Below are 57,671 nucleotides of genomic sequence, written 5' to 3'. Positions count from 1 at the left end.
CCATGAAGCCGAACTGAAAGAAAACCGACAGCGAAATGCCCAGCAAGGACATTGCGACATGTCCCGCATAACCAAGTGCAAGCTCGGAGCATGTAATCGGCTTATCGAACATCCCGAAGATGACAGGATAAAGGACAGCGAATGCACTGAATAGGATGGACAGAAGACTTACCGTGATATATTGGGCGGCATAAAACCGTAGGGCCTTGCCGCTATGAACAATCAGGAGCATCGTTTGACGCCCTTGATCGTGATTGTGGAAATTCAACCCCAGCCAAGCTGAGCCGACAAACAGAAAGGCTGCCGTCACGGCATAACTGTCCATGATCGGGTTAGGCCGGTAGGAGTAGAGGAACACCACCGAGATCAGCATGAATGCGATCGGAGCAAAGTATCGATAAGATCTTGTGTAACTGGCAAGCAAGTAACGAATCAGGGATCCCATCATGCTCCCTCCCCCTCCATAGCCGCGCGCTCGGGCTCTTTCATCTCCCCGTGCCAAGGCTCAAGCCGTATCAGCGAACCGCCAGACTGCAAAATATCCAGCAGCATGTCGTCCGTTGCCTGCCGCGTAACCATCATCGATGCCGGGTTGCCTCTGGATATCCAATAGAGAAACCCGGGGCGGCGTTCAAGCTCCAGCATGTTGTCTGGCGAAACGTGCGTGAATTCCAGCTTCATCCGCTCTAAATGCGGACTCCTTTCAAGCAATCCGTCCCGCTCGATCCGCCCCTGCCGCAGCCGCGTCTCCCGGTCAGCCAGCGATGCAATAAGCAGCGGCTCGTGAACGGACATCACGATAGCCGTTCCTTGTCTTTTGATCTCGGTCAGAATGCCGATCATCTCCATCTGGGAGGACTCGTCCAATCCCGAAAGCGGCTCATCCAGAAGCAGCAGATCGGGCTGGCTAAGCAAGGCCTGCATGATATTGACCTTTTGCAGCATCCCCTTGGAGCATAGCGTCATCTTCATGTCCTGCAATTGAAACACATTCAGCATGGCATCGATCCGCTTCGCGGCTTCTTGTTTGTCCATGCCCTGAATGCCGGCCATATGGCGCAAATATTCGGAAGGGCGAAACCGCAGCGCAGGAAAACGTTCCGGTACATAGCCGACGCGCAGCGATGTCCCATATTCGATCCTGGACCCTTCAGACGGGTTAGCAAGCCCCGCTATCACATGCAGCATGGTGCTCTTGCCTGCGCCATTGCTTCCCGTTATCGCAACGCACTCAGCGCGGGAGATGCTCCAGGTGATGTTATGCAGGACGGCATACTTGCCGAAACGCTTATGTACTCCGTTCAATTCCAGCAGCTCCTGCAAACACTTCAACTCCTGTTCACGTATTCTGGTGTTTGTATTTCGTTCAGGTATTTTTCGAACACGATCGTGCCGGCGCCTATGACGCCCGCATACTCTCCCAACTCGGATGGCTGAAGCACGATTTTATCGTGAAAGCTGGACAAGCTTCTGTTATATGATGTTTCTCTTACATATGTGAAGTAATCCGGGTACCGGTTCGCAAGGACTCCACCGATGATCATCGTTTCCGGGGTTAGCAGGTTAATGACATTAGCCAGGGATATACCGACATAACGAGCCGATTCGTTCAGCATATTGGCAGCCAATGGATCTCCGTCCAGACCGGCCGTGATCACATCGGTGATGTCCAATCCGTGATCATTGCCATCAAACGAGGATTGAAGAGAACTGGCAGCTCCGCGCCGCAGCTCTTCTCCGACCCTGCGGACGATGGCCATACCGGATGCGATCGCTTCCAGGCAGCCGGTATTGCCGCAATTGCAGCGCGGACCGTCAATATCGATCGTGCAGTGCCCGATCTCACCGGCTCCATAAGGGTAACCCTGATATATTTTCTGGTTGAAGATCAATCCGCTTCCGATCCCGATATCCGCATCCACGTATACCAAATGGTTGAAATGCCTGCCGTTTCCATACCATAACTCACCGAGTGCCATCACGTTAGCGTCCTTCTCGATTTGCGTCGGAAGCTCCGTATTCTCCTCGATCAGTCCCTTTAATCGTACCTGATGCAGTCCGGGAAGGTTCGGCGGAGACAGAATCTTGCCTTGGACCGGATCAAGCGGTCCCGGTGCTCCCACCCCTATACCGATGATTTGGGACTTCAGGCCCGACTCGTCCAATACGTCTTGGATCGTGGAGATTATGACATTCACCACGCTGCCGCGATTGGCGTTATTTTCAAAGGAGGAACGTTTCTCCATCATCGCTTTCCCCTGCAAATTAATGACTGCCGCTCTTACGGAGGAGGCGCTGATATGAACGCCAACCGTATAAATATCACCGGGATTCAAGGAGATGAGTTTGGGCTTCCTGCCCCGGCTGGACTCGTCGTAAAACCCGGCTTCAGCAATCAATCGATCCTTCATCAGCTCATCCACCAAATTGTTCACGGCGGTAAACGTCAAATTCATCTTGGCCGCGATTTCCGCTTTCGTTAAACTGCCGTAGTCGCGGAGCAGCGCGATAATGCCGATACGATTCAGGTTTTTGACATGCCGATTGTTCTTGCCAACGGAACTGTTCATCTTACAACCTCATTCTTTTTACCCATAATTGTTCTTGCCCTCTCACACATCTATCATAGGGGAAAATTCGGAGTTAGTAAAATCCATTACTCGAACCGCAAATGAAAAGCCTGACCTCCTAATCGGAAATCAGGCCTAGTTATATCACGCATTAGAAACTTGTTAGATTAAACGTGGCTCAGCATTTCGCGGCATGCTTCGGCACATTTCCGGCATGCTTCCGCACATTGTTTGCAATGCTCATGATCATGCTTCTCGCACTCTTCCGCGCAAGCCAGGCATGCCTTGATGCACAGCTCGCAAATCTCCTTAACGTAAGGGCTTTTGCGGGACATGGCTTGAGCCGCAAAAGCGCAAATATCCGCACACTCTCTATCGAGTGTAATACAATCGCGAAGCATGGCCAGCTCGTATTCTTTCAGGCAGGATACATAGCATACATTGCAAGCGTTCATACATTGGAGACATGCTTCGATGCATTCTTTATATTTGAGTTCATTTAACATTGGATAGATCCTCCTTGTAGTTATTACGCTATGCCTTTGTATTAAACGTTCGACTGCCCTCTGAATCAAACCCGGCCAGAAAGTCCCAAGGTACAATTGCCCAGAATGGTCAGGCAAAAAATGGCTGTCTTATGCCCGGCTTGTCTTCCCCTCCAGCTGTTCAAGCTGCTCCCTTAGCAGCGATTTCTGAAAATGCTCCCCGATAAACACCACCACATCCGGCAATTGGCCTTGGGGCGTTATTTTCATGAAATCGGATTCGCGAAACGCGTACTGGAACAAAAAACGGCTGTTCGTATCGCTGAAAGTGAGAATGCCCTTCGCCCGGTATACATCCCTTGGCAGCCCGGCTATCAATCGTTCGAACTCCACGCTGTTTACCGGATGGCTGAAGTAGTATGTGTACGACATGACATGATCATGGGAGCCATGTTCATGTGTATGGTCGTGGTTGTGGTCATGCTTATGGCTGTTGGCTTGCTTGTGCATGTCTGTGTGCTCAAGGGTATTCCCGGCCTCGCGATGATGTACAATCGAATGCTCATTCCGATCCACGGGATCACTCTGCAGCAAATCTTCAACATTCAAGTCGCAGCGCACCGAAGGAACAATCGGGGCATGCGGATTCCACCGCTTCACCAGCTCTCGAATCGTCTCTCTGTCCCGTTCTTCGACCAGGTCCATTTTATTAAGGACGAGCGCGGAGGCTGCACGAATCTGCTCCTGCATCAATCGGTAGGTCTTTCCCTTCTGCTCTATGTTCAAATGCAGCAGATGCGCGGCATCCACGACGGTGATCAGTTTTTTCACGTCAATTCTCATATATAACGAAGCTTCCGCGGTCGCGTCCAGAATTTCCATCGGATTGGCGATCCCCGTCGCTTCGATAACGATGACATCCGGCCGCTCCCGCTGGATCAGCATCGCGATTTCGGATGATAAATCGGAACGAATGGTGCAACAGATGCAGCCGCTCAGCATCTCTGCCGTCGGCACCGCTTCATCGGCTGCCAGCCCTTCAATGTTAACCTCGCCGATCTCGTTCATGACAATGGCCGGCCGCAATCCCTGCTGCTTGAAGGAGGCAATGAGGCGGCTAAGCAATGTCGTTTTTCCACTGCCGAGAAAACCTGATAAAATATAAATGGGTGTTACGTGCTCCACGTTCCATACTCCTTTGCGCACATTGTTTATTATGCTAGCGAGTGTACTACATTTCATCCGTCTACCGCAAGCGTCCCGCCATTAACTGAACAGGAGTTGTCATAACGCATGAATTCGACGCAAGAACATAAACAGCAATCCCCCGCTTCCGTGAACTGTATGGTGATTACGGTTTCGGACACGCGGACGAAGGACACGGACAAGAGCGGCAAACTGATGATCGGCTTGCTTGAAGAAGCCGGACATGCCGTCGTGGCATACAGCATTGTTCCAGACGACTACGAAACGATCCGTGAAACGATTTATTCCGCGGTCAGCGCTCCGGAGATCGATATCGTGTTATTAACCGGCGGAACAGGCATCTCGAGCCGGGATACCACCTATGAAGCGGTCTCTTCGCTGCTGGATAAAGAACTCCCGGGATTCGGAGAGATCTTCCGCTTCCTTAGCTTCACCGAAGATATCGGGTCTGCGGCTATATTAAGCCGCGCGATCGGCGGCACGATAAGCCACACGGCCGTCTTCTCGATGCCGGGTTCCAGCGGTGCCGTAAAACTTGCGATGAACCGTATCCTCCTGCCTGAGCTGCGGCACGTCAAATATGAGCTGGATAAACACCGATCATAACCAACTCACGCCTGGCACCAAGCAAAAGGCCGGATGCATATGGGCATCCGGCCTTAGCTGTATCCTAACTGCTGGCGCGTCGTTGATGTTTGGCGAGCAGGGAGGGCGCTATTTTTTTGACCTGATCATAATAGTTATCCGTTTTGTCGCCCGTCGACGTATATACGATGGACGTTTCCTTGTCACTTATGATCAGATTATGCCCGCCGGCCGCATTGGCATCCCCTTCCGTTACGCCATAGATTTCCTTGAGCCCTTTTTCCCTGGCCGCTTGATCCTGATAGACATACACGGTAATAAACTGGCTTGCATCATAATTGATCCGGTATTGATACGTGATATTGCCGACGTTGTCCTCTACATAGGTTTCGTTGGTCAACGGCATATTGGCCTGGTTGAACGAGGCTTGGAGATCCTCAAGGAATTTTCCGTTCATGCCCCGGCCTGATATCCGGGCCTCTCTGGAGCCTTCCTCGTAAGCCCTCATGTTATATAGGCGCATCTCGTCCTTGGCCACCTGCTTGGAACAACCGACCGATATGGCAAGAATGGAACAAAGCAATAAAGCGGTGACGATTCTGCGATAATTCATGTTCACTCACCCTTCCTTAGGTGTCAGAGGTTGCCTTCCCTTAGATTGCCTGAGGATGAGGAACATTATGCGTATGCGAAATCAGGGTAATATTACAAAGCGATGACGCTTCTTCCAACCGCCCCGCCTTTAAGAATGGTGTTCAGCACTACAGGCAGATCGGTTAGTCCGTATTCGGTAATTCCTTCTTGAAGCACGGATGCCGGCTTCCATTCATCGGCCAGCTTCGACCATACTGATCGGCGGTAGGCCATTGGGCAGTACACCGAGTCGATGCCCAGGAGATTGATTCCCCTCAGTATGAACGGAAACACCGTCGTTTCAAACGCACCGCCGCCCGTCATGCCGGAAACGGCGACGCTTCCGCCGTATTGCACGCTTTTCAGGATGGCGCCCAAGTGATTACCACCGACGGGATCTACCACGGCTGCCCATCGCTCGGCAGAGATGGCCCCCTTGGAGGCTGCCGCAGCTTCTTCCCTGGAGATCACTTCATGGGCTCCCAGCTGTAAAAGCCAGTTCCTCTGACTGGATTTTCCTGTGGATGCCGTCACGTGATAGCCTAACTGGCTTAGGATGGACACTGCGAAGCTGCCTACTCCCCCCGTTGCTCCCGTAACTAGGACGGAACCCTGTTCCTGCCGCAGTCCATTCCGTATCAAGGCTTCTATCGATAATGCAGCCGTAAAACCTGCGGTACCGATGGCCATCGCATCACGCGGTGACAAGCCCTGCGGCAGCGGGACAAGCCATTCTCCCTTAACCCTCGCATATTGGCTGAACCCGCCTTCATGAGATACCCCTAATTCATAACCGGTACAAAGAACGGCATCGCCCTCCTTGTAATCCGCATGAGCGGAATGCACGACCGTCCCTGCCAGGTCAATGCCCGGAATGAACGGATACCGGCGGACAATTTTCCCTTCCGGTATGCTGGCCAGCCCGTCTTTATAGTTAACCCCGCTGTATAACACCCGCACGATAACGTCGCCTTCGGGCAGCCGATCCAAACTCATGTTCTCCACGCTGCCGCGAACCCCTTGCTCATCTCGACGAAGCACATAGGCTTGAAATTCGGTTTCGTTGTCCACACATATCACTCCTTGGGTTAGTTTAGGTGCTGTAAAGCAATCTGGATTGGCACCATGTGTCGAAGCTTTATACATGCTCTCGGAATATGGCGACTTATGCGCTTTCCCGAGAAATGATCCAGTATCGTCTTTTATAATCAGAATTGTGTTATTATGGAAAAAAGAATACTTTTATAAAAAAATTATCAGCTGGAGTTGAAATCCACGTTATGACTCATTTTGATTATGGATCTAGACGTAGATCCTTCCGCTTCTCATTCTGGCTCACTCTGGTGACACTATTTCTGTTACCGGTCGTCCATAAACCGATCAACCAGATTTTTGGATTCCTTGGTATACATACACAATCAGGGGGCATTGCCGGCTCGTTTCTCGTTTTCTTTCTAAGCTTGGGTCTCGCTCTAACGCTGTTTAGACTCGTCTTCTGGGTTTTCCCTTTAATTACCTGGCCTGGTCTCAAAGTGTACGCACTAATCGGCCTCCTCTTCATATTAATGACAGGGATCTACGAATACACAAGCACACACCGCTCGATCGAAGCGGCGGTATTCGAGGAGAAACATGCTTTTTTTGAAGCACCTTACAGCATTAATCATGCTGAAATCATACAATCCGAATTAACCTCTGAGAAGGCTTATTCTTTCGTGGTGACATCTAGAGCGGGACTACAATTATCCGTCTATACCAAAGGATGGTTCGGATGGAAGATGTCCGCCGTATCTATATTATACCCTTCTCCCAAGAATCCCTCTTCTCCGTCCGTATTCTCGGAGACAAGCATGGATTCATCACTCGTCTTTGGCCTGTATAGAAGCACAGAGCCCATTCGGATACATGTAAATGGTCAGCCGGCACATACCATACCCTACCAACAACTGAGGCCGGATGTCAGTGAAGATTTGTACATATGGTATTACGAACGCCAGCCCGACATGCTAGAGAACAAGGACAAGGTTCATCTCACCGCGCGTGACGTCAACGGAAGCATAGTGGATCGACTTGACCTATAGGCCAAGTACCAAAAGACGCTCCCTTCTCCTGCCAAGCGGCAAGATTGGGGAAGCGTCTTTTTCATTGGTGTATTTTATATTCTAATCTTCATGCTGTTCCATGAACTCGGCCATCATCCGCTGTTTCACTTCCCAGACCTCTTCGCTCAGGTTCACGCGGTATATCTCCGGATTCAGCTTACGCAAATACTCGGGCCAGAACTGTCCCAGCTGTGCGTCATGATAGCTGCGGATTTCCTCCAGCTCCGGCAGTACATACACCAATTCGCCATTCTGGAATATCGGTTCCAGCATGGACACCGCTTCAAAGTTCTTCACGTTTTTGCGCATGTAAGGATGCAGCGGATTAAATAGCTTCAGCTTGCCGCTTTCTGGCGGCATTTCCTCTTCCGGGAAGCAGATGTAATCGGCGATCGCTTTGCCGCTGCCCTTGGATATGATGCGGTACACGTCCTTTTTGCCGGGGGTGGACACTTTTTCAGGGTTGCCCGAGATTTTGATGGTCGGTACCATTTTCCCGTCAACCTCCCGCTCCACCAGCTTATAAACGCCTCCGAGCGCAGGCTGGTCGGCCGCCGTGATCAGCTGGGTACCGACGCCCCAAGTATCCACTTTAGCCCCCTGTGCCTTGAGATCCAGAATCGTTCCTTCATCCAGATCGTTGGAAGCCACGATGCCGACGTAATGAAGACCGGCCTCATCCAGCATCTTCCTTGCCTGAATCGACAGGTAAGCCAAATCCCCGCTGTCCAGACGAATGGCATTCATCCGCTTTCCTTGGGCCTCCAGCTTCTTCGCTGTCGCGATGGCATGGGGAATCCCGCTCTTTAACGTATCGAAGGTATCCACCAGCAGCGTCACTTGATCCGGCATGACCTCGGCAAAAATATCAAATGCCTCCTGCTCGCTCCGGAAGGTCTGCACCCAGGAATGCGCATGCGTGCCTTTGGTCGGAATGCCGAATTTCTCGCCGGCCAGCATATTCGAGGTAGCATGGAAGCCGGCCAGATACGCTGCACGGGCTCCCCACACGGCCGCATCCGCTTCCTGCGCGCGTCTTGTGCCAAACTCCAGCAAGGTATCGCCGCCGGCCACCTGACGGATGCGGGAGGCCTTGGTCGCGATCAAGGTCTGAAAATTCATGAAGTTCAGGAGCGCGGTTTCGACCAGCTGCGTCTCGAAAATGGTGCCTTCCACCCGAATGAGCGGTTCGTTCGGGAATACCAGCGCCCCCTCCTTCATGGAATGAATATTCCCTTGAAACCGGAAGCGGCGAAGCTCCTCCAGAAATTCAGGCTTATACTTCTCTTCCTGTTTGGCCAGATACGCGATATCCTCATCCGAGAAACGCAAGGACTCGATATAATGCACGATCCTTTCCAGTCCGGCAAAAACGGCGTACCCGTTACCGAACGGCAGCTTGCGGAAATATCCCTCAAACACCGCACGCGTACGATGAGAGCCGTTAATCCAATGCGCATACATCATGTTGATCTGGTATTTGTCCGTATGTAGTGCTAATCCTGCTGTCAGCATCACGATCATCCTCCAGTATGACCCGGTTCATCCATGCTTCCGGGTAGTTCGAGCTGTCTATCGATTAAGAAATTCTTCGCTTCGCACAACGGCTGCCCCGAGACTGCCCTGAAAGTGGCTTAACGCCCACTTATGCCCCTCCGGATTGAAGCTGGCAACGCCATCTTCATACACCGTTATTGTGTACCCGTAATTATACGCATCCACGGCTGTATGCAGCACGCAGATGTCGGTGCATACCCCGACAAGATCGACTTCGGTAATCCCGCGTTCCCGCAGCTTCTGGTTCAGATCCGTACCGCAGAATGCGCTGTATCTTGTTTTATCCATCCAATAGATCGTATCCTTGCGATCCTCATAGACCTGTTGTAACTCGCCGTATAATTCCCGCCCCCGGGTTCCCCGGATGTTATGCGGAGGAAACAGCTTGGTTTCGGGGTGAAAAGCGTCGTCCTGCTCATGCAGGTCCACGGCCATGACGACAAAATCTCGGCGATCGCTGTATAATCGGGTCAACTCTGCAATGGTCTTCTGAATGTCGATGGCGGGTTTCCCTACCGGCAGGTTACCATCCACGAAATCATTCGTGAAATCTATCACGATTAAGGCTTTCATCTGACACACTCCTCTACGATATGATTAATGTGATCGATAAAATAACAGCGGTTGAATCATCGACCTGCTACGTATAAATCGATAGCAGCGGCGCATGATCCGTAAATCGGTACAATTGGGCCGGACGTTGGGAATATTGGTTGGAGCTTAGCGGCTTGCCGTTCTCATCCCGCGCTTCTTCCAGTATCCCCTGTCTGCTGCGGGTCGATGTGATTTTACGGATAAAGTTGGGTTCGTTGAACTCGGGCACAACCGTCTGGATAACCTGGTATAACTCGCTCAGCGTAAAATGCTCCGGCAAAAACTGCCTGGCAATCGTCGTTTGCAGCATTTGCAGCTGAATCTTGCGGTAAGCATCCATAATAATATCCCTGTGGTCAAAAGCAAGCTCCAGCTCCTCCAAAGCTTCCGCGACCGTAAACAGGCCAACCTCTTCCGCGTCATCGGCAGCCTGGCGGTGCTCCAGCATCCACTCCTCTACGAGCGCATAGAAGGCATGGCTGATAATCCAGCCTCTTGGATCACGTCCCGGCGCGCTATACACGCCCAAGTACTCCAAGTGTCCGCCGTCCACCCCGGTCTCTTCCTTCAGCTCCCGTTTGGCGGCATCGTAAATCGACTCGCTTTCACGGCAAAAACCGCCGGGAAGCGCCCACATGCCGGCACAAGGCCATGACCTGCGCCGGATCAGCATCACCTTAAGCTCCCGAATGGGCAGTGTCTTGGTAAAGGTCTTCCGTTCCCGCTTCGTCAGGGTAAACATCACGATATCGGCGGGCACACCGTCCGGTGTTCTGTATTTCTTGGCACTGCTCTTTGGCGCCTGTTCGCGATCCGTCATTTCCATCACCATAACTATTAATTTGATAATTTCATTATGACATATTTAAAAATGATGTCAAGGATTTCCTAGCCCAATCTCTATATAAGTTTACTATGCCCTATACATCCTCATTCTGTGCATGCCTTAACAAGAACAGAAAAGGTGCGGAACCATTCCGCACCTCGTTTCCTCTATCCGCAGCTGCTTGGCGGCGTATCTTTGCCTGTTTCCACGTTCACTTTTTCCGAAACGGTATCGTGAATCACGGACACGACCAGCTGAAGGAGATAATTAATGTCGCTCTGACTTTGCTGGAACTCCATCACGAGCGGAATGCTGTCAATCTCCTCCTGCAGCTCTTCGATCTCGCGTTCGATTTTTGCTACCATGTCCTTGTTCTGGAACGTTTCAAAAGCTACGATTTCTTTCTGCTTTTTCTTAATGGTTTTGATCAGGTTTTGGACCCGTTCGTGATTCTGGATCTTCTCTTCCGCTTGCTTAAACATCTGAACTTCTTCGCTTGTGGATATTAAATTCGCCAGCTCGCCGGCTTTCGCCAGAATATCGTCGCGTATAATCAATTCACGCGTATTGTAAGTGGACATACCGTAGGTGTTGGTACGAACATGATCATGTGCCAAGGTTCATCGCTCCAATTCTTCATCATCTATATGGGTATATGCAGGCATGGATCCATTGCGGTAACGGTCTATGCTGCATTGGCATGCTTCTTGCCCCTTCATTATACCGCATCTGAGGCAGGAATCGCGTCCGGGATCATATCCCCTTTGATATACCAGGTCTTCGTATCCGTGATCCGTACATTCACGAAGCTGCCTACGAGTTCCGTTGAGCCTTCAAAATGCACCAGCTTGTTCGTGCGCGTGCGTCCGGACAGCATGGAATCATTGTTCTTGCTGACTCCTTCTACCAGAACCTCCACCGTAGATCCAAGCAGCCTGTCGTTGCTCTTGCGGCTGTATTCATTAATGGCGGCGTTCAAGCGCTGCAGACGCTCGCTCTTAACCTCCATCGGCACGTTATCCTCCATCACCGCTGCCGGCGTTCCTTCGCGCGGAGAATAAATAAAGGTATACGCAGAGTCATAACCTACTTCCCGTACCAGGGACAGCGTCTCCTCAAACTGCTCATCGGTTTCGCCGGGGAAACCTACAATGATGTCGGTGGTGAACGCTACATTGGGAATCGCCTTCTTAATCTTATGGGCCAGTTCCAAATACGTCTCGCGGGTATATTTCCGGCTCATTTTCTTGAGCACTTGCGAGCTTCCCGACTGCACCGGCAGATGAATATGCTCCACCAGGTTGCCGCCCTTCGCCAGCACCTCGATCAGATGATCGTCGAAGTCCCTTGGATGGGATGTCGTGAAGCGAACGCGCGGGATATCGATTTTGTGAATATCATCCATCAGATCGCCGAAGCGATACTGGATATCTTCAAAATCTTTGCCGTACGCATTCACGTTTTGACCGAGCAGCGTAATTTCCTTATACCCTTGACGGGCCAATTCGCGAACCTCGGCAATGACGTCCTCCGGACGCCGGCTGCGTTCCTTGCCGCGGGTGTAAGGGACGATGCAGTATGTACAGAATTTATCACAGCCGTACATAATGTTGACCCAGCCGCGGAGACCTTCCCTTTTCTTCGGAAGATTCTCGACAATGTCGCCTTCCTTGGACCACACTTCAACCACCATTTCCTTGCTGAAGAGCGCTTCCTGAATCAAGTGAGGCAGACGATGTACGTTATGCGTGCCGAAGATCAGATCCACGAAGCCGTGCTTTTGGAGAATTCGATTCACGACCGATTCTTCCTGCGACATGCAGCCGCAAACCCCAAGCAGCATATCCGGCTTTTCCGTCTTCAGATGCTTCAGGTGGCCGAGTTCGCCAAACACCTTGTCCTCCGCATTCTCACGAATGGCACATGTGTTGAGCAAAATGATGTCCGCCTGCTTGCGATCCTCGGTTGCCCGGTAGCCCATCTGCTCCAGCAATCCCTTAATCGTCTCGGAATCATGCTCATTCATCTGGCATCCGTACGTATACACGATGTAATGCTTGCCAGCCCCGATGCTTCGGAACTCCTCAGGCAGCTCGGTATCGTACAGGACTTCGACACTCTGTTTGCCGCGTTGTTTTTCCTGTCTATGATTAGGCTCCGAAAGAATGTTGATTTCCCGGCCGTTGATGCGAATTCTCTTCCCGTGTTCGTCTTCCGAGAGAACTTTGGCTCCTGAAAAATCAAAATACTTGGAGTAGTCCTTACTTTCTTTGGACATGCTAGGTCACTCCTTAGATCCGCAAAATCTCTGGTTTACATGACAATATTGCTTAATAGGCACTGTTTTAAATTATATCATGATCTTTATGCCTAAGCTACCACCCTGGTGCTATTAGAGCGTTCCTTGGCCGTTGATTTTCTTCTCCGCATGTTCGGCAGCACGCCGCCCGTAAACTTGGAATTTCCAAAAAAGAGCCTGGCATCGATGAATCGATCCAGGCTCTTCTTGACTGCGAACTTGTAAAAGCTGCGCATGCGTGACACATACAGTATGTTCTTATAGCTTTCTAAAGCCGCGGATTAATCAATAATTTCAGCAGTGTCTCCGGTTTTGGCGCCGGCTGCGTTGGCCTCATCGGTGTCGATGTGCATGTCGAGCGCAAAATTGTCGGATACGCGGGCAATGACGTTCTCCAGCACGAGGCCGCGTTCGCCGCCTAGGCGCACTTTGAGCAGGTCCTTGTCCTTGATGCCCCACTGCTCCGCATCGGATGTATGGAAGTGAATATGACGAGCGGCCACGATGACGCCTTCGTCCACCGTTACTTCACCTGCCGGGCCTTTAATCGTGATTCCCGGGGTTCCGGCAATGTTTCCGGATTCGCGCACGGGTGCTTTCACGCCGATGGCAAAGGAATCCGTACGGGAAATTTCCAGTTGGGTTGCAGGACGCGCAGGTCCCAAAATTCTTACTTTATCGAATTGTCCCTTCGTTCCAATGACCGCTACCGTTTCGTTGGCCGCGAATTGTCCTGGCTGGGACAAAGGTTTGAACTCTGTAAGTTGATATCCAGGGCCGAACAATGCCTCAATATGCTCTTGGGTTAAATGAATATGGCGGGCGGATACACCCACGGGTACAGTTTTACTCATCTGTCTCACTCCTTGTTTTTCTCTATATGCTGTACATGCCATCACCTATTATACTCTCTATTACCCAAAAATAAAAAGGCAACCCGCGTGTTTCAGGCCGCCTTCTTTGGTTTCTTGCGCGATCTGCAACAGGATTGTCATAGTTATCCTCGAATCCAGGATGTTATGCGTCATGTTCATCTTCTTGAACCGGCGATGCAGGCAAATGCTGTTCAAGAAAACGCAGCGGATTATCCGACATCCAGCCCTTGACCGTCGATTCGGGATAAAACTTGAGCAGCAGCTCCTGAAAATCCGGATACCGGCCCGGATGCTCCAGCCCTTCGATCCACTGATCGATTCCGTCGAAATCCGACCCGAACATGATGTGCTTCTCTCCGCCCAGCTCACAAATCTTCTCGATGTGCGGCAGGACGTCCTCCGGCGTCACGCGCTGGACACCGCTGCGGATAAACCAGGGCACAAACGTGATGCCGATCATGCCGTTTAACGCTATCAGTGCCCGTATCTGTTCATCGCTCAAATTCCGGGGATGCGGGCAAATGGAGTAGGCATTGGAATGCGAAGCAATGACGGGCCGCTGAGTCAGCTCCGCCAGTTCCCAGAAACCGGCCTGGGACAGATGGGACACATCCAGAATGATGCCTGTTCTATGACATTGCTCGATCAGCTGACGTCCCCGTTCCGTAAACCCGCCGTTTCGCTGCTCCAGCACGCCATCCGCTGCCCAGTTGGCATAATTCCAGGTAACTCCCATCAATCGTACGCCCATATCAAATAAAAGCTGAACGTAATACAGATTGCCCTCCAGCCCGTCAACGCCTTCCAGCGACAGGACGCCGTACCGCTCCGTTTTGCGTTGTCCCATCTCCCGGACTTGTTCCCGCCAGAGCAGGGGCTTCAGATGACCCGCGTTCACGATGCGGCTTCGGAATACATCCAATTGGGCCAGCACGCGCTCAAAGGAGGGCCTCCCGAATTTCTCCGACAAGAACACAGCGAATACCTGAAGCGCCAGATCCCCGCGCTCCAAACGCTGCATCGTTACATCCAAATGCGGGCCGTCCACAAAAGAGGCTTTGGGATCTTCCCACATTTTGCTCAAAACATCGCAGTGAAAATCAACCGTCCGCATCGTGCCGCTCATCCCCCTTCTGACCTGTCACAGCAAAAAGCCTGTTTACGCTAAGCAGAGTAAACAGGCTCATCCTCAACATTCGAAATTTATCTAGGTTCCACGATCAATTTAATTGCCGTCCGGTCTTCGCCATCAATCACAATATCCGTAAAAGCAGGGATGCATATCAAATCCACCCCGCTCGGTGCTACAAATCCCCGGGCAATCGCTACCGCTTTAATGGCCTGGTTCAGTGCTCCCGCCCCAATCGCTTGCAGTTCCGCTCCGCCCCGCTCCCGAAGAACTCCAGCGAGCGCCCCTGCAACCGAATTAGGATTGGATTTTGCTGAAACTTTTAATACTTCCATGGTAAGTACCTCCCCTGGGAATGTTGAGTGATGGTTTGCTTCCGCTTACTAGATGTTATTCGTGAGAGGAGAAAAAATTCCTGCTTTTTACCATCCGTACCTAATTTAATTAAACGGATTTTGACGTTTTTAATCCATCCGCCATTCATCTTCGTACATGCGGATTTTTTGGATTTTCCGGGCTTTTCCCGTCTCCTCATCCATGTCCACGCATACGGCGTGGAACTGCCATTTGCCTTCGTCGACCTGGAAACGGGCAGGAAGCTGGGTCTTGAATTTATACATGACCGCATCGCGCTGCATGCCGAGGATGCCTTCCTTGGAGCCCACCATGCCGGTATCCGTAATGTATGCCGTTCCTCCCGGGAGTATGGTATCGTCATTGCTCTGCACGTGGGTGTGCGTGCCGACCACCATCGAGGCACGGCCTTCCAGATGCCATCCCATGGCAATTTTCTCCGAGGTCGCTTCAGCATGAAAATCCACAAGGATGCATTTGTGCTTCTGGCGCAGTGTATCCACGATGTCATCGGCGGCCCGGAACGGGCAATCGATGGCTGGCAGGAATGTCCGTCCCTGCAGATTCACGATCGCCAGCTGTTTGCCGTTCGCTTTAATGACGGTGTATCCGCGGCCGGGCGTGCCGGGCGGAAAGTTCGCCGGGCGAACCATGCGGGGTTCGTCGTCGATGAATTCAAATATATCCTTGTTATCCCACGTGTGGTTTCCCAAGGTGATGCCATGAATGCCCCAATTGAAAAATTCATTGGCGATGGCCGAGGTGATGCCGCGTCCTGAAGCCGCGTTCTCCCCATTGGCAATAATGATGTGCGGATTATATTTGGACTTCAGCTCCGGAAGGGAAGCTTTCAGCGCCTTGCGTCCTGTGCTGCCGACAATGTCTCCGATGAATAATACTTTGATGTCAATCACTCCTTCAGGGGAGCCTGTCCTGTCCTGACTTGATCCCAGGCAGGTCGGTTCCCGATTCATGGATAGTCCGATATGTATTTTCGGATATCTTAAAGATAAAAAGTGGCCGGAATGCGGCCACTTTTTAAGGTCCAAACTCTATTTCGCGTAATCGACCGCACGGGTTTCCCGGATAACGGTGACTTTAATATGACCCGGATAATCCAGTTCATTTTCAATCGTTTTGGTAATGTCGCGTGCCAAGCGGAATGCTTCGGCATCGTCGATTTTTTCCGGCTGTACCATGACGCGAACTTCACGTCCTGCTTGAATGGCGTAGGATTTCTCAACGCCTTCAAAGGATTCGGAAATTTCCTCGAGCTTCTCAAGACGACGGATGTACGTCTCAAGCGTCTCTCTGCGTGCCCCCGGTCTGGCAGCGGACAATGCGTCGGCTGCGCCCACCAGCATGGCGATAACCGAAGTTGCTTCGCAATCACCGTGATGGGAGGCAATGCTGTTGATAACCACCGGATGTTCCTTATACTTCTTCGCCAGCTCCACGCCGATTTCAACGTGCGATCCTTCCACTTCATGATCCAGCGCTTTACCGATGTCATGCAACAGTCCTGCCCGTTTCGCAAGCACGATGTCTTCGCCCAGTTCGCCGGCCATCAGGCCAGTCAAATAGGCCACTTCCATGGAGTGTTTCAACACATTTTGTCCATAGCTCGTACGGAATTTCAGTCGACCCAAAATTTTGATCAAATCCGGATGCAAACCGTGTACGCCAACCTCGAAAGTGGCTTGTTCCCCATACTCGCGAATGCGTTCGTCCACTTCCTTGCGGGATTTCTCCACCATTTCTTCGATACGAGCCGGATGAATCCGTCCGTCCGCCACGAGCTTTTCCAAAGCCGTACGGGCAATTTCACGGCGAATCGGATCAAATCCGGACAGAATGACAGCTTCCGGAGTATCATCGATAATAAGGTCAATCCCTGTAAGGGTCTCAAGCGCACGAATGTTTCGGCCTTCACGTCCGATAATCCGGCCTTTCATTTCTTCGTTCGGCAAGGTGACAACAGAAACCGTGGTCTCAGCTACGTGATCAGCCGCACAGCGTTGAATAGCCAGCGTGATGATCTCGCGTGATTTCTTATCTGCTTCTTCCTTCGCCTGCTGCTCGATTTCTTTGATCATCTGAGCGGTTTCATGACGAACTTCTTGCTCGACATTGCTGAGAATGATGCTGCGGGCATCCTCCATCGTCAGGTTGGAGATGCGCTCCAGTTCTGTCGTTTGCTTCTTGTAAATTGCATCGATTTGCTGCTGGGTTTCCTCTATTCGTTTCTCTTTGTTCGCCACTTGTTCTTCTTTACGTTCCAAAGATTCTATTTTTTTATCCAGCGACTCTTCCTTTTGCAACAATCTGCGCTCCTGCCGTTGAATTTCATTCCGGCGCTCGCGAGTGTCTTTTTCAGCTTCGGCTCTGATTTTATGAACTTCGTCTTTAGCTTCGAGAACCGTTTCTTTCTTCAATGCTTCTGCTTCCTTCTTCGCACTTTCGACGATCTGCAAAGCGGCATGCTCGGCACTGGAAATTTTAGCTTCTGCAAGGGATTTGCGAATAAAATAACCGAACCCAAAGAATATAGCGGCTACAGCGAGAACGATTATGATCCAGATCCAAGTTTCCATCTGTTCACCTCCTCGTTGTTTCCTCCAAGGCATTCCTTGGGAAAATGTGCAATTGTCAGGTTACTCATTCATACATAAAATTTTCCGGCAGTGGAAGCTGCCGTCCATACTGCGCACGCCATCAAGATCGTACGCAAATCCCGCCTTAGCCAGCGGAATACATTTCACTATGAATTGGCGATTTAAGAATCTTTCACAAAGTAGTCACTTTTTTGGAAGGAAAAAGGATTCTAATTTATGATAAAAAGATTCATATTTATTTTAGTATTTATAAAAAGATATTGTCAAGGGAAAGCAATGGGTAAACGTCAGTTTCATCCAGTGAAACCATTTCTTTAGCGAAAAAATGCACACCTGCTTGTGCTTTATTCAAAATCATACGGCTCTTCGTCCCATTCGCCTTTCTCCTGCTCCTCTTCGATCAGAATTTTGAGTGCCTGGTGCACAGGCTCTCCCCCAAACCCCCTACGCATTAAATATGCTCCGGTTTTACGTTTGCGATCCAGCAGCTCCCCCTGGGTTTGCTGCCATTTTTTTCGTCCCACGGCCAGGCAGCTCTCCAATTCCGATTCTGCGCTGATCTCGCCCAATGCCTCCGAAATCAGCTCGGTGCCGATTCCCTTCTGCCTCAGCTCCTGCTTAACCCACAGCCGTCCCTTCTTATGGCTGGTCATGCGCTGCTCTGCCCACATCTTAGCGTACAGCGCGTCATCCACCAGCTTGTCCTTCTCGAGGCGTTCCAGCGTCGTCTCCACGCTGCTGGGCTCGAACCCCTTTTGCTGCAAACGCTGCGTGATCTCTTGGGTCGTCCTTGGTTTCCGCGCCAAATGATTCAGCGCTTCGACGTAAGCCCGCTGCCGCTCATCTGCCACGACAATCTCCTGCAGCTCTTCCTTGCGAAAAACATTTCCCTTTAACATGCGATATTTAAGCATCACGTCTTCATGAACGGTCATAAGGTACGGACCGAACGCGATTTGATACCGGTGTTTGGGCTTTTTCAGCATTTCGACAGAGGTTATGACCAGATCCTCGTCTTCCGGAAAATGTCCAATTCCCGAGGAATCCGCCTGTCCCGACATTTCTTTATTCTCTATATCCATACGACGCTCCCTTCACGGCTGCACGCTTCTCGACACTCGTCAAGACCAATGATTCGGCAGAAATAAATGCAAAGAAGACCGTCTGGCGTTACCCACACCGGACGGTCCCCAACACTGTCATCGTTAATCAGCGATTTATTACTCTACCTTAAACAACTCTTGCTCTTCCAATTGCTCTTGTTCCTTCTCCTTATCGGAAGGCTCAGGAACAGCCGTCGTCAGGTTACTCGCTTCACGGATCTTGTTCTCGATCACGCTGGCGATCTCCGGATTCTCCTTCAAGAACTGCTTCGCATTCTCGCGGCCTTGACCAAGACGGTCACCCGCATAAGAATACCATGCTCCGCTCTTATCCACGATATCCAGTTCCGTACCGATATCGATCAGGCTTCCCTCTCTAGAGATGCCTTCGCCGTACATAATATCAAGCTCGGCCTGTTTGAAAGGTGGAGCTACCTTGTTCTTAACAACCTTAATCCGTGTGCGGTTACCCACCACATCGTTGCCCATTTTGATGCTCTCAATTCGACGCACGTCCAAACGAACCGTGGAATAGAACTTCAGAGCACGTCCGCCTGGGGTTGTTTCAGGGTTACCGAACATAACGCCAACCTTCTCGCGAAGCTGGTTGATAAAGATGGCAATCGTTTTCGACTTATTGATGGCACCCGACAATTTACGAAGAGCCTGGGACATCAGACGGGCTTGCAGACCCACGTGGGAATCACCCATGTCACCTTCGATCTCGGCTTTCGGTACAAGCGCGGCAACCGAGTCAATAACGATGACATCGACGGCGCCGCTCCGTACCAGAGCTTCCGCAATTTCCAGCGCCTGCTCGCCCGTATCCGGTTGGGAGAGCAGCAATTCATCAATGTTAACGCCCAATTTGTTTGCATAGGATGGATCCAGAGCATGCTCGGCATCAATAAATGCAGCTTGTCCGCCAGCCTTCTGAACCTCTGCGATAGCATGCAGGGCTACTGTTGTTTTACCGGAGGATTCCGGTCCGTACACTTCAATAATCCGGCCTCTAGGCAAGCCGCCGGTTCCTAAAGCTATATCCAATGCCAACGATCCGCTTGGCACAATCTCTACCTGCATATGGGTGGATTCACCCAGTTTCATGATGGAACCTTTTCCGAACTGTTTCTCTATCTGGCGAAGCGCCATTTCCAGCGCAGCACGACGATCTGACAATTGTTCCACAACCCTTCACTGTTGATAGTCTTATCATACCTTGTTTTGACACGTTTGCCAAGCTTTTTTCGAACATACATTCGTTTTTTTTATTCAGCTCCCCTTCCCGTTCATGCTCCGAACCCTATGTATAAAGAACAAGAACCGTGGCAACATCAATCGATATGCCACGGTTCTTCCGTATTTCCCATTATACTTGGAACGGTTCCTGAATTCAAGAACAGCTATTTAGCAAGGTGTAAATTTTTTACTTTTCCAAAGCCTTTGGCCACGAAGCCTAAGCCTGCTCAGAGGCTACGAGACGCTGCCAAAGCCGGTATAGCAGCGCCTTGGTTGCGCGGAGCCGGATCGTTTCGCGGTTGCCTTGGAGGTTCAGCTCATGCACTTCCGTTTCTTTGCCCCTTTGGGACAATCCGATGTAGACCAGCCCTATAGGCTTGCGTTCCGCGTAACCCGGACCTGCCACGCCTGTCACCGATAAACCGAAGTCGCTGTCGGTTACCATCCGGACATGATCCGCAAGCGCTTCAGCAACCTCCGCACTGACGGCACCCGGCGCATCGTCCCCCTCCAGCAGCGCATGCGGGATATGCACAAGCTTCTCCTTGATCTGGTTGGTGTAACAGATGATCCCCCCAAGAAACATCGATGCGCTTCCGGGAATGGAGGTCAGGGTCTCCGCTACAAGTCCTCCCGTGCAGCTCTCCGCCGCGCTCAGGGTCCAGCTTCGATCTGCCATCATGTCCACGATGACCTTTTCGATGGGCACATCCTCGTTGGCATACATAAATTCAGGCCCTCTCTCCCGGATCCTGGCTTCGAGTTCATTCAGCCGGACCATCGCCTCAGACTCGCTGGAGGCCTTCGTGGAGATGCGGACGGTGACCTCCCCATCCTTGGCATACAAAGCAATCGTCGGATCGGTCTGGGCCGTAATCAGGTCCTCCAGGCGCTGATCCAGCGCGGACTCCCCGATGCCCGCGAATTTGAGCATCTTCGAATAGATGGGAAGCTCATCCGTGAGCACATGCTGCAGAAGCCAAGGCTTGGCCTCCTGCTCAAACATCGGCATCAATTCTTTGGGCGGCCCCGGCAAAACGATATAATGAGTGCCTTCATAGGATACCGCGTTCCCGACGGCCAGGCCTGTCTCGTTCGGAAGCGGGGTGCCTCCCTCGATGGCGAGAGCCTGGCGCCGATTGTTCTCGGTCATGACGGATCCCCGCTCATGAAAGAAGCGTTCAATCCGGTCCATGGCCATCCGGTCGATATGCAAGGAACGATTTAGAAAGGAAGCCAGCGCATCCTTCGTCAGATCGTCCTGCGTGGGACCGAGACCGCCGGACAGGAGTACAATATCGGCTCTGCTGCTGGACAGGCGCAAGGCCTCCTTGAGCCTCTCCAGGTTGTCCCCGACAACGGTTTGATAGTACACGTCGATCCCCATTGAAGCAAGCTGTCTGGACAAATACTGTGCGTTGGTATTCACGATCTGTCCGAGGAGAAGTTCTGTTCCAACTGCAATGATTTCTGCTTTCATGATTCATCGATCCTCCCGTATCTTCTATCTCTTCGTTAGTAGCTGCCTTCGTTATTCTTACCCGGCGGAAGAAAAAAGCAATAGGATGGCTCCTATTGCCGTTATGCCCCGGTACCTTTGAGAAGGTGCCTGTTCTGGACAAAATATTCGATTCCCGAATAGATCGTAATCAGCGCGGCAGCCCAGATCGCAATGACATCAAACGGAATCCCCAAAAATACAAACGGGAAATTGTTGATCAGAAGCGCGACAATCGCCACGATCTGAATCACCGTCTTGATTTTTCCGGATTGACCTGCTGCGACTACCGAACCTTCCAGAAGCGCAATTTGTCTCAAGCCAGTCACCGCAAATTCCCTGCTGATGATGACAACAGCAATCCAGGATTCGCATTTTCCCATCTCTACAAGCGATATGAGTATGGCCGCAACCAGCAGTTTGTCCGCCAGCGGATCCAGAAGTTTACCCAGATTCGTCACCATATTGTTTTTCCGGGCCAGATACCCGTCAATGCCGTCCGTGCTTGCAGCAAGTATGAATATCAGTGCCGCAATCAATTGGTTATAGGGCAGGACAAAATCATTCCACACAATGGGATCCGGATAAAAATCAAAATCCACCAGCAGGAAAATCATCATGACAGGGATCAAGCAAATGCGGGCCAACGTGATACGATTGGGTAAATTCATGGGGCAACCTCCCTTGCAACGGGTTGTCTTGTTAACTCGGCAGACCCTGCAGCGGTTATCCTTCTGCATGTCATCAGGGTCGCTCTTCCCAAGAGCCTAAAGGGTTTGAAGCGTGCATCGCTGTCTGTCATTTTCATCCCCCAGTAATCTATGTATACGTTAATCCTTATATATCGTTTTTTAGTATAATATTTCCGTTGACGCCCTGTCAAAAGAAACAAACCAGCCGAGCCCACCCCTTATTGCTTGGAGGGAGAGGAGCGTTTATTTAAAATTGGTGAATTGCAGATCCAAGGAAAGGTCCGCTTTGCGAAGCAGCTGCATGATCTGCTGAAGATCATCCTTGCTTTTTCCGGTTACCCGAATCTGGTCGCCTTGAATCTGGCTCTTGACCTTCAGCTTGGAATCACGGATCAAAATATTGATCTTTTTGGAATTCTCCTGGTCGATTCCCTGCTTCAAGGTCAGACGCTGACGGACGGTACCCATGGAAGCCGGCTCGATCTTACCGTACTCCACATTTTTAAGCGACAAGCCCCGCTTCACCATCTTGGTCTGCAAAATATCGATAACGGCGTTGAGTTTGTACTCGTCATCGGAGGCAATGACCAGCGCGTCCTTGTCCAGCTTCAAGCTGCTCTTGCTGCCCTTGAAGTCAAAACGGTTTTCGATCTCGCGCTCCGCTTGATTAACCGCATTGGTAAGTTCCTGCATATCCATTTTGGATACGATATCAAATGAGCTTTCTGAAGCCATGGTGAATCCTTCCTTTCATTTGGCGATAATGCTTCTATTATAGGTAAAACCGAGAGACAAGTCTAATCCTGTAAGGAATCCGCGATGGATCAGGAACGAAAAAGACTCCGCTTATCGCCAACATCATCCGGCGAAAACGAAGCCCGCTCCCTCAACTGCTAGCTTTCTCATCATGCACCGGACGGCGGAACATACTCAGTATGCCGAGTAAAATATGTGCCAGCCCAAAGCCTAATATGCCATACCCCCAGCTGCTCGGAATCAAATAATAGCCTAAGAGGCTGACGATAACGCCTAGTCCGAATATAATCCAATTGACCGTCACAGAGCATCACCTCTTTCGGGAAGTGAAATAACAGCATGCAGCTGCATGCTGTTATGATGACCTGGGGGACAGGCAATTATTCGAAGTCGGTGGTATCCGATGTATCTGATGTATCCCCGGTACCCGTATTATCCATGGTGCTTGCGGAACCATCGGCCGGCTCCAGCACGATGCGCGACGTGGACTTGCCGTCCGTTACGGGCTGGCCGCCAACCGTAATGGTCGTTGCAGCGGAATTCCCCGATTTCACGAAGAGTCCCTGGCTGTCCATGTCAAAGCTCAGCGAAGCACCGTTCTCGAGCATTTGGAAAGCCAGCTTCTCCCCGGAAGTATTGTTCCCGCGGTATACCTCGACCCAGCTCTTGCCTTCGCTCGTGGCCACAATCTCAACCTTCACGGACGAGCCCGATACCTTAAATACGGTGTTCTTACCTTCCGTCCGGTCCTGCGTCACCGTAGCCGTTCCAGGCGTTGAATCACCCGGTTCATCGATGTCCGTTCCGTCTGTGCCTTCTGTTCCGTCCGGGGTGTCAGTTCCTTCTCCGTCCGTGCCTTCGTTAACCGTGCCGTCCGGAACATTGTCGCCGCCCTGCGCTCCGTCGCCTGGCGTCCCGGAATCCGTGTTATCCGGAGTTTGCGGGTTCTGCGCCTGATCGGTCTGCGTCTGATCATTGTTGCTGACCGGCGGTTCGTCCTTAGGCTCATTCGAATTGATGGCCACCAAATATATGACAACAACGATCAGGATCGGGAACGTCCACATCAGCAGCGTAGGCAGCCATTTCATGTTCCGTTCGGCTGTCGGTCTGCTGGCGCGCTTTTGAATAACCGGCTCCATGGTCGCTTCCGGTTCGGATTTAGGCACATCCTGTTTGTGCCCTTCAAGCAGTTCGTCCGGGTCAATCCCCACCGCTTCCGCATAGGTTTTGATGAATGCCCGCACGTAAAAACTGCCGGGAAGTACTTTGTAATCCCCTGCCTCGATGGCTTCCAAGTATCGCTTGCGTATTTTAGTCATTTCCTGCACATCATCAAGGCTCATCCCTTTTTGCAGACGCGCCTCCCTTAATTGCTGTCCCAGTTCGGACATGCCATCACCTCCTACTTTAGAATTTCGTGGTCAAAGTCAAACAAAAATATTACAAATCGTCACTATAAGAGCCCGTGAACGTATCATAAACGATTTCCTCTTCCGGATTGTTTCGCAATTCGATGATAATGTCGAAATCATCGTAGGAATATTCGGATTCGCGAACAAAGATATCGGGATGCTCGATCACCTTCGTGCTCTCCATTCCCATGATATCCTGCAGGAGCTGATAGTGGCGTTCATTGGATCGGATCGTGCTCACAATGCCGTCAATGATAAAAATGTTGTTCGTATTCATCTCATCCTCGGAGAGTTGACTGCGAATGGTTTGACGGAGCAGCGTAGAGGAAACGAAGGTCCAGCGCTTCATCGCGCAGACGCTACCGGCGATAATGGACTCGGTTTTGCCCACGCGTGGCATCCCGCGGAGGCCGATGACCTGATTACCTTCCCTTTTGAACAATTCACCCAAAAAATCAACAAGTAAACCGAGCTCATCACGCGTAAAACGAAACGTTTTACGATCATCCGAGTCCCGGTCGATATATCGTCCATGACGGACAGCCAGAATATCCACCAGTTTCGGGGGCCTCAAGGCTGATACCGTAATATTTTTCATTTTGTTTAACATTTTACCCATCAGAACAATTTTTTCTTCGTCATCCGTCTCGAGCAGCATTCCGCGGGTTTGGCCTTCCACGCCGTTAATGGTCAGTATGTTCACTTCGAGCATGCCCAGCACGGATGCAATGTCACCGAGCAAACCGGGCCGGTTCTTATGTATCTTATATTCCATGTACCATTGATTCGATTCCACAAAGACACCTCTTTGCACTTCTTTTCCATCAATATTCGACAAATTCCAGCGAAAATTGCACGCAAAAACAGGTCAAATGAAAAATGGGTCACGTTAATGATATATAAAATAAAAATGAAAGGCAAGTATTAACGGTGACATGAAAATTACATTCTTTTTTCTTGACAAAAAGCCCCCATTGTCGGGGGGCTTTTTGTTAATGGATTATGCGTTGTTCTTGGCCAATTTCACCATCAGACGCGCGATAACGTGGCGTTCTTCCTCGTTACCTACATCCCACAATTCTTTCAGTGCCCGGTTGGATGAGTTTTGCGGATCAACCTTCTCATCGAGGAAATCACCGATCTCATAAGCCAGCTGGGAAATGGTGTCTTCACTCATGCCCGCTTTCTCGGCTTGAACGACGCGCTCGCCCAGGAATTTCTTCCAGGAATCAAAGTTTTTGATTACGGATGACATGAATTAAATCCTCCTTTTGCGTGGTGGCAATTCAGATTTAAAGTAACAATAGTAATATGTCCCCGTAACCAATACCTTATGAGTGGTGAATTGCACCACGAACGAGATCTAGGTCACCCATCCTCCGTTCGGGCTGATCACTTGCCCGGTAATGTAGCCCGACTCGGGCAGCGCCAAAAAATACACCAGCGACGAAATCTCATCCGGCTGCGCCAATCGGCCGACCGGAATTTCATCCTCCAGCATGCGAATTTCATCCGACTCCAGATGCCCCAGCATGGACGTATCGACCGCACCGGGCGCCACGGCGTTCACCGTTACGCCTGACGGGGCAAGCTCCTTCGCGAGGGCCTTCGTAAAGGCGTTAACGCCGCCTTTGCTTGTCGAATACAATACCTCGCAGGAGGCTCCGGATAACCCCCAGATCGAGGATACATTGATGATTCTGCCAAAGCGCTGGGAAACCATGCGCCCCATAAAAGCCTGGGAACACAGAAACATCCCGCGCAGGTTAATGGACATCAAAGTATCCCACTGCTCTTCCGTCACGTCGGACAAAAGCCCGTAATGGGACACGCCCGCGTTGTTAACCAGAATATCCGGCTCCATACCATGACTCTGCAGTTTCTCTTTCATCCGTAATATCTGCTCTTTGTCGCGCAGGTCGGCGGATACGGTTAATACCTTGGCTCCATAAGCCATGCAGCGGCGGGCTACTTCGTTGGCCGCTTCGTGCGAATTCATGTAGTGGATGACCACATTCATGCGGACCGAGGCAAAGCGTTCGGCGACAGCCGCCCCTATGCCTCTGCTCGCACCCGTAATCAATACCGTCATTTCCCCGATCGGCTTCAATTCTCTTCCCATGCCTTGCTTCATTACGGACTCACGACGATCGATACAGCCAGCTGGTTCCAATCGACATGCTCCTGCAGGCGGCGGTTGACATCCTCCAGGGTGATGGATTCATAAACCGGCAAAACGTTGAAGAAATCGGCGCCGCGGAACTGATAGCGAGTAAATTCATGGGCAATGTTTTCCGGGGAATTGAGCATACGCAAGTATCCGCCCATTTTCTTCTTGCGGGCCCGTTCAAAGTCCGAGGCTTGGAATCCGGATGCCTTTAGCTTATCCACCTCGGTACGGATGCGCTCCAGCAGTTGATCCGGATCCTTCGTGTCCCCGCCAACCGCGGAGAACGCATACTGGGGCGAGCTGTTATATTCATGACCGAAGCTGTCGGAGATCAAATCCTCATCGTACAGCTTCTGATACAACTCCGTACTGGAGCCAAACAGGAGATCCATCATCAGCTTGGTCGTCAGGTCGCGGCGCAGCTGCTCATCGGCCGATAAACCCACCTGCTTCTCCTTGAAGCCGAACAGGCATTTCGGCAGCGATACGGCCAAGCGGCTCTCCCTCCGCTTCTCTTCGACCCCCTGCGGTTCCGGATCGAATAAACGCTCAATGGAGCCTTGTTTGTCGTACGATTTTCGGGCTTGGTTCGATCGGATCAGGTTCATCGTTTCCTCGGGATCGACGCCGCCCACCACGAACAGCAGCATGTTGCTCGGGTGATAGAACGCATTGTAGCACGTATACAGATCTTCTTTCGTAATCGTCCCGATGGATTCCACCGTGCCGGCGATGTCGATATGCACCGGATGCACCTTATACATCGCTTCGATCAGTCCGAAGTACACGCGCCAATCCGGGTTGTCCTGATACATGTTGATTTCCTGGCCGATGATCCCTTTTTCCTTCTCCACGTTCTGGTCGGTAAAATAAGGATTCTGCACGAAATCGATCAGCGTCTCCAAATTTTCATGAATGTTCTCCGTGGCCGAGAAGAGGTACACGGTCTGATCAAAACTGGTAAAGGCGTTCGCAGAGGCGCCATTGGAAGCAAACTTGGCAAAAATGTCGCCTTCCGGCTCCTCAAACATTTTGTGCTCGAGAAAATGCGCAATTCCGTCCGGAACCCGGGTCTCGGACTCGCCTTGGACCTTGAAATGGTTATCGACCGAACCGTACTTGGTTGCGAAGGTCGCATAGGTTTTCTGGAAGCCGGGTTTAGGCAGCACATACACGTGCAAACCGTTATCCATCACTTCGTAATACAGCGTTTCCTGCAGGTTGTCATAATGAATGCTCTCCACCGGCTATTCCTCCTTTTGACCTTTCAGGAAATAGATCGTATCCAGGGAAAATGCCGAAGCCGCCTGCTTCACATCGTCCACTGCAATGCCCTCGACCTGCTTCAGCAGCTCATCCGGCGTACGTTCCCGTCCCGACAGCGTGCGGTTAAAATCATACGCAATCATCTCGAAGGCCGAATCCTGCATTTCTTTGATCACGTTGCGGATCATGGCTTTCGTCTGGGTCATTTCGATGTCCGAGATGGCACCCTTGGCCATGTCATCGAGCTGTTGGCGAATGATGTCGACCGCCTTCTCGAAATTTTGAACCTCGATCCCGGACTGGATGGTAGCAATCCCTTTATGACCGTCATATCGGGAGGAAGCGTAATACGCCAGGCTTTCCTTCTCCCTCACGTTAACAAACAGCTTCGAATGCGGATACCCTCCCAAAATCCCGTTATACAGGAGCGCAGCGGCATATTCATCATCTCCGTACGTAATCGTGCTTCGAAGGCCCATGTTGAGTTTGCCTTGATTGATGTCCAGCTTCTCCACGACCGTCTGCGTCTCGTTAGCGGCCCTCCGCGTGATAGAAGGAACATAATCCCTGCTTTCCGTCCGATTCAGTTTAAAATGCTCCTCGACGAGCGTCTTCACCTCATCCAGACTCGTATCGCCAACCACGTACAAATCCAAAACGGACTCTTGGAGCCATTTCTGATAAGATTCATACAAGCCCTCCGGCGTGATGCCGTCAAGGTCCTTCCGCTCTCCGAGCGGATGCAATCGGTACGGCTCGTTCTTGCACATAACCTCAATGCAGCGCTCGGCGGCATAACGGATCTTATCGTTTACGATAGACTCCAGCTTCTTGCGGACCGTGTCGCGCTCGGTCTGCACGTAAGATTTGCGGAATGCGCCATTCTCCAGCACAGGCTGGGTGAATGCCTCGCCCAGAAAAGCAAATGAGGAGCGGAGCAGGCTCTCAGGGCTCTTAACAAAAGAGTCATTGATCGTGTCCATGCGGAAGTGCACGATCTGATAATCGCCGCGCTTATACACGTCAAAGCCAAACCCGGCGCCGTACAGCTGCTCCAGCTGCTCGCGGAATGCTCTGGTTTCCGGGTAAGAAACCGTCCCTCTGCGCAGTACAAAAGGCGTAAGCGCGGTCGAGGTTACGGTTTCCTCCGCTAACGGGCTTCCGGCGTAAAGCGATATCGCAAATGTCTTGAATCGGTTTGTCGGCAACACGTGAATCCGTATCCCTCCGGCAGTACCGTGTTCAAATTCCGTTTTCGTCAAGGTCCATATCCCCTTACATCATGGATTGTCGTTGCCATAATTTACTTCATAGATAACTTACATTCTAACCCATCGCAAAGTGAAGAAGCAACCGAAGACAGGCCCCGGTTGCCGTTGGTTGAGCTACATACAGAAGATATGTTGACCGATGGTTTTGACTTGAGGACGCGTCCAAATCCATGGCGAGGTGGCTGTTTTCGGATTGAAGTAGTACAAGCATCCTCCTGTAGGATCCCAGCCGTTCAGCGCCTGCTCCACCGCTTTTCTAGCCTGGGCGTTCGGCTCCAGCCATATTTGGCCGTCAGCGACCGCGGTAAATGCTCTCGGCTCGAATATAACCCCATGCGGCGTGTTCGGGAAGCTTGGCGATTTCACCCGGTTGAGAATAACGGCCGCTACGGCGACCTGTCCTTCAAACGGCTCTCCGCGCGCTTCGCCGTAAACGGCATTCGCCATGATTCTCAAATCATTGTCGGACAGGCCCATAGTATTCGATGAGGCTAAGTTGTTATTTCCTTGATTAGTACCGCCGCCGTTTCCGCCAGCACCGGCCGCTGCACCTCCGCCTTCATGAAGCTTCGGAGCGGTCGGACGGAAATCCTTGGTGGCGTTATACAGTTTCAGTTTGACCTTCGGCCCCACGATGCCGTCCACCTTCATGCCGAACTCGGATTGGAACCACTTGACGGCGCCTTGGGTCTTGGAACCGAACACGCTGTCGATTTTGCCGTGATAAAAGCCTAGGTGCTTCAGTCGCCCTTGCAGCTCATACACGTCTTCGCCGGTGGAACCGAATTTGATGGTCTGCTGGCTAAAGGTCGGCAAAGCTTCCTGTAGAATCGAACTGTGATCCGCTTTCAGCCTTCCCTGGGCGAAGACGACGGCAGATAACAGTATCGCAATGCTGATCAGAATCCAGATTCTTGAGTTTTTCATGCTGCGCTCTACCTTTCTCTTGTGGTTTAACAAGCCTCGCTACCGTTATTATGACAAGCCTGCCAATATCCTATGCACCTATTCCCTGAGGACGGCATGAGCGCAGAAGTTCCTATAAGCGCAAAGAGAGCTGCTCCTATGAGGGAACAGCTCCTTAAATGTTCTGTATCAGTTGCAGCGTTCAAACACGCTTTCATCCGTCGCTTCTGCCTAGCTCTACGCACGCCATGACCAACGCTCCGACGCCATGAAGGTCATTTTCGCATTGCTGCCTTTCCACATAATGCTTGTAATCGCCTACCCCCGTGCCGATGCAGATGTGGGGCATGACCAAATGTCCCTTGTCATTGCGATATACGCATTGGACCAGGCCTTGATATCCCTGTCTCGCATACGTCATAAAAGAAGGATCCAGATAACCCAGACGGACTCCTTTTGCCAAGGTATAGGTGAAAAGACTGGAGCAGGAGGTTTCGAGCCAATTGTCCTCCCGCCCCCCTTTGTCCACAACCTGATGCCACAGACCGGTAGCCGGATCCTGATAACGCACCAGCGCTTCGCTTAATTCGCGTAGCGCGGCAGCCAGCTCTTCCCTCGCCGAATGATGCTCAGGCAGTAAATCGAGGAACTCGACAAGCGACAGCGCATACCAGCCTATGGCGCGTCCCCAAAATTCCGGAGACTGCCCGCTGACCGGATCCGCCCAGGGCATCGTTCGGCTCTCGTCCCAAGCATGATAATACAAACCGGTAGCCTCATCCTTGGTATGGGAGCGCATCAGCTTCTCCTGGAACAATACCTCGTCAAATAAATGCGGCTCGTTATACTGCCTCGCATAGTTCATCGTAAATACGCCGCCCATATACAGTCCGTCCAGCCACATCTGGTATGGATACCGGTCCTTATGCCAATAGCCGCCTTCGGTGGTCCGGTTCAGCGTTGACAGCAAGCGGAGCAGTTTATCTGCTGCGGCCCTGTAGCGGTATTCGGGAAACACAGCATCCAATTCCATCAGGAGCAGGCCCGCTTGAACGGAATCCAGCTCCCCCCGCTCCAGCAGCAGGTTGCCGTTAGCGTCCACCAGATGATCAACATAGCCTTTGATATAATTCAAAAACTTGGCGTCCCCGTTAAATTTCCACAATTGAGACAACCCAACCAAAAATACGCCCTGATGGTAATGCCACCTGCCTGCAGGCGGAAGCTGCTCGGGCGAATACGTTTCCATGATCGATTGGCACGCCATGGCGGCGAGTTCTATTGGTGACAAAGCGGACTGTGCCTGCTGCTGTACGGGATTGGACATACGTGCTCCTCCTCTTTCTAATCAATTACTAAAAAGCGATTGAATTTATAGAATAACGCCATCCTTGAAAATGGATATTTCCCGGAAGCCGTTCCGTTCATTTTGCGTCTTCTCAACGCCTGAGGCCAAATGAACGATGACCTCCAAGAGTTCCGCATGAAGCTCATCCATGCTTTTGCCCTCCAGCAGAGCTCCCGCATTATAATCGATCCAATGCTTTTTACGTTTGGCCAGCTCGGAATTGGTCGCGATTTTGACGGTTGGTACAGGCCCCCCAAACGGCGTCCCCCTTCCGGTCGTGAACAGCACGAGGTGGGCGCCGGCTGCAGCGAGTGCCGTAACCGATACGAGGTCATTGCCCGGCCCCTCGATCAGGTTCAGTCCCGGCTTCGAAGTTCTTACGCCGTAACGGAGCACATCGGATACGGTTGCAGTCCCCCCTTTTTGGGTGCATCCCAGCGATTTCTCCTCTAAGGTCGTGATGCCGCCGTCTTTATTCCCGGGAGACGGATTTTCATAGATTTCCTGTCCATGCGAGACGAAATATTGTTTAAAGTTGTTGATGAGCAAGGTGATATCCTGGAACACCTGCTCGTCGGCAGCCCGATCCATCAGGATCGTTTCGGCTCCGAACATCTCCGGCACCTCCGTTAGAAGAGCGGTGCCTCCATAGGCGGTAATCGTATCCGCGATGCGGCCCGCCAGCGGATTGGCCGTAATGCCCGAGAGGCCGTCCGACCCGCCGCATTTCAGCCCGATCTTCAGTTTGGAGAGAGGAACCTCCGTTCTTTTGAATGTCTCCGCATATTCCACGAGCTCGGATATAAGGGACAACCCTTCCTCCAATTCGTCCTCCATGTCCTGGGCACGCATATATTTGATCCTATTCCCGTCCTGCTCCCCGATCATGGCCTGCATTTGATCGATCTGATTGTTCTCGCAGCCGAGCCCGATAATGAGCACGCCTGCGGCATTGCCATGCTGAGCCAGGGAGGATAATAGGCGCTGGGTATGGCTCAGATCATCTCCGAGCTGCGAGCAGCCGTAAGGATGCGGAAAATGATAAATCCCATCAATCCCTCTCCCTTGAAACTGCTGACCTGCCATTCGTGCCAGCAGCTCGCAGGTTTTATTAATGCAGCCGACGGTGTTGATGATCCAGATTTCGTTGCGGATTCCAACCTCGCCGTTCGGTCTGACATATCCTTGGAACGTTGACGAGCCGTGGCTGGCAGCTGAAGGCTCAAGCCCTTGATTCGCGTTTGGCTTATACTGATACTCCACTTCACCGGAGAGACCTGTTTTCAAATTGTGGGTATGAATCCAGGTCCCCGGCAAAATGGCTTCCTTCGCCAGACCGATCGAATAACCGAATTTGAAAACATGGCTACCCGCCTCAATCCACCGCAGAGCCACCTTATGACCCTTCGGGACGTCCTCCGTTAATTCGATGGCATGCTCCTTCCCGTTCAAGATCCCGATGGCATGTTCTCCTGCCGACAAAGGACGAAGCGCAATGCCGACATCATCCTTGCTGTGAAGTATGACGATGTCACTCATGTGTTGTTCAGCTCCATTTCTTCGATATAACTGCTAACCGTTTCATGAAGAGCGGGAATTCGGTTCAGATCCTCGCCCCATATCCTCTGGTTACCAAGAATGGAGGCCACAAGCTGACGTATAGTCCACTCCCCGCCGTCTACCTTTTGCCAAGCTTGCTGCAGTGTCATCAGGTTATCCGGATCATCTCTTAACGGCAGCCGTTCACCATCAAGTCGCGTGCCGTACCATTGCCCCTCTTTTGTGCCGATATGATACAGACGGATCAAGGAAGCCAATCCAATAGTAATGGTGCTTGGCAGCTCATTATGCATTCTGATATATTCCTTTAAGCTCGGCAGAACCCGAACCCTAAATTTGGACATGCTGTTCATGGCGATGTCCTGCAGCCTGTGCCGAATGAAGGGGTTGCCGAACCGCTCCCACACGGTTGCGGCATATGCTGCAACCTCTTCCGGCGGGAGGGGCACCCCCGGGACGATCTCCTCGAGCATCGCGTTTCGGATGCGGTCACCCCATTCAGGACTTTCCGTCATCTCCTTCACTTCGTTCAAGCCATGGAGCAGGCCTATCGAAGCCATAAGGGTATGCGTTCCATTCAAGATCCTTACTTTTCTAACCTGATACGGAGTCAGATCGGATACCCAGCTTACCTGAAGGCCCGCCGACCGTAGAGGCAGTCTGGACTCCAGTGACGGATCGCCCTCAATCGCCCAGAAATAATAGGGCTCGGCCGTGTTGAGCAATCGATCCTGATGACCCCATTTGTTAAAATAACGCTCCGCTTCTTCCGGATAACCGGTTACGATCCGGTCTACAAGCGAGTTCAGGAACAGATTATGCTCCGCCACCCAGCTCTGAAAGGCGGGCGAAAGCCCCCAATCCTGGGCATGCCGCAAAACAATGGATCGCAAGATATCCCCGTTTCGTTCCAGAAGCTCGCAGGGCAATATCATCAAGCCCCTGTCCGGAGAGCCCTCATAATGCTTATAACGCCGATACAGCAGCATGGTCAGCTTGCCGGGATACGACAACACCGGTTCGTCCGGATTCCATTCACTGCGCTGATAATCGAGGCCCGCCTCGGTGGTATTGGAAACGATGATATCCAGGGAATCCAACTCGGCGATCCTTAAGAAGTTCTCCCATTCCGCATAGGGATCCACGATCTTCGAGAACACCGGAATCCACTGCTCCTCCTCAACTTTTCGTCCATCCTGCAGACCTCGGGTCAGCAGGCCGTATATCCCTTCCTGTTCCCGCAGCTGCTCCAGCTTGGGCCTTCCGCCGGGTCTTGGCTGACTGACCGCGACGCTCCCTTGAAACAGCCCCTGCCGGTTGCATTCATAGATCATCCAATCGAAAAAGCCCCTGAGAAAATTACCTTCGCCGATTTGCAGCACCTTCACGGGGAAGTTCAACATCTCCGAGTCCTGGCATATATCCTGCTGCTGGAGAAACTCCCGTCCGACCAACTTCAACGATCCGCTTCGGTCCGTGCTCGTACCCATGGTTTATCTCCCTTCCGTTTGGCCAAACCGGAAATAACGCTCGGCGTTGTTGTAACAGATATCTTCCACGATGCCTCCGAGCCACGGAAGATCATCCGGCGCTTCGCCCCGCGTAACCCACTCGCCGAGAAGATTGCAAAGAATACGGCGGAAATACTCATGCCGGGTGAAAGACAAAAAACTTCTGGAATCGGTCAGCATCCCGACGAATCGGCTCAACAGGCCCATATTGCCGAGTTTGCTCATCTGCTCGACCATGCCGTCTTTGGTGTCGTTGAACCACCACGCCGAGCCGAACTGGATTTTGCCCGGAATGCCGTCTCCTTGAAAACTCCCGATCAGTGCTGCAAGGATATCGTTATCGCTGGGGTTGAGCGAATAGAGTATCGTTCTCGGAAGCGCCGACTCTTGATCGAGCCGATCCATCAGCTTAACGAGCGGTACGGCGATCGGACTATCGTGAATCGAATCATAACCGGTATCCGGACCCAATCGTCGGAACATCCTTGTGTTGTTGTTGCGTTGGGCATTGATATGGAACTGCATGACCCAGCCGAGCCTGGCGTAGACACGGCCGAGATGAAGCAGCGTACGCGTCTTGAACTGTTCCTCTTCTTCCCGGGAAACCCTCTCCCCTTGAAGCGCTTTCAAGAAAATGTCGCCCGCCTGCGCCTCGCTGACCTCTCGATAAGGCACGTAATCCAGCGCATGATCGGATACCCTGCCGCCAACCGAATGGAAAAATTCCGCCCGCTGCTCCAGCGCTGCCAGAAATGCCGGATAATCCGCTATCTCGATCCGGCTTCGCTCGGCGAGCAACTTCACCCAAGGAACGAACGTCTCCCGGTTGATCTCCAGCCCCTTGTCCGGACGGAACGACGGGAGCATCTGAAATCCGGCATCGCCTTCCTCTGCCAGCTTGATATGATATTCCAGGCTATCCGCCGGGTCATCCGTCGTACACACGACCTTCACGTTGCTTGACGTAATCAACCCCCTGGTCGTAAAATCATGTTCCTGTAGACGCTTGTTTGCCGCCTCCCAAATTCGCGGAGCAGTCTTTTCCTGAATGATATCCGATATGCCGAACAGCCTTTGCAGCTCCAAATGCGACCAATGGAATAAGGGGTTGCCAATCGTCATCGGCACGGTGCGGGTCCAAGCCAAGAAGCGGTCATAATCGTTCACGCCCGGCCCTCCCGTGATGTAGGCCTCTTCCACGCCTGCAGCACGCATCGCCCGCCATTTATAGTGGTCACCGTTGATCCAGGCTTCCGTTAAGTTCTCGAACCGGTGATTGTCAACGATCATTTGCGGACTCAAATGACAGTGGTAGTCGATGATTGGCATGGCTTTAGCATAATCGTGGTATAAGATGCGAGCAGTCTCGTTATGAAGCAAAAAATGTTCATCCATAAAAGGTCTCATGATTTCACCGTCCGTTTCTGTAGATTATCTACTATGTTACGGCATCATCAGTTGGATTTCTTCACGTTTATTGCGAATATAGAGGATTATTCAACATATCTTGCTTTGTTTTGCAAGAAGAAGTTGATACAATATAGCTGTATATATTGAAAAAGCTCCAAGATGTTATGATCTGAACGAAGCGGGGGCGATTGTCATATCCAGCGAAACCCATACCGTATCCTACGGAGAAGAAGAAGGCGAATTTTACTATCATCGCATTCACCGCACAAAGCCCTTTGAACGGAATAACCATTATCACGGAACTTACGAAATCTACTATTTGGTTTCGGGAGAACGCCATTATTTTATCAAAGAGAAGCTGTACTCCATACGGGCGGGGGACCTGATTCTCATCAATAAATTCGATGTCCATAAAACCTCGGGCCATGGAGACCCGGAGCATGAGCGTATCGTCATTAATTTCAGCGATTCCTTTCTCGGCAAAGGCCATCCCTTGCTGGCATCGGGATTGCTCGGCATGTTTAACCAGGATCGGCCGCTGCTGCGTTTAACCGTGCCGGAGCAGGCCATCATCATGCAAATTCTGAATAAAATGGCCGATGAGATCCGGGAACGCTCCGCTTCGTATGAGCATATGCTGCAGGTGCTGCTTACGGAGTTATTAATCAAAACCTATCGATTAACCCATTCCGCCTCGCTGCCTGCCAACGTCTCCATGAATCCGCTCCATCAGAAAATCACGGACGTGGTGAAGTTTATTCACGTCCACTACGCAGACAAAATCACGCTGCAGGGATTATCCGAAACCTTCTACATCAGTCCGTTCTACCTGTCCCGGATCTTCAAAGAAATTACGGGCTTTACGATCATTAACTACCTCAACCTCACCCGGATTCGCGAGGCGCAGCGCCTTCTGACGGATACGGATCTAAAAATCGTGGACATCGCCGAATCGATCGGCTTCGAAAGCCTCACCCATTTTGACCGGACCTTCAAAAAAATCATGAACATGACGGCAAGCCAATATCGCAAAATCAACAGCGTCCCCTGAACATGCAAAAAAGGAAGCGAGCCACCAGGAGTCCAGGTTTGTTCGCTTCCTTTTTTAGTTGGTGATCATACAATGAGTCGCTTAGCTGATTCGATTCTGCTGCTGCTGATATTGCTCGATGGACATCAGCACTTCCCGCGGCTTGCTGCCCTCATAAGGACCGATCACTCCGCGCGCTTCCATGGAATCGATGAGGCGGGCGGCACGGGTGTAGCCAACACGCATTCTCCGCTGCAGCAGCGATACGGATGCCTGCTTAGCTTCCAATACGATGGTCACCGCCTGTTCATACAACTCATCCAATTCTTCTTCGTCCGCGCCTGCAGATTCCTCTATTTCAGGCACCAACGACTCGTCATACTCCGCTTGTCCTTGATCCCGGACGAAATCCACGATGTTCTCGACCTCATGATCACTCATAAAGGCTCCCTGAACGCGGATTGGCTTGGAGGAGCCCATCGGCATAAACAGCATGTCCCCGCGGCCAAGCAGCTTCTCGGCGCCCGCCATATCCAGAATGGTTCGGGAATCGACCTGCGAAGACACGCCAAAGGCAATACGCGACGGGATGTTCGCTTTAATGACCCCGGTGATAACGTCGACCGACGGACGCTGCGTCGCGATAATCAGATGGATTCCGGCTGCACGCGCCATCTGGGCCAATCGAGTAATCGCATCCTCCACGTCGTTGGCCGCAACCATCATCAAATCGGCCAACTCGTCCACGATGACAACGATATACGGCAATACCGCAGGCAGATTATCCTTCATCAGATTGTTGTAGCCCTCAATATTCCGCGTTCCCGACTTGGAGAACAGCTCATACCGCTTCTCCATCTCCACGACGATTTTCTTAAGCGCTAGTGAGGCCCGCTTCGGGTCGGTTACCACCGGCGCCATCAAATGCGGAATCCCGTTATAGACATTGAGTTCGACCATCTTCGGATCGACCATCAGGAACTTAACCTCATCCGGCTTCGCTTTATACAGGATGCTGGTAATAATGCCGTTGATGCATACGGATTTACCGGAACCCGTGGCGCCTGCAACTAGGAGATGGGGCATCCGTGCCAAATTACCGACAATCGTCTGGCCCGAAATATCGCGGCCGAACGCGATCGACAGCTTCGATTCCGCGTCCTGGAACGTCGGCGTTTCCATAACCTCACGCATGGTGACGAGCGAAACTTCATTGTTCGGCACTTCGATCCCGATGGCGGACTTGCCTGGAATCGGCGCCTCCATCCGAATATCCTTGGCCGCAAGCGCGAGTGCGATATCATCGGTCAGATTCACGATCCGGCTGACCTTGACGCCGATGTCCGGCTGAATTTCATAGCGGGTTACCGACGGACCCCGGACAACCTCCAGAACCTTGGCCCGAACGCCAAAGCTTTCCAGCGTGGCCTCCAGCTTTCGCGCTGTCTGCATGTAATCGTTCTGGTCTCCGCCCTTGCCGCCGTTGTTCGGTTTGGACAGCAGCCGGAACGGAGGCAGCTTGTACGGCTTGGGCGGCGGAGCCGGAGGCGCTGTCGGTGCCGATCCTTCTTGCCCACCAGTATCCGCCATAACAGCTGAATTCGTCTCGCCGTTCAGCGTCTCCGGGTCAACCATGGCATCCGAACTTGATGCCGCGTTCCCCGAAGGGTCCTCATGTGCCGGAGGCATCACCGCTTCGTGATCGTCTTGATCGTCATCCAATCGACCTTCTTGCTTCACCTGCTCAAAGAAATCGCGAATAATCGGCGAAGAAGGCACAGGATCCGGTGCAGAAAATGCAGCATCCGTCCCCTCCTCCGTTTGATCCGCTCGGCTGAACAGGACGACCTCGCCCTCATCATGCTCACCATGTCCGTTGCCAACCGTAAATACCGGAGCCGACTCATCCATAACATCCTCTGCCTCTTCTGCGGCTTCGTTCCGCTTGTTGCCCTTGGAACCAAACAGTTGGAAGAATTGCGGCGCTTTACGCTTCGGCAGCCGCATGCCTTCCATATCGTCGAGGTCATCGTCTTCATCCAGATCCTCCGGCAGCTGTATGCGTTGCTCCTTAGCGCTTGCCTTCGCCGCCGCCTTTGATTTCGTCTGCTGGCTGTTCATTTTCTTTTGGATTCGTTCCCCGGCTTTCACAACCCTGACGCGGAACATCCGCATTAAATCGACATAGGACAGATTCGTAATCAGCATGAAGCTGATAAACAGCATGACAATCACAATCAACTTTGCCCCGATGCTGCCGAACAGCATCAACAAGAGGGCAAACTGCAAGGCTCCAACATAACCCCCGCTGATATCCCGGCCCATGACGGGATGACGTCCGTCATCCGCCCCGGCATGAAGGAGCTCGCCCTGCAAATCACTATGTATCTGGCTCATCGCACTCGATGCATTCAATTGTCCGATCGGAGCCAATTTGGACTCCAGACCTGCAATACTGCTCATTAAGGTGAGCGATAATACCAGGAGAAGGACACCGGTACGCCTGCTGTTCCACCGTTTGGGCCATTTTCGGTGAATCATCACCATTAACCCGTAATAAATGCCGATTAGGGGGATGATAAAATAATACTTACCCAGCAGATATCCCGACATCTTGGACAGGGAACGCCCCACCGGTGCTTCTCCGGATAACGCGATGACCGAGAGTGTCATCAATACAATTCCATAAATTTCATATTTCAATACGGCTGCAAAGGCTGCCTTCTTCTTTCTTTTCCGCTTTGCCAAATGTGTCACCCCCGAATCCATATTATAGCATAATATTCGGTGGCGTACCTATGTTCTGTTTTCAGCCTTTAGCCTCATTTTCGACGGTCGGAATATAGCGAATCATGGTCCCTGGCGCGTAGCGCGGGTTCAAGTAATCATGAAGCCCGCAATCCAATAAACGAACGATTTTCGCCTGTTCTTCCGTTACAGGCTTCACTTCCATCAAAATGCCATCGACTCGAACTTCCCTGGACATGACCTCCTGCTCCACTTGAAGCAGCCCGGTCGTCGGATCCAAGGGCATGACGCTGTACCAAGTCATTGCGTAATCCCCCCGGGCTGAATCGTTTTACGCTCGGCGATCATGCTGTTCAATCGGCTTAATGCCTGTCCGATTCCACCCACTTCGTTCATAAGGCCATACTTTACGGCGTCTGTACCCGAAACCGCAGTACCGATATCCCTGTTCAATTCGCCGGTCTTGAACATCAGATCCTTGAACTGTTCCTCCGTGATCCCCGAGTGGCTCGTCACGAAGCGCACGACGCGTTCCTGCATTTTCTCCATGTATTCGAAGGTTTGCGGCACGCCAATGACTAACCCGCTCATGCGAATCGGGTGAATCGTCATTGTTGCGCTCTCTGCGATAATCGAATGGTCTGCGGCAACAGCGATAGGCACGCCGATGCTATGACCCCCTCCTATGACAACCGTTACCGTCGGTTTGCTGAGCGATGCAATCATTTCGGCAATGGCAAGCCCTGCTTCCACATCGCCGCCAACGGTATTCAAAATGATCAAGAGTCCCTCGATTCGCGGATTTTGCTCGGCTGCCACTAGCTGTGGAATCATATGCTCGTATTTGGTCGTTTTATTTTGCGGCGGCAGCACGAGATGACCCTCGATTTGCCCAATAATCGTCATGCAAAAGACGTTGGATTCTCCGCCGGTCGGAAGCCCCGTCTGTCCCAGCTGCTGAATGGTTTCCGTCACGGCCGCTTTCTTGCCTTCCTCGGTCGGAACGACCGGAGGCGCCTCCGTCTCGCCGGTCCACCCCGCTTTTCTGTTGCCCGTCATCCGTTGATCGTTGTCCATCGCGCATCCCTGCCTTTTTATTCTTAATGTCTAGCTGCTGCAACAAACACATAGCTAACCCTTAGTATGGCAAATGACGCGGCTTTTTTATGCTTGTGCAGAGCATTCGGCATTCGGCATTAGGCCTTGCCCATAACAAACAAAAAAACTCCTGCCGAACCAATCGGGAGAAGTTTCAATGATTTCCATATAAATAGCCCCTTTTTCGCGGAAACCGTCCAATTATTACCTGCGAAAAAGGGGCGACTGTGTGCCTGATTTATTGTATTGTCTCGTATCAGACTTCCATGATGATCGGCAAGATCATCGGTCTGCGACGTGTTTGTTCATACAAGAAGCGTCCCAAAGCGTCTTTCACGCTGGTCTTCAGTGACGCCCATTCATTCACGTTTTCGCTCATCAGCTTCTGAAGCGTGCTGGAAACGATACGGTTGGCTTCATCCAGAAGCCCTTCGGATTCTCGTACGTATACGAATCCACGGGAAATAATATCGGGACCGGAAACGATGGAGCCGTTTTGTTTGCTCAACGTAACGACAACGACCAGAATTCCGTCCTGGGACAGAAGCTTGCGGTCGCGCAGTACGATGTTCCCTACGTCCCCGACGCCAAGTCCGTCAATCAGCACATTGCCGGCGGTCACTTTGCCGGCTTTGCGGGCCGAGCCGCCTTGAATCTCCACAATTTCTCCGATATCGGTAATAAAGATGTTGTCCGGATCCACGCCAACGGATTCCGCAAGCAGGGCATGACGGCGCTGCATCCGGTACTCGCCATGGACAGGGATGAAAAATTGCGGTTTCATCAGATTCAGCATCAGCTTAAGCTCTTCCTGGCTGCCGTGACCCGACACGTGGACGCCCGAATTGGATCCGCTGTAAATGACGTCTGCTCCAAGACGGAACAACTCATCGATCGTACGACCCACGTACTTCTCATTTCCTGGTACTGGAGTCGCTGCGATGATGACCGTATCTCCCGGCAGAATGTCCACCTTGCGGTGAGTGGAACGTGCCATGCGCGTGAGCGCTGACATCGGTTCTCCCTGACTGCCCGTACACAATACGACAACGCGGTCCGCTGCCATTTTATTTACCTCTTCGGGTTCGATCAGCATGCCGTCCGGAATGTGCAGGTATCCAAGCTCTGCGGCAATGGATACAACGTTAACCATGCTTCTGCCGATTACCGTGATTTTGCGTCCGGTGGACTCGGCTGCGTTGACAACCTGTTGAATACGGTGCACGTTCGATGCAAACGTTGCAACTACAACCCGCTGCTCGGCTTTGCGGAAGATGTCTTCCAGCACGATGCCTACGTTTTTCTCGGAAGGCGTAAAGCCGGGGCGCTCTGCGTTTGTACTGTCCGACAGAAGTGCCAATACTCCCTTGCTTCCGATCTCAGCCATACGCTGCAGATCCGCATACTGGTCATTGACCGGAGTATGGTCAAATTTAAAGTCCCCCGTGTGCACCACATTGCCTTCCGGCGTTTCGATACAGATCCCCACGGAATCCGGAATGCTGTGATTGGTTTTGAAGAAGGTCGCTTTCAATGTGTTTCCGAGTTGAACTTCCGAATCCGCATGGATCAGAATCCGTTTCGTCTCACCAAGCAAATTCGCTTCTCTGAGCTTGTTTTCCACCAATCCGAGCGTCAATTTCGTTCCGTATACAGGAACGTTCAAGTGTTTCAATACGTAAGGGAGGCCGCCGATATGGTCCTCGTGACCGTGAGTCAGCAAAATCCCTCTCACTTTGTCGCGATTTTCCGTTAAATAGCTAATATCAGGAATAACAATATCAATCCCAAGCATATCTTCTTCTGGGAACTTCAATCCCGCATCCACGACAACGATGTCGCCTGCATACTGGATGACATACATGTTCTTCCCGATTTCACCGACGCCGCCCAAGGCAAAAATCGATAGTTTATCGCTGCTTATTTTCTTAGACAAATGTATCTAACCCTCCTATAGTTTTGGACGTCGTACCATTGTTATATTAAATTTCAAAAAAATACCGCACCCAGTCACTTGAATTCATTATACATGATGAAAAAGTGAAAACACAAGTCAGCCACCTTCGTGAGCCATAGGATGCCCAGAATCAAAAGGGTTTAAAACGAAGAAAGCCACCGCCTTCGATGAAGGCAGTGGCCCTGAAAATAGGTAAGCGGCAGCTTACAAGGAAGACAGCATATTACGGATAAAAGCAGCCTCGTTCTCGCTTGGAGCAACGAGCGGCAGGCGAACCCCGCCGACTTGATAGCCGCGTTCGTTCAAAGCGAATTTTACCGCCGCAGGATTCGGAAGCGGGTCAGGACATTCAAAGAGGCCTTTGAACAGCGGGAATAAGGATTGATGAAGCTTGGCAGCTTCCTTCACGTTCCCCTCCACGTAGGCTTCGATCATGTCCTTCATGCGGGCACCTGCAATATGGCTGGCCACGCTTACGATTCCATAAGCACCTACCGACAATGCAGGCAATGCCGCGGAATCGTCGCCGGAATATACAATGAATCCTTCGGGAGCACCTGCGGCAATGCCGGTAACCTGGTCAATCGAAGCGCATTCCTTGGTCGCAACGATGTTCGGAATTTGTGCCAGCCTTAACGTGGTGGACGTGCTTAGGCTGATGCCCGTTCTTCCAGGCACATTATACAGCATGACGGGCAAGGAGGTTGCCTCGGCAATCGCCTTAAAATGCTGGTAGAGTCCTTCCTGGTTCGGCTTGTTGTAGTAGGGTGCAACAAGCAAAATGCCGTCGACGCCGCAGCTTTCGGCTTTTTTCGTCAATTCTGCGGAATGTGACGTATTGTTGCTGCCGGTGCCCGCGATGATCTTGCTCCGTCCGCCCGCCTGTTTCACAGCGAACTTAAACAATTCAAGCTTTTCGTCTTCGCTAAGCGTTGGCGATTCGCCGGTCGTTCCAGCAATGACCAGGGAATCCGACTTCTGTTCCACAATCAGGTGCTCAATCAATCTCGCAGTCTCGTCCCAATTGATCTGGCCGTTCTGATCAAAAGGGGTTACCATAGCCGTAATCAGTCTTCCGAAATCCACAATGATTCCTCCTTAAAGCATTCCCGCGCGGGAATGCTTCCTTCGTAAGTAATCTTATCTATATTATTTCCTATCAAACGCTTTAAGGGAATATCCGTCTTTAGTAACTTTATCGGTGAAGCTCAAATTTATGATGAAGTGCGCGCAGCGCTTGAGCCATATCCTCTTTTTTAACCAGTACCCATATCGTCGTATTCGAATCCGCGGATTGCAGAATCGGAATGTCGTGCTCGCTCAAGGATTCCACGATTTTGGCCATGATGCCCGGAACGCCGTTGATGCCGCCGCCAATGACGGACACTTTGGCACAGCCGGATAAGCTTTTCGGTTTAAGGTCCAGGCTCTGTAGCACTTCGATCGCCTTCTCCGAATCGCTGTCAAACACCGTATAAAGCACTCCGGTAGGGGTAACATTAATAAAGTCCACGCTGATGGAATGCTCGGCCATCGATTTAAATACCTTCAGTTGAAGACCTTCCGTGCGATCGCATTCCACCGAGATTTGCGTTATGTTGCTTACATAGGCAACTCCCGTCACAAAGCGGTCCACGATTCCGGATTGAATATCTCTGAAGCCTTCAGGCTGGGTTACCAGCGTGCCCTCATTATCCGAGAAGGTCGACCGCACTCTGACCGGAATTTGGGATTGCATGGCAATCTCAACCGCTCTAGGATGAATGACCTTTGCCCCTTGATGAGCCATGTTGCAAATCTCCGTGTAACTTACGTAACTAAGCGGCTTCGCATCCTCGACGATGCGGGGATCCGCCGTTAGAATGCCGTTGACATCCGTGTAGATATCTACCATTTCAGCGCGAAGCGCGGCACCGAGCGCTGTAGCCGAAGTATCGCTTCCGCCTCTGCCCAGCGTGGTAAAGTCGCCGGAATCGGTCTGCCCCTGGAAGCCGGTTACGATGACAACCTGATGACTCTCCAACTCTTTCAAAACCCGTTCAGGTTTTACGTCCTTGATACGTGCATTTCCGAAGTGATCGTCTGTGAGAAATCCGGCTTGTGCACCCGTCAGCACCGTTGCGGTTATCCCCTCATGCTGAAGGAGACTGCACAGCGTTGAAGCCGAGATAATTTCACCGCAGCAGAGCAGCAGATCCCGTTCTCTGTCTGGAAGCGCGTTTCCGTTATGCCCGATCCAGTCCAGGAGCGTGTCTGTCGCATAAGGCTCCCCTCTGCGTCCCATAGCCGATACGACCACGACCAATTGGTAGTGATTGGCCAGTTCACGCTGGATGTGCCCAATAACATGGGTTCTTGCTTGCGGTGTAGACAATGAGGTGCCGCCGAATTTTTGAACTAAGATGCGCATAAAATATTCCTCCGTTTATATATGCCCAGGAGACGTAAATTGCGGGCCGACCGACTGAAACGGCCGGCTATTAAGCCTGGCCGTTCCGTTGTTGATGATGATTTCTGCGATTTGCACAGCATTTCCATGCTGCACCCTTCAGAAGAGATCTAGCGATGAACTCCAGATCATAGTCCTTCTTGAATTCAACGTACATGGATTTCGAATGCCCGTTAACGACCGGGATGCGTACACTAGCAGCCGTCACTTCAATGGATTCGTCGCCCATCATTTTTTTGGTCTCGCGGACCATCTTCATTTCTTCCAGGGTATAACCGTTCTCTGTAATTTTATCGAGAATATTCAACGATCATCGGCTGGAGCTGTTTCCCTTCCAATGCCGCATAACAAGCTTCCGGAATCAGATTCATTTTGGCGACAAGCGAGTTCGGTTTCTGCTGCGGATTATCCTGTCCGTAAGGGACGAAATATATGTTTTTGGTAACCAGCAGCTTCGCGATATTGGCCGCATTCAACCCAAGGCCGTCATTCGTTGAGATCGCCAGCACCAGCGGTCTGCAATTTCTCATCTGCGCCTTGGCTGCCATTAAGACAGGACTGTCAGTCATCGCATTGGCCAGCTTGCTGGTCGTGTTTCCCGTGCAAGGGGCGATAACCAGGACGTCAAGCAGCTTGGATGGGCCCAGCGGTTCCGCCTCCACAATTGTAGAAATAATATCATTCCCGGTTATATCTTTCAACTGTTTCTGCCAATTTTCCGATGTGCCGAATCGGGTATCGGTCGTCATGATGGTGCTCGATACAATCGGCACCACATTCGCTCCCCCGTCTTTGAATCGCTGGATCTGCGGCATCACTTCTTCGAGTGTGCAGTGCGATCCTGTCAGGGCATAACCCACTGTAATTCCATTCCAATTCATTTACGCATCCCCCCGAATCTTGATTTCTTCAGAAATCAGCTCCACCAGCGTGTTGGCCATGATGATGCCGGCTGTTTTTGGAGCCACGATTCCGGGTAGTCCGGGTGCGAGCATGGCTTTGATACCCCGTTTCTCGGCATAGCGAAAATCGCATCCGCCGGGTGCGGAGGCAAGGTCAATAATGACAGCCTCCCGAGGCATTTTCGAGATGATTTGTGCTGTGACTATCATAGTTGGAATCGTGTTAAAAAGCAAGTCAATATCCGACACATAAGAACCCAGATCCCTTACCAGGAAGGGCTTCCAGCCCATTTCCTCAGCTCTTGCGTAGTGCTCCGATTTACGTACCCCCATCCGAATTTTGGCACCCAGTCCCTGCAGGCTGCGAGCCATTGTAAATCCGGTCCGTCCCATGCCGAGCACCATGCTTGTAGATCCGTGGATCGTAAAATCCGTGTTTTGGATCGCCATCATGAGTGCGCCTTCGGCGGTCGGAATGGAATTATAAATAGCCACATCGTCCCTCTCCAATATCTCTACCAGCTTGATCTTATATTTGTCACATAGCGAGCGCAAATAGGGTTTCGCCATGCCTGTATAGATCACTCCATGTCCGGGCATCGCCGCGATATGTTCTTCCTGCAGTCGCAGCGGCCCTTCCGAGAATAGCGCGCTGACACGTCCCTCATCATCACATCCCACTACAGGCAGGATCAGAGCATCGGCGTCCGATAACAGCTCTGGCGTAAGCGGCTCGCGAGTCACTCCCTGAAAAGAATCCTGCAGTTTCTCAAACCCGGCGATCATGACGGAGGCATCCATCTCAGCGCATTTGCGAATCACTTCAATTTGCCTTGCGTCTCCTCCAACAAAGACGGTCCGGACTCCAGTCAGCATGGAAGGCCTCGCTCCTTTCTTCAAACCAACGTATAAAGCATCTTATGCTGCCGCCTATGGGGAGGTGAGCGCATTTCCCTTAAACTACCGCCTTAACGCAGTAAATAACGTTAGGAGAGATAAGTCCGGCTCCATGTCCATCCTGCTTCAAGACCGACGAAAAAAAAACACCGCTCCGTTTCAACCGGAGCGGTGTTCATGCTGATATCATGATCCTGATGATACCCTTAAGCTTCCATGGTATGGTTTATTTGCCGGTATGACCGAATCCGCCCGCACCGCGTACCGTATCGGACAGTTCGTCAACTTCCGTAAATTCTACGGCAGGCACGGATTTGAACACCATTTGGGCAATCCGCTCATTACGCTCAATCGCAAAAGGCTCCTGTCCCAAATTGACAAGCAGCACCTTGACTTCCCCGCGATAATCGGCGTCAATCGTACCCGGAGCATTCAGGCAAGTAATGCCATGTTTATAGGCAAGACCGCTGCGCGGACGGATTTGCGCCTCAAGCTCGGCCGGCATAGCAATCGCAAAACCGGTCGGGATTAATTTGCGTTCACCCGGGTTTAGCACCACCGGCTCTTGAACGGCAGCGTGCAGGTCGAAACCCGCGGCCAGCTCGGACATTTTCACCGGAAGTTTCACATCTTCATTTCCTGGCAATCTATTGATTTGAACGTAGTGCAACAAATTCATTCCTCCTAAGTACATTCAGTGCTTTATCTGAAGTTCCTACCATCGCTAGTGCATATGGAGTCCCAAACATACGGTCAAGAACCGCATTGACATCCTTCATGTCGACCTGTTCGATCCTTTTAATGATCTCGTCCAGACTGAAATGGCGGCCCAGCATCAATTCGTTCTTGCCCAAGCGATTCATGCGGCTGCTCGTGCTCTCCAGACTCAGGATGAGACTGCCCTTCAATTGTTCCTTTCCTTTGCGCAGCTCTTCCTCCGTCATCCCGTTCTGTGCCAAATCATGGAGCATTTCCGTGGTCAGCTGAAGCACTTCTTTTGTCTGTTTGGGCGCTGTGCCTGCATAGATGGTAAACATGCCGTTATCCGCGTGGGAACTGTGGTACGAATATACCGAGTACGCCAGCCCGCGCTTCTCCCGAATTTCCTGAAACAAGCGTGAGCTCATGCCGCCGCCAATGGCGTTATTCAGCAGAACCATCGCATACTGAAGCTCGTCGCCGATCGAGCAGCCGGGAAACGACATGCAGATATGATTCTGCTCCGTTTTCTTCTTGCGGAACTGCACGCCGTCCAAAAAGGCCGGTACCGCCAGCGGCTCCGACGTTCCATGGTTGGCAAAGCCGCCAAAATGGCGCTCCAATAACGCAATCACTTCATCATTGATGTTGCCGGCAAGGGCTATCACCGTATTCTCAATGGTATAGTGCCGGTCCATGTAGGATCTCAGCGCTTGCGAATCCATCGATTCCAGCCGCTCCTTCGTGCCGAGAATCGGATAAGCAAGCGGGTGGTCACCGTACACCGACAACGACATTAGATCATGAACCAGATCATCCGGCGTATCTTCATACATCGCAATCTCTTCAAGAATGACATTCTTCTCCTTGGCTAACTCGCCCGCATCCAGCTTCGAATTGAAGAACATGTCGGACAGCACGTCAACGGCAATCGGAAAATGCTCATCCAGCACCTTGGCATAATAACACGTATATTCCTTGGACGTAAAAGCGTTGACGTTACCGCCGATGGCATCAAATTCTTCAGCTATGGCACGGGCGTCAAAGCGCTCCGTCCCTTTGAACATCATATGCTCTATAAAATGCGTAATCCCGTTGATGTCTTCCGATTCATTGCGGGATCCGGTTTTCACCCAAATGCCGAATGAAACCGAACGACTTGTCGGGATTTGCTCCATAACCACTCTCAGGCCGTTAGACAATTGTATTTTTTTCACGAATAGGCCCCCCTAACTGTTCCATCAAAGGCTCACTTCGGCTGACAATCAGCCTCATGCCATCCATTCATTCTATCAAACTTTACCATGCGTCTCAACTTCCCTTTGGCATGATTCGCTCCGGTGAAAGCGTCTGGCTGACGGTCCCGATCTCCAGTCCCTTGGCCCGTATTCCGTCAATCATTCCTTTTAATGCTTGGGAAGAGGAGTCCGTTGGATGCATCAATATCAAAAATCCCGGCTCCACCTTCGACGTAATTTTCTGAACGACGGCATCCGGCGCCGGATGCTTCCAGTCGACCGTGTCAAGCGTCCACAGCACCGTCTTCAATCCTCTTGCATGCGCGATGGATACGGTCTGCTGATTGAAATCGCCGGAAGGCGGTGCAAACCACTTATTTACTACCCCCAGGCTTTCTTTAAGCAGATCCTGCGTCTTTGCGATTTCCATCTCCGCCCGTTCCCTGCTGAGACGGCTCATGTTCGGATGCGTAAAGGCATGATTCTCCACCTCATGGCCTCGTTTCACGATCTCGGCGGCCAGCTCCGGGTTTTTCTTCAGCCAGCTGCCATCCAGGAAGAACGTAGTTTTCACCTTCTCCGCATCGAGCGTATTCAGCATCGGCACCAGAAATTCATTCCCCCACGCCACGTTAATCATCATCGATACCATCGGCTTGTTGGGGTTCCCTCGATAGATCGGTTGTTCCCCCAGATCATCGAGCGTGACTTTAGCCGGTATCTGCCGGTAAACGTAGGGAATGGCATCGCCGGCTTTACGTTTCTTCGACGATGCTGCTTGATATGTAGCTTCGATATCGACTTCGAGTCCATTGTATCCGGGAATCGCTTTCCACACCGAGTCCACCCTGGCATCCACCGGCTCGATACGCGATTTAGCCGCAGCGGCTTCAATTTGACCCAATAAATCCAGATCCACTGCCGTCTCTGAACCACTGACGAGATGCGCCTCCGGTTTGTTCTCCAGCCCCGATACGTATTTCCAAGCCCCGCTGAACACAGCAACAGCCGACACCATTGCGGCACCGGTCAGCAGCACGGCCATCTTTTTTCCATTCATGGGCATATCCATCCTCCCTAGAGAAGCTTTGTCCCATTTTATGTGCGATCTGACGGAAATATGTACCGAAACATAAGGCCTTAAGCCGTGTAAGCCTGACCCGATGCTTATTCCGAAGCAAAGAACATAGGGAGTCCGGCGTCTGATGAGCAAAAAAGAGCCAGAATGATAGGTTCTGCCTCTTTTCCTTCTATCGATATGCGGTTAAACCTGCAAGCGCGAATTAAGATCCGCTCTTGCTGGCTTCGGTTGTCAACACGGCTTTGCGAGACAGGTTAATCCGTCCCTGCTGGTCGATTTCGGTAACCTTCACGGTAATGACGTCACCGATTGCAACCACGTCCTCTACCTTCGCTACGCGCTCAGTCGAGAGTTGGGAGATATGCACAAGCCCGTCTTTGTTAGGCAGGATTTCAACAAATGCACCGAATTTCTCAATCCGTTTTACAGTACCTGTATAGATTTCGCCAACAGCCACCTCACGCACGATGCCTTCGATAATCGAAAGAGCCTTCTTGTTCATCTCATCGTTGGACGATGCGATGAATACGCGGCCGTCTTGTTCGATATCGATCTTCACGCCGGTCTCTTCGATGATTTTGTTGATGATTTTGCCGCCGGCCCCGATAACATCGCGGATTTTATCCGGGTTGATCTGCATCGTAATGATCTTAGGCGCATATTGGGACAGCGTTTCTCTTGGCTTTTGAATGGCTTCCGCCATTTTTCCAAGGATGTGCATGCGTCCTTCTTTTGCCTGCTGCAGCGCTTCCTGCAAAATCGCGCGGTCGATGCCGTCGATCTTGATATCCATCTGAATGGCGGTAACCCCGTCAGGCGTACCTGCCACTTTGAAGTCCATGTCGCCGAGATGGTCTTCCATCCCTTGAATGTCCGTCAAGATGGAAACGTGGTCTCCGTCTTTAATCAAGCCCATCGCCACGCCGGCTACAGGCGCTTTGATCGGCACCCCTGCGTCCATCATGGCAAGCGTGCTTGCGCAAATGCTCGCTTGGGATGTCGAACCGTTCGATTCAATCACCTCGGACACGAGGCGAATCGTGTACGGGAAATCCACTTCATTCGGAATGACCTTCGACAATGCACGTTCACCCAGTGCACCGTGACCGATTTCACGACGGCCCGGAGCGCGAAGCGGACGCGCTTCCCCAACGCTGAACGGCGGGAAGTTATAATGGTGCATGAAGCGCTTGGTCTCTTCCAGATCGATTCCATCGAGAATTTGTACATCGCCTAGAGCACCTAGTGTACATACGCTAAGAGCCTGGGTTTGTCCACGCGTAAACAGACCGGAGCCATGCGTTCTAGGCAGCAGGCTGGTATCGCAATCGATAGGACGGATCTCGGACAGACCGCGGCCGTCCGGACGAACTTTATCGTGCGTGATCAAACGGCGAACTTCTTCTTTCACGATATCGTGAAGGACCTCTTTAACATCCTTCAACAACTCGGGTGTCTCGAGGTATTTCTCTTCGAACACGGTGTACGCTTCGTCGTTGATAGCGTCAATCGCATCTTGGCGAGCGTGTTTCTCCTCAATGCGAACGGCTTCAACAAGACGGGCTTCCGCAAATTCGCGCACTTCGCGATTCACGGTTTCATTGACCGCATGAAGCTTAACCGCCATTTTCTCTTTGCCGCAAGCTGCCACCAGCTCTTCGATCTTGGCTACGATTTTCTTGATTTCCTCATGCCCGAACATGATCGCTTCCAGCATGACTTCCTCAGGAACTTCGTTCGCTTCGGCCTCGACCATCATGATCGCATCTTTGGTGCCGGCGACGACCAGATAAATATCGCTTGCTTCCTGCTCCGCAATGTTCGGGTTCACGACAAAGTTGCCGTCAACGCGACCCACCGCGACGCCGCCGATCGGACCGTTAAAAGGCACGTCCGAGATGCTCAAGGCAGCGGAGGTACCGATCATGGCCGCAATTTCCGGCTCGCAATCCTGATCAACGCTCATCACCAAATTCAGAACTTGAACGTCATTCCGGAATCCTTCCGGAAACAGCGGACGAATCGGACGGTCTGTCAGACGGCTGGCAAGAATCGCCTTCTCGCTTGGTCTGCCTTCGCGTTTGATGAATCCACCCGGAATTTTACCGACTGCGTACAAGCGCTCCTCATAGTTGACCGTCAATGGAAAGAAATCCAGATCCTTCGGTTCACTGGAAGCCGTCACCGTACACAGGACTGCCGTTTCGCCGTAACGAACCATAACAGCCGCATTAGCCTGCTTCGCAAGGCGCCCTGTTTCGAACACCAGGGGTCTTCCGCCAAGCTGCATTTCAACACGTGTTTCCATGTAATCCCTCCTCATGGGGATAAATTTTTTTGAAATCCTAATCATCAGCATGTTTTTGCCAAACGCTGTCCACATTTCCTAACCAGAGTCATCGAAGCGGTCGAATATCACGAACCTATGTACAGGAACAACCTGAACCGTATAGAAAACATTCTCCGTATAGATTGCCCCGGTTATACCATGAAGTGAAAATTAGCGAACAGACCACGCCTACCATCTATCAAGAATCTATATTAAGATAACCCCACAAAGTGGAGTTTAGGCTATGAAGCGTACGCAGTACTTTGTGGGGAAGCTTTCGTAACGGTAAATTGTACAATACTTAGAAAAGAGCCCGGCTGTGCCGCTGTCGTTCCAAGAAGGACAGTGGACAACCAGGCTGTTTTCGGCACATCTTATGGATGATTAGCGACGCAATCCAAGCTTCTCGATCAAAGCACTGTAACGTTTAACATCCTTGTTTTTCAAGTATGCAAGCAACTTACGGCGTTGGCCGACCATTTTCAACAATCCGCGACGGGAATGATGATCCTTCTTGTGCGTACGCAAGTGGTCAGTCAAGTTCGTAATGTTTTCCGTTAGGATAGCGATTTGCACCTCTGGGGATCCTGTATCGGACTCATGAGTTTTGTGCTCGTCAATCAGTTGTTGTTTACGTTCTTGAGTCAATGCCATCCTGTTCACCTCCCTCATTATAATCGCCGTTGGCCCAGGTACCGACGGTGAGATCGAACATCCAAGCCAAGGTTAGAATTGCCCGATCCTCGGGCAACCTCTAAGAGTATAGCATACTTTACCTGAAAAAGAAAATCCGTTTGCGAACAATTTGTCCCAAAACGGTTTATTCGCTGACATTCAATATTTTGCGGGCCTCGACGGCATCCCGCTGAATCCATTCCACAAGCTCCTGAACCGATTCGAATTTATGCTCCTTGCGGATATATTGAACGATATCCACCGTCATGATCTGGTCGTACAGATCCCCTTCGAAATCAAACAGATGGACCTCGAAGATCGGTTCAGTAATCCCTTCGTGGAACGTCGGCTTCACGCCGACGTTCATGACGCCCGGTATCCAGTCGTAATGCTTATCCGTGCGGGCACGGACGGCATAGACGCCCAATGCAGGCGCCACGAATGGATCCGTCAACTCCAGGTTCGCGGTAGGGAAACCGATCTTTCTTCCCCGCTTCTCCCCGTGAACTACCGTACCCCGGATGTGGTAATTCCGTCCGAGCCAGCGGTTTGCGTCCGACAGCTGTCCAGTTTTCAAGGCAATCCGTATGGATGAACTTCCTACCTTCTCGCCGTCGACCAGGAATGGCGGTACCGTAACGACCGACATTTTGCCTTCCCCGAGTTCCTGAAGTTTAACTGCGTCTCCTGCGCCTTTATGGCCGAACCGGAAATCAAATCCGACTACCGCCGTTTGAAGATTCAAGGGAAAGAGCATTTCTTCAACAAACGCTTCCGGACTTACTTGGGAAAATTCTTTATTGAACTCGACGACGTACAGAATATCGATGCCCATCTGCTCGAGCAGCTGCTGCTTGTCAGGCTGGGGAGTCAGATAGCCTTCGTAGCTCCCCTTACCGATCACGTCCTTCGGGTGCGGATAAAAGGTAATGAGCGCGGCCGGCACTCCATTCTCCCGAGCAATGCTGACAGCGGTCGAAAGCACGCTGGCGTGTCCCAGGTGAAGACCGTCGAACTGGCCGATTGCCGCTACCTTGGGCTCGGCAGCTTCTCGTACGATGTCGGAAGATACAGGATAAGATAATGAAACAATCCTCATGATTTCTCACCTCCACTCACTAAATCCAGTCATGCTTAGGAAAATACTTTCACGGGAACGATAGCGCCCGTCTCTTCCTGACGCTTATAGATGCCCAGAAAGTTTTCCTTTATATCGTACAAACGGATAGGCTCCGAACTGTCGACGGCCGGTTCTACCGCCCTGGAGGACAAGCGTTGCCCCTTCAGCGCGGCCTCCGCCTTCTCTTCGGAAACCGTATGCTTTGCTAGATGATGAATCGCCTGATCCACCGGAATAAGCCGGGTTTGCAGCGTTTCATCCTTCATGAACTGCTCAATTTGCTCTAGGGTCAAGCACTGCGCCTCGGTGATTCCCGCCGATATCGTACGTACCAGCTTAACCATGACGGACGGCAGGCCGAGCTTCCTCCCGATATCCACACAAAGCGTGCGGATGTATGTACCTTTGGAGCACAGTACACGGAAAGAAATTTCCGTATACTCCCCATCCGCATCAAAGTCCGTCATCTCGATTTCATGAATCGTTACGGTACGGCTTTTGCGCTCCACCGTCTTGCCTTCTCTGGCAAGCTCGTACAATCGTTTGCCGTTGATTTTGACGGCGGAGTACATAGGAGGAACCTGAGAGATCTGGCCTGTAAAAGATTGCAGCGCTTCAAGCGCCTCGTCTCTGGTCACGCGTACTTCATCCGCAGTCTCCACCACATTCCCGGTAATATCCTCGGTATCGGTCGAGTATCCAAGGCGGAGGACCGCATGATACTCTTTAGGCAGCTCCTGCAGATATTCGACGACCCGCGTAGCTCTCCCCAAGCATAACGGAAGCACGCCCGTCACTTCAGGGTCCAGCGTCCCGGTATGTCCGATCCGCTTCAAACGAACCATTCCCCGAACTTTGGCTACCACATCGTGGGAGGTCCATCCGGCCGGTTTGTGAACGGCCAAGATGCCTTCTAATTGCGTCATAGCTTTAATCTCACCTGCTCTACTACTTTAGGGATGATGTCTTGAAGGGAGCCTTCCATGCTGCACCCTGCCGCCCGGACATGGCCGCCACCGCCAAAAATTTGGGCCAACGCGGCAACATCCACTTTGCCGGCTGAACGCAAACTCGCCTTGACCATTCCGGATCTCAGCGATTTGAACAGGATCCCGACTTCGACTCCCTGAATGTTTCGGGGATAATTGACGATCCCTTCAAGATCCTCGCTAACGGCACCGCATAGTTCCATATGCTCGGGGGTTACGTACACCCAGGCTATTTTACCGTCATCCGACAGACTCAACGTGTTTAACGCCTGAACCAACACCTTCATCTGCGGGAGCGTCATTTCCTCAAGCAGCGTTTCCGCAATTTCGGGGCCGTTCACGCCATAGGATAACAGATCGGAAGCCATGCTCATGACCTTGGGCGACGTATTGGAATAACGAAAACCGCCGGTATCCGTTAACAATCCGGTATAAATCGCAGTGGCGATTTCGGCATCCCAATCGATTTCAAACAAATTCAGCAAATCATAAAGGATTTCTGCGGTTGCAGCCGCCTCGGGCACAACCAGGTTAACGGCTCCGTAACGATCATTCGTTGGATGATGGTCAATATTAACGATGCTCGCATGATCGGCAAACACCTGCTGCGTATAACCTACTCTCGCAAAATCCGCGCAATCCACGCAAATGACGTTTGAAAACGTCCTTCCCGGCTGCTGTTCGGACAGATTGAGAATGTCTTCTGCATGCCACAGCTTTTTCATGCGCTTCGGGATAGGCCCTTCGTTGATCATCGTGAATTTCTTGCCCAGACATGAGAGAAGCCAGCCCACCGCAAGGGTGGAACTGACTGCATCTCCATCGGGCTGAACATGCGACACAACCAAATAATCATCGTGCTCCAGCAGAAACGACTTCACCTGCTGCAGCTCTTGTTCATAGGTCTGCATTCGCCCTCTCCTTTATAAACAAAAACTACTCTATTTCTCTTCGCGATCCACGATTTCAGTCAGCAGCTTCTCAATATGGCTGCCATAAGCAATGGATTCGTCGAATTTGAAGATCAGCTCCGGAACATGCCGGAGGCGAATCCGCTTGCCCAGTTCGGATCGGAGGAAGCCGCTTGCCTTCTCCAGCCCTTTCAAGGAAGCCGCCTTCTGCTCGTCGTCCCCGAGCACGCTCAGGTATACCTTCGCTTGGGACAGATCGTTAGTTACATCCACGCCGGTCACGGTAATAAAACCGATTCTCGGGTCTTTCAATTCCGTTTGGATCAGTTGGCTGAGCTCTTTTTTAATCTGCTCGCCTACGCGCCCAGTTCTGATTTTTGCCATGGTCTGATCACCTCATTCGTTAGCGCTCTACCGTCTCCATGATGAAGGCTTCGATTACGTCCCCTTCTTTGACGTCGCTATAGCCTACCAAGGTAATACCGCACTCGTAACCCTGTGCCACTTCTTTAGCGTCATCTTTAAAGCGCTTGAGGGAATCGATCTTGCCTTCATGAACGACAATGCCGTCACGGATCAAGCGAGCTTCTGCGTTACGCGTAATTTTACCGGATGTCACCATACATCCTGCAATCGTACCCACTTTGCTCACTTTAAAGGTGTTGCGGACTTCCGCATGACCGATCACGGATTCTTTATACTCCGGATCGAGCATCCCCTTCATAGCTTGCTCAATTTCCTCGATTACATTATATATTACACGGTGCAGACGGATATCAACCTTCTCCTGCTCGGCGGTTTGCTTCGCTTGAACGTCAGGACGAACGTTAAACCCGATTACGATCGCGTTAGAGGCAGCTGCCAAAATAATATCGGATTCGGTGATGGCACCGGCACCGCTATGGATAATCTTGACGCGCACGCCTTCCACTTCGATTTTGTTCAAGGAACCTTTCAGGGCCTCGACGGAACCTTGCACGTCACCTTTGATAATCACGTTAAGATCCTTGATTTCGCCGTCTTTAATGTGCTGGAAGAGATCATCCAGCGTCACCCGCGTATTCGTGTTCAATTCGGACTGACGATGGGTAATCGCACGCTTATCCGCGATATTACGCGCTTTACGCTCATCCTCGAACACCATGAACGGATCGCCGGCGCCCGGAACTTCAGTCAAACCGGTAATTTCGACCGGCGTAGATGGTCCGGCTTCTTTTAAACGACGGCCTTTATCGTTCACCATGGCGCGAATACGTCCAAAGCAGTTGCCGGCTACGAAGGCGTCGCCCACTTTCAACGTACCATGCTGAACGAGGATGCGGGCTACCGGTCCTCTGCCTTTATCAAGCTCAGCTTCAATCACGGTACCGCGCGCGCGTTTATCAGGGTTTGCTTTATATTCGTTCACTTCTGCTACCAGAAGGATCATTTCAAGCAAGTCTTCCAGACCCATCCGCTGTTTCGCCGAAACGTTAACGAAGATGGTATCTCCGCCCCACTCTTCAGGCACTAACTCATATTCCGTCAATTCTTGTTTGACTTTATCCGGGTTAGCGTCCGGCTTATCGATTTT

54 protein-coding genes and 1 pseudogene (2 of these 55 cut by a window edge) are annotated in these 57,671 nt (G+C 51.6%); 2 read left to right on the top strand and 53 right to left on the bottom strand.

Translation table 11 applies throughout. The annotated features are described in order from the left end of the window. The 5 genes from RB298_RS22445 to RB298_RS22425 all read right to left on the bottom strand — a co-directional run. Positions 1-448, bottom strand: partial view of a hypothetical protein gene (locus RB298_RS22445; protein WP_486048633.1) — the 5' portion only. It extends 284 nt beyond the left edge of the window; only the first 448 of its 732 coding nucleotides appear in the window; the start codon lies at positions 446-448; its stop codon lies beyond the left edge, outside the window. Further along, positions 445-1,323 carry an ATP-binding cassette domain-containing protein gene (locus tag RB298_RS22440; protein ID WP_486048631.1) on the bottom strand — a complete coding sequence of 293 codons (879 nt, stop codon included), beginning with the start codon at positions 1,321-1,323 and terminating at the stop codon, positions 445-447. Before RB298_RS22440 ends, RB298_RS22445 begins: the two co-directional genes overlap by 4 nt. A gap of 5 nt (positions 1,324-1,328) precedes the next feature. Continuing rightward, positions 1,329-2,570: an ROK family protein gene (locus RB298_RS22435; RefSeq protein WP_486048629.1), complete on the bottom strand. Its 1,242-nt coding sequence runs from the start codon at positions 2,568-2,570 to the stop codon at positions 1,329-1,331. A gap of 167 nt (positions 2,571-2,737) precedes the next feature. Then, entirely contained in the window at positions 2,738-3,076 is a 339-nt protein-coding gene (locus RB298_RS22430) for a four-helix bundle copper-binding protein (protein ID WP_009590455.1), read from the bottom strand. A gap of 129 nt (positions 3,077-3,205) precedes the next feature. Further along, positions 3,206-4,240: a CobW family GTP-binding protein gene (locus RB298_RS22425; protein ID WP_486048627.1), complete on the bottom strand. Its 1,035-nt coding sequence runs from the start codon at positions 4,238-4,240 to the stop codon at positions 3,206-3,208. A gap of 108 nt (positions 4,241-4,348) precedes the next feature. Between RB298_RS22425 and RB298_RS22420 the strand changes: the two genes are divergently transcribed. Further along, complete coding sequence (locus tag RB298_RS22420; protein ID WP_096774471.1) at positions 4,349-4,867, top strand: MogA/MoaB family molybdenum cofactor biosynthesis protein; 519 nt, start codon at positions 4,349-4,351, stop codon at positions 4,865-4,867. Positions 4,868-4,931: 64 nt separating this feature from the next. Here RB298_RS22420 and RB298_RS22415 read toward each other — a convergent pair whose 3' ends face one another. The 29 genes from RB298_RS22415 to uxaC all read right to left on the bottom strand — a co-directional run bounded on the left by RB298_RS22415 (position 4,932) and on the right by uxaC (position 35,972). Next, positions 4,932-5,459 (bottom strand): hypothetical protein, encoded by a 528-nt coding sequence (locus RB298_RS22415; RefSeq protein ID WP_096774472.1) that lies wholly within the window; start codon positions 5,457-5,459, stop codon positions 4,932-4,934. Between the two features lie 92 nt (positions 5,460-5,551). Next, complete coding sequence (locus RB298_RS22410; protein WP_096774473.1) at positions 5,552-6,550, bottom strand: NADPH:quinone oxidoreductase family protein; 999 nt, start codon at positions 6,548-6,550, stop codon at positions 5,552-5,554. Positions 6,551-7,641: 1,091 nt separating this feature from the next. After that, positions 7,642-9,096, bottom strand: a complete 1,455-nt coding sequence (locus RB298_RS22405) for a nicotinate phosphoribosyltransferase (RefSeq protein ID WP_192572602.1) — start codon at positions 9,094-9,096, stop codon at positions 7,642-7,644. Between the two features lie 57 nt (positions 9,097-9,153). Continuing rightward, a complete protein-coding gene (locus RB298_RS22400; protein WP_486048624.1) occupies positions 9,154-9,711 on the bottom strand; it encodes a cysteine hydrolase family protein in 558 nt (185 codons plus the stop codon). 67 nt (positions 9,712-9,778) lie between these two features. Beyond that, positions 9,779-10,564 (bottom strand): NUDIX hydrolase, encoded by a 786-nt coding sequence (locus RB298_RS22395; protein ID WP_015736272.1) that lies wholly within the window; start codon positions 10,562-10,564, stop codon positions 9,779-9,781. 161 nt (positions 10,565-10,725) lie between these two features. Further along, on the bottom strand, positions 10,726-11,175 hold the full coding sequence (locus tag RB298_RS22390; protein WP_015736273.1) for a YlbF/YmcA family competence regulator: 450 nt from the start codon (positions 11,173-11,175) through the stop codon (positions 10,726-10,728). Between the two features lie 101 nt (positions 11,176-11,276). Continuing rightward, entirely contained in the window at positions 11,277-12,836 is a 1,560-nt protein-coding gene (miaB, locus tag RB298_RS22385; RefSeq protein WP_015736274.1) for a tRNA (N6-isopentenyl adenosine(37)-C2)-methylthiotransferase MiaB, read from the bottom strand. Positions 12,837-13,138: 302 nt separating this feature from the next. Beyond that, the gene (gene pduL, locus RB298_RS22380) at positions 13,139-13,711 is read right to left on the bottom strand and encodes a phosphate propanoyltransferase (RefSeq protein WP_096774477.1); all 573 of its coding nucleotides are present in this window, start codon (positions 13,709-13,711) and stop codon (positions 13,139-13,141) included. A 163-nt stretch (positions 13,712-13,874) separates the two neighbouring features. Further along, a complete protein-coding gene (locus tag RB298_RS22375; RefSeq protein ID WP_486048621.1) occupies positions 13,875-14,846 on the bottom strand; it encodes a dipeptidase in 972 nt (323 codons plus the stop codon). Between the two features lie 89 nt (positions 14,847-14,935). Further along, a complete protein-coding gene (locus RB298_RS22370; RefSeq protein ID WP_006211249.1) occupies positions 14,936-15,196 on the bottom strand; it encodes a stage V sporulation protein S in 261 nt (86 codons plus the stop codon). 129 nt (positions 15,197-15,325) lie between these two features. Further along, complete coding sequence (locus RB298_RS22365; RefSeq protein WP_176502442.1) at positions 15,326-16,120, bottom strand: TIGR00282 family metallophosphoesterase; 795 nt, start codon at positions 16,118-16,120, stop codon at positions 15,326-15,328. Between the two features lie 147 nt (positions 16,121-16,267). After that, a complete protein-coding gene (gene rny, locus RB298_RS22360; RefSeq protein ID WP_009589303.1) occupies positions 16,268-17,809 on the bottom strand; it encodes a ribonuclease Y in 1,542 nt (513 codons plus the stop codon). Positions 17,810-18,174: 365 nt separating this feature from the next. Continuing rightward, on the bottom strand, positions 18,175-18,912 hold the full coding sequence (locus RB298_RS22355; protein WP_486048619.1) for a regulatory protein RecX: 738 nt from the start codon (positions 18,910-18,912) through the stop codon (positions 18,175-18,177). A 138-nt stretch (positions 18,913-19,050) separates the two neighbouring features. Then, positions 19,051-20,112 carry a recombinase RecA gene (gene recA, locus RB298_RS22350; RefSeq protein ID WP_015736279.1) on the bottom strand — a complete coding sequence of 354 codons (1,062 nt, stop codon included), beginning with the start codon at positions 20,110-20,112 and terminating at the stop codon, positions 19,051-19,053. Between the two features lie 277 nt (positions 20,113-20,389). Continuing rightward, a complete protein-coding gene (locus tag RB298_RS22345) occupies positions 20,390-21,652 on the bottom strand; it encodes a competence/damage-inducible protein A (protein ID WP_036659261.1) in 1,263 nt (420 codons plus the stop codon). A 101-nt stretch (positions 21,653-21,753) separates the two neighbouring features. Continuing rightward, complete coding sequence (pgsA, locus tag RB298_RS22340) at positions 21,754-22,341, bottom strand: CDP-diacylglycerol--glycerol-3-phosphate 3-phosphatidyltransferase (protein WP_009589313.1); 588 nt, start codon at positions 22,339-22,341, stop codon at positions 21,754-21,756. Between the two features lie 264 nt (positions 22,342-22,605). After that, positions 22,606-23,097 (bottom strand): YajQ family cyclic di-GMP-binding protein, encoded by a 492-nt coding sequence (locus tag RB298_RS22335; RefSeq protein ID WP_009589306.1) that lies wholly within the window; start codon positions 23,095-23,097, stop codon positions 22,606-22,608. A gap of 151 nt (positions 23,098-23,248) precedes the next feature. Further along, positions 23,249-23,422: a hypothetical protein gene (locus tag RB298_RS22330; protein ID WP_009589315.1), complete on the bottom strand. Its 174-nt coding sequence runs from the start codon at positions 23,420-23,422 to the stop codon at positions 23,249-23,251. 76 nt (positions 23,423-23,498) lie between these two features. After that, a complete protein-coding gene (locus tag RB298_RS22325; protein ID WP_192571300.1) occupies positions 23,499-24,512 on the bottom strand; it encodes a helix-turn-helix domain-containing protein in 1,014 nt (337 codons plus the stop codon). Between the two features lie 49 nt (positions 24,513-24,561). Next, on the bottom strand, positions 24,562-25,329 hold the full coding sequence (locus tag RB298_RS22320; RefSeq protein ID WP_009589314.1) for a DUF3388 domain-containing protein: 768 nt from the start codon (positions 25,327-25,329) through the stop codon (positions 24,562-24,564). Between the two features lie 204 nt (positions 25,330-25,533). Beyond that, positions 25,534-25,788, bottom strand: coding sequence for a DUF3243 domain-containing protein (locus RB298_RS22315; RefSeq protein WP_009589302.1), 255 nt, complete (start codon positions 25,786-25,788; stop codon positions 25,534-25,536). A 108-nt stretch (positions 25,789-25,896) separates the two neighbouring features. Continuing rightward, entirely contained in the window at positions 25,897-26,667 is a 771-nt protein-coding gene (ymfI, locus tag RB298_RS22310) for an elongation factor P 5-aminopentanone reductase (RefSeq protein WP_036659259.1), read from the bottom strand. After that, positions 26,667-27,947: an EF-P 5-aminopentanol modification-associated protein YfmH gene (yfmH, locus tag RB298_RS22305; RefSeq protein WP_213579177.1), complete on the bottom strand. Its 1,281-nt coding sequence runs from the start codon at positions 27,945-27,947 to the stop codon at positions 26,667-26,669. Before yfmH ends, ymfI begins: the two co-directional genes overlap by 1 nt. Before the next feature lie 3 nt (positions 27,948-27,950). Beyond that, positions 27,951-29,231, bottom strand: coding sequence for an EF-P 5-aminopentanol modification-associated protein YfmF (gene yfmF, locus RB298_RS22300; protein WP_096774486.1), 1,281 nt, complete (start codon positions 29,229-29,231; stop codon positions 27,951-27,953). Between the two features lie 123 nt (positions 29,232-29,354). Beyond that, the gene (gene sleB / locus RB298_RS22295) at positions 29,355-30,167 is read right to left on the bottom strand and encodes a spore cortex-lytic enzyme (protein WP_096774487.1); all 813 of its coding nucleotides are present in this window, start codon (positions 30,165-30,167) and stop codon (positions 29,355-29,357) included. A gap of 193 nt (positions 30,168-30,360) precedes the next feature. Continuing rightward, positions 30,361-31,473 carry a glycoside hydrolase family 88/105 protein gene (locus RB298_RS22290; protein ID WP_375120298.1) on the bottom strand — a complete coding sequence of 371 codons (1,113 nt, stop codon included), beginning with the start codon at positions 31,471-31,473 and terminating at the stop codon, positions 30,361-30,363. A 45-nt stretch (positions 31,474-31,518) separates the two neighbouring features. After that, positions 31,519-33,033: a UxaA family hydrolase gene (locus tag RB298_RS22285; protein WP_096774489.1), complete on the bottom strand. Its 1,515-nt coding sequence runs from the start codon at positions 33,031-33,033 to the stop codon at positions 31,519-31,521. After that, on the bottom strand, positions 33,030-34,544 hold the full coding sequence (locus RB298_RS22280; RefSeq protein ID WP_096774490.1) for a tagaturonate reductase: 1,515 nt from the start codon (positions 34,542-34,544) through the stop codon (positions 33,030-33,032). Before RB298_RS22280 ends, RB298_RS22285 begins: the two co-directional genes overlap by 4 nt. Before the next feature lie 3 nt (positions 34,545-34,547). Next, on the bottom strand, positions 34,548-35,972 hold the full coding sequence (gene uxaC / locus RB298_RS22275; RefSeq protein ID WP_375120301.1) for a glucuronate isomerase: 1,425 nt from the start codon (positions 35,970-35,972) through the stop codon (positions 34,548-34,550). Between the two features lie 190 nt (positions 35,973-36,162). Here uxaC and RB298_RS22270 point away from each other — a divergent pair, with 190 nt between their 5' ends. After that, positions 36,163-37,026, top strand: a complete 864-nt coding sequence (locus RB298_RS22270; RefSeq protein WP_015736289.1) for a helix-turn-helix transcriptional regulator — start codon at positions 36,163-36,165, stop codon at positions 37,024-37,026. An 81-nt stretch (positions 37,027-37,107) separates the two neighbouring features. On the opposite strand, the gene RB298_RS22265 is transcribed toward RB298_RS22270, so the two are convergent. From RB298_RS22265 to infB, 19 genes and pseudogenes are all read right to left on the bottom strand, one after another. Continuing rightward, a complete protein-coding gene (locus RB298_RS22265) occupies positions 37,108-39,753 on the bottom strand; it encodes an FtsK/SpoIIIE family DNA translocase (RefSeq protein WP_192571293.1) in 2,646 nt (881 codons plus the stop codon). Between the two features lie 61 nt (positions 39,754-39,814). Further along, positions 39,815-40,057 carry a YlzJ-like family protein gene (locus RB298_RS22260; RefSeq protein WP_009594714.1) on the bottom strand — a complete coding sequence of 81 codons (243 nt, stop codon included), beginning with the start codon at positions 40,055-40,057 and terminating at the stop codon, positions 39,815-39,817. Next, positions 40,054-40,830, bottom strand: a complete 777-nt coding sequence (locus RB298_RS22255; RefSeq protein WP_009594727.1) for a ClpP family protease — start codon at positions 40,828-40,830, stop codon at positions 40,054-40,056. The genes RB298_RS22260 and RB298_RS22255 overlap by 4 nt, the downstream gene beginning before the upstream one ends. 277 nt (positions 40,831-41,107) lie before the next feature. Further along, positions 41,108-42,787 carry a ribonuclease J gene (locus RB298_RS22250; RefSeq protein ID WP_009594732.1) on the bottom strand — a complete coding sequence of 560 codons (1,680 nt, stop codon included), beginning with the start codon at positions 42,785-42,787 and terminating at the stop codon, positions 41,108-41,110. 225 nt (positions 42,788-43,012) lie between these two features. Beyond that, positions 43,013-43,894, bottom strand: a complete 882-nt coding sequence (gene dapA / locus RB298_RS22245; protein WP_096774494.1) for a 4-hydroxy-tetrahydrodipicolinate synthase — start codon at positions 43,892-43,894, stop codon at positions 43,013-43,015. Between the two features lie 109 nt (positions 43,895-44,003). Beyond that, on the bottom strand, positions 44,004-45,218 hold the full coding sequence (dapG, locus tag RB298_RS22240; RefSeq protein WP_015736294.1) for an aspartate kinase: 1,215 nt from the start codon (positions 45,216-45,218) through the stop codon (positions 44,004-44,006). 130 nt (positions 45,219-45,348) lie between these two features. Continuing rightward, positions 45,349-45,555, bottom strand: a pseudogene (locus RB298_RS22235) (Asd/ArgC dimerization domain-containing protein); the annotation flags it as partial. After that, complete coding sequence (locus RB298_RS22230; RefSeq protein WP_009594715.1) at positions 45,548-46,138, bottom strand: dipicolinate synthase subunit B; 591 nt, start codon at positions 46,136-46,138, stop codon at positions 45,548-45,550. The gene RB298_RS22230 and the pseudogene RB298_RS22235, both read right to left, overlap by 8 nt. After that, the gene (dpsA, locus tag RB298_RS22225; RefSeq protein ID WP_015736295.1) at positions 46,139-47,035 is read right to left on the bottom strand and encodes a dipicolinate synthase subunit DpsA; all 897 of its coding nucleotides are present in this window, start codon (positions 47,033-47,035) and stop codon (positions 46,139-46,141) included. A gap of 247 nt (positions 47,036-47,282) precedes the next feature. Next, positions 47,283-47,729 (bottom strand): dUTP diphosphatase, encoded by a 447-nt coding sequence (dut, locus tag RB298_RS22220; protein ID WP_015736296.1) that lies wholly within the window; start codon positions 47,727-47,729, stop codon positions 47,283-47,285. After that, positions 47,704-48,972: a M16 family metallopeptidase gene (locus RB298_RS22215; protein ID WP_009594719.1), complete on the bottom strand. Its 1,269-nt coding sequence runs from the start codon at positions 48,970-48,972 to the stop codon at positions 47,704-47,706. The genes dut and RB298_RS22215 overlap by 26 nt, the downstream gene beginning before the upstream one ends. A gap of 94 nt (positions 48,973-49,066) precedes the next feature. Continuing rightward, entirely contained in the window at positions 49,067-50,059 is a 993-nt protein-coding gene (locus RB298_RS22210; protein ID WP_015736298.1) for a polysaccharide deacetylase family protein, read from the bottom strand. A gap of 217 nt (positions 50,060-50,276) precedes the next feature. Continuing rightward, on the bottom strand, positions 50,277-52,382 hold the full coding sequence (pnp, locus tag RB298_RS22205; RefSeq protein WP_192571289.1) for a polyribonucleotide nucleotidyltransferase: 2,106 nt from the start codon (positions 52,380-52,382) through the stop codon (positions 50,277-50,279). A 405-nt stretch (positions 52,383-52,787) separates the two neighbouring features. Then, the gene (gene rpsO, locus RB298_RS22200) at positions 52,788-53,057 is read right to left on the bottom strand and encodes a 30S ribosomal protein S15 (RefSeq protein ID WP_006211281.1); all 270 of its coding nucleotides are present in this window, start codon (positions 53,055-53,057) and stop codon (positions 52,788-52,790) included. A 166-nt stretch (positions 53,058-53,223) separates the two neighbouring features. Then, complete coding sequence (locus RB298_RS22195; RefSeq protein WP_096774498.1) at positions 53,224-54,177, bottom strand: bifunctional riboflavin kinase/FAD synthetase; 954 nt, start codon at positions 54,175-54,177, stop codon at positions 53,224-53,226. Between the two features lie 35 nt (positions 54,178-54,212). Continuing rightward, entirely contained in the window at positions 54,213-55,124 is a 912-nt protein-coding gene (truB, locus tag RB298_RS22190) for a tRNA pseudouridine(55) synthase TruB (RefSeq protein WP_213579185.1), read from the bottom strand. Next, positions 55,121-56,098 (bottom strand): DHH family phosphoesterase, encoded by a 978-nt coding sequence (locus tag RB298_RS22185; RefSeq protein WP_096774500.1) that lies wholly within the window; start codon positions 56,096-56,098, stop codon positions 55,121-55,123. The genes truB and RB298_RS22185 overlap by 4 nt, the downstream gene beginning before the upstream one ends. A gap of 30 nt (positions 56,099-56,128) precedes the next feature. Continuing rightward, complete coding sequence (gene rbfA / locus RB298_RS22180; protein ID WP_090908225.1) at positions 56,129-56,482, bottom strand: 30S ribosome-binding factor RbfA; 354 nt, start codon at positions 56,480-56,482, stop codon at positions 56,129-56,131. 19 nt (positions 56,483-56,501) lie between these two features. Next, positions 56,502-57,671, bottom strand: the end of a protein-coding gene (infB, locus tag RB298_RS22175; protein WP_192571287.1) for a translation initiation factor IF-2. The gene runs 1,515 nt beyond the window's last position; the window shows 1,170 of its 2,685 coding nt (coding positions 1,516-2,685); the start codon falls outside the window, past its right edge; it ends in the stop codon at positions 56,502-56,504.

The sequence above is a fragment of the Priestia sp. BR_2 genome, assembly GCF_041954005.1.
In the GTDB taxonomy this organism is placed as follows: Bacteria; Bacillota; Bacilli; order Paenibacillales; family Paenibacillaceae; genus Paenibacillus_AQ; species Paenibacillus_AQ lautus_A.
Note: the sequence above shows the minus strand (reverse complement) of the source record. Positions and strands in the feature narration are given on the sequence as shown.

Excerpts from the sequence above, each read along its gene's own strand:
- RB298_RS22435 (WP_486048629.1), bottom strand. The coding sequence starts at position 2,570 with ATGAACAGTTCCGTTGGCAAGAACAATCGGCATGTCAAAAACCTGAAT.
- RB298_RS22430 (WP_009590455.1), bottom strand. The coding sequence starts at position 3,076 with ATGTTAAATGAACTCAAATATAAAGAATGCATCGAAGCATGTCTCCAA.
- RB298_RS22420 (WP_096774471.1), top strand. The coding sequence starts at position 4,349 with ATGAATTCGACGCAAGAACATAAACAGCAATCCCCCGCTTCCGTGAAC.
- RB298_RS22415 (WP_096774472.1), bottom strand. The coding sequence starts at position 5,459 with ATGAATTATCGCAGAATCGTCACCGCTTTATTGCTTTGTTCCATTCTT.
- RB298_RS22405 (WP_192572602.1), bottom strand. The coding sequence starts at position 9,096 with ATGCTGACAGCAGGATTAGCACTACATACGGACAAATACCAGATCAAC.
- RB298_RS22400 (WP_486048624.1), bottom strand. The coding sequence starts at position 9,711 with ATGAAAGCCTTAATCGTGATAGATTTCACGAATGATTTCGTGGATGGT.
- RB298_RS22395 (WP_015736272.1), bottom strand. The coding sequence starts at position 10,564 with ATGGTGATGGAAATGACGGATCGCGAACAGGCGCCAAAGAGCAGTGCC.
- miaB (WP_015736274.1), bottom strand. The coding sequence starts at position 12,836 with ATGTCCAAAGAAAGTAAGGACTACTCCAAGTATTTTGATTTTTCAGGA.
- pduL (WP_096774477.1), bottom strand. The coding sequence starts at position 13,711 with ATGAGTAAAACTGTACCCGTGGGTGTATCCGCCCGCCATATTCATTTA.
- RB298_RS22375 (WP_486048621.1), bottom strand. The coding sequence starts at position 14,846 with ATGCGGACGGTTGATTTTCACTGCGATGTTTTGAGCAAAATGTGGGAA.
- RB298_RS22370 (WP_006211249.1), bottom strand. The coding sequence starts at position 15,196 with ATGGAAGTATTAAAAGTTTCAGCAAAATCCAATCCTAATTCGGTTGCA.
- rny (WP_009589303.1), bottom strand. The coding sequence starts at position 17,809 with ATGGAAACTTGGATCTGGATCATAATCGTTCTCGCTGTAGCCGCTATA.
- RB298_RS22355 (WP_486048619.1), bottom strand. The coding sequence starts at position 18,912 with ATGGATATAGAGAATAAAGAAATGTCGGGACAGGCGGATTCCTCGGGA.
- RB298_RS22345 (WP_036659261.1), bottom strand. The coding sequence starts at position 21,652 with ATGAAAGCAGAAATCATTGCAGTTGGAACAGAACTTCTCCTCGGACAG.
- pgsA (WP_009589313.1), bottom strand. The coding sequence starts at position 22,341 with ATGAATTTACCCAATCGTATCACGTTGGCCCGCATTTGCTTGATCCCT.
- RB298_RS22335 (WP_009589306.1), bottom strand. The coding sequence starts at position 23,097 with ATGGCTTCAGAAAGCTCATTTGATATCGTATCCAAAATGGATATGCAG.
- RB298_RS22325 (WP_192571300.1), bottom strand. The coding sequence starts at position 24,512 with ATGTCCGAACTGGGACAGCAATTAAGGGAGGCGCGTCTGCAAAAAGGG.
- RB298_RS22315 (WP_009589302.1), bottom strand. The coding sequence starts at position 25,788 with ATGTCATCCGTAATCAAAAACTTTGATTCCTGGAAGAAATTCCTGGGC.
- ymfI (WP_036659259.1), bottom strand. The coding sequence starts at position 26,667 with ATGAAGCAAGGCATGGGAAGAGAATTGAAGCCGATCGGGGAAATGACG.
- sleB (WP_096774487.1), bottom strand. The coding sequence starts at position 30,167 with ATGAAAAACTCAAGAATCTGGATTCTGATCAGCATTGCGATACTGTTA.
- RB298_RS22290 (WP_375120298.1), bottom strand. The coding sequence starts at position 31,473 with ATGTCCAATCCCGTACAGCAGCAGGCACAGTCCGCTTTGTCACCAATA.
- RB298_RS22285 (WP_096774489.1), bottom strand. The coding sequence starts at position 33,033 with ATGAGTGACATCGTCATACTTCACAGCAAGGATGATGTCGGCATTGCG.
- RB298_RS22280 (WP_096774490.1), bottom strand. The coding sequence starts at position 34,544 with ATGGGTACGAGCACGGACCGAAGCGGATCGTTGAAGTTGGTCGGACGG.
- uxaC (WP_375120301.1), bottom strand. The coding sequence starts at position 35,972 with ATGAGACCTTTTATGGATGAACATTTTTTGCTTCATAACGAGACTGCT.
- RB298_RS22260 (WP_009594714.1), bottom strand. The coding sequence starts at position 40,057 with ATGACTTGGTACAGCGTCATGCCCTTGGATCCGACGACCGGGCTGCTT.
- RB298_RS22255 (WP_009594727.1), bottom strand. The coding sequence starts at position 40,830 with ATGGACAACGATCAACGGATGACGGGCAACAGAAAAGCGGGGTGGACC.
- dapG (WP_015736294.1), bottom strand. The coding sequence starts at position 45,218 with ATGCGCATCTTAGTTCAAAAATTCGGCGGCACCTCATTGTCTACACCG.
- RB298_RS22230 (WP_009594715.1), bottom strand. The coding sequence starts at position 46,138 with ATGAATTGGAATGGAATTACAGTGGGTTATGCCCTGACAGGATCGCAC.
- dpsA (WP_015736295.1), bottom strand. The coding sequence starts at position 47,035 with ATGCTGACTGGAGTCCGGACCGTCTTTGTTGGAGGAGACGCAAGGCAA.
- RB298_RS22210 (WP_015736298.1), bottom strand. The coding sequence starts at position 50,059 with ATGCCCATGAATGGAAAAAAGATGGCCGTGCTGCTGACCGGTGCCGCA.
- pnp (WP_192571289.1), bottom strand. The coding sequence starts at position 52,382 with ATGGAAACACGTGTTGAAATGCAGCTTGGCGGAAGACCCCTGGTGTTC.
- rpsO (WP_006211281.1), bottom strand. The coding sequence starts at position 53,057 with ATGGCATTGACTCAAGAACGTAAACAACAACTGATTGACGAGCACAAA.
- RB298_RS22195 (WP_096774498.1), bottom strand. The coding sequence starts at position 54,177 with ATGAGGATTGTTTCATTATCTTATCCTGTATCTTCCGACATCGTACGA.
- truB (WP_213579185.1), bottom strand. The coding sequence starts at position 55,124 with ATGACGCAATTAGAAGGCATCTTGGCCGTTCACAAACCGGCCGGATGG.
- RB298_RS22185 (WP_096774500.1), bottom strand. The coding sequence starts at position 56,098 with ATGCAGACCTATGAACAAGAGCTGCAGCAGGTGAAGTCGTTTCTGCTG.
- rbfA (WP_090908225.1), bottom strand. The coding sequence starts at position 56,482 with ATGGCAAAAATCAGAACTGGGCGCGTAGGCGAGCAGATTAAAAAAGAG.